The organism is Facklamia sp. 7083-14-GEN3 (assembly GCF_024742075.1).
Taxonomy (GTDB): Bacteria; Bacillota; Bacilli; order Lactobacillales; family Aerococcaceae; genus Facklamia.
In genome coordinates this window covers 115343-173013 of record NZ_JANSGD010000004.1, presented here as the reverse complement: position 1 = coordinate 173013, position 57671 = coordinate 115343, and the positions used below count along the sequence as shown (strand labels likewise).

Here is a 57671-nt window from a genome sequence, read left to right as displayed (position 1 = left end):
TTGAACAGAATTTTTAAAGTTTTTAATGTCTTCGCCAATTGCTTGGGTTAAAACTACAATAACCGGCAATTCTTGAGCTAACATCGATATTAAGGCAATTTCTTGCGGTTCAATTCTTGCCATCGTGGCATTGATACAATAGTAAACTAAGTGGATAGGCTCTACAACTTTTCCTTTTTTAGCACCCTGCACCAAATGAAGTAAGTGTTGAATACTTTCATCTTGTGATTTTGAGTGTAGCTCTAATCCTTTGGTATCATAAATAACTAGCGGTAAGCCCTCTTTACTTATTTTTTGGACTTTTTGAGTCACTGGAAGCCCAACTCCTGTTGAAGCAATATTTTCTCTAAAAAGAGCGTTCACAAGAGTGGATTTGCCTGATCCTGTTTTACCAGCGAGTAAAATGCGAATGGGCTCCATCTTTTCAACTTCCTGATCTGCTTGTTTTAATAGATCAAATGCTAAGTTAGGGTTTAAAGGGTTATTCTTTAATTTCTTCCAAAAATCCATAATTCGCCTCCATCTATGCCTTAGTTTCTGCGGGAACGATTAGATAAAATAATTAATCTTAAAATTTGTAAAGCGGTTGAAAGAGTAGCCGCTATATAAGTAAAGGCTGCTGCATTTAAAACTTTACGAGCAGCGGGCATCTCACCTTGAGTGAAGATATCTAGCTGTTCCAAAGAAACTAAAGCCCGTTTACTGGCGTCTATTTCAACTGGTAAAGTTACTATTTGAAATAGCAAAGCCGCTGAAAGCGCAAGGATACCAATTGTTACCAAACCCATCATTTGAAAAAGAAAACCCATAATGATAATTGGCATACCAATCATTGAACCAAATTGAGAAACGGGAACTAAAGCTGATCTTAATTTTAAAAATTGGTAATTTTTTGCATCTTGCACGGCGTGACCACACTCATGAGCTGCAACAGCTACGGCTGCTACAGAACTGTTACTATAAGTAGCTTCCGATAGTCTTAAAACCTTCTCTTTAGGACTATAGTGGTCTGTTAAATTTCCAGCTACTCTTTCAACTCTCACATCATGAATTTGATTTGCTTGCAAAATTAACTCTGCGGCTTCATGACCGCTTATATTACGCTCACTTATTAATTCACTGTATTTAGCAAAAGTTGATTTCACCTTCCATTGAGCATACATTACAATGGCCATACCTATTAGTATTAGGAAATATGTTGAATCAAAATAAAAACCATAGGGGTACATCCAATTCCTCCTTTAAAGATCGAACACTATAAACTGTATTCTATCAAAAGTTCCCCTGATTATCTATTTAAGCAACTTTTAGAATTATTTCCTTTAGCCCTTATTCTAAGAATAAAAAGAGGCATTTAGAAGTACTAAATGCCTAACACTTTTTAATTTTTCACTTCAGGTAACATAGCATTTAAGATAATTCCTACCAATGCACTTAAGGCTGTTCCCGAAACAACAAATGAGCCTCCTAAATCTAAAACAGCTCCTCCCAAGCCTATCACTAACATAGCGGAAGCAATAATTAAATTTCTAGATTGTGAAAAGTCAGTGTGATCTTTTATTAATACTTTTAGACCATTACTAGCAATTACCCCATACAATAGAATAGACATTCCTCCTAAAACTGCTGCAGGTATTGATGCCACTAAGGCATTGAATTTACCAAAGAAGGATATCAAAATGGCTAACAAAGCTGCATTACGAATAACACTGACAGAAGCAATTCTTGTTAGAGCAATCACACCAGAGTTTTCCCCATAAGTTGTGTTTGCAGGACCACCAATTAAAGCTGAAACAAAAGAAGCGAATCCATCGCCTGCTAACGTTCGATGTAAGCCTGGCTTTGATAGAAAATTACGTCCACAAATTTCACTAAGCACCACATGGTCACCTGTATGCTCAGCAATCGTCACCAAAGCAATTGGTAAAATAGCCCATGCCTCCGGCCCAAAATAAAACTCATATTGTTGCCAATTCTCAATGGGTGTAGCAAATGGAAGTGATAAATCGGGCAAGCGAATCCAGCTAGCTTCTATTACAGGAGTAAAATCAACAATTCCAACCATTAACGAAAGAAGATAACCGCCAATAATAGCGATTAAAAATGGAATCACTTTAAAGAAGCCCTTACCAAAAATCTGCATATAAACTGAAATGAGTAGCGTTCCTACTGAAACAAAAATATTTCGCCAATCCCCACCTGATACAAAACCAGCATTATTTACAGCGGAAGAAGCCAGTCCCAATCCAATAACAATAATCATAGGCCCAATAACAATTGGTGGTAATAGTTTATTCAACCAATCGGTACCTGTATATTTGATAACACCAGCAATCACAACGTAGAAAAGACCGACCATCATGATTCCTGTTTGAGCAGCAGAAATATCCCCGTCTAGTTGTTCCATAGCTAAAGCCATAGCAGTAATATAAGCGAATGAGGACCCTAAGTAAACAGGTACTTTCCCTTTTGTTATGGTTAGATAAATCAATGTACCTATCCCACTTGCTAACAAAGCTGTTGAAACAGATAATCCTAAAATCAAAGGAACTAAGATTGTTGCTCCAAACATAGCAAAAACATGTTGAAAGCTTAGTAGTAAACCTTTGGTAAACTCCGGCTTTTCGTCAGGTTGCAGCAATAGAGTCATTTTATCTTTCGAATTTTCCATTTTAATCTCCTTATATGAGGGCATAAAAAAAAGCCCTTTATTTGAAAATAAGGACTTAAAATACTCAGTAGACTTTGGCATCCTCGCTGGAATGCATTAAAAGTCCTTATATTTCTAATTGATTTTATCATTGTTTGATTAAGTTGTCACACTCTTTTTAGCATTTAATTCAGTAATTTGTTATCAACTTGTTACCTAATCTCTATATTTTTCTGATACACTGATAAAACGAAACAAAAAGGAATGATTTTATGAAAAAAATACTTAGCCTTATGATTGCTTCTCTTTTATTATCAGGTTGTCAGATTATCCAATACTTTCAAGAACCGACCACTAATGAAAAAAGTGAACAATCAGAATTGACCGCTGTCTCCCAAGACCAAATAACTAGCCAAACAAATGAAAATGTTGACTCAGAGGACAGTCAGAAAGATAAGACAGAAACGAATAAACAAAATAATAAAGATGTTAACTTTTTAAAAGAGAAACTCAGTGCTTCTTCTGAATTTCCTAATTTGACCTTTCCGGAACAAGTACCTCAAGATATCAATCAAGCCATGGAAAGCTATTATCTAAATAATTTTACAAATCAGGAGCAGCAAGCTAATAAAAGTAAAATAACAAGTAATGACTTAGATCAAATCCTTATACAGATTAATTCAGAGAAAGATTTAAGCCAATTAAATGTCTCAATTGACCAAAGCCAATTCCAACTCAATGAAGAGATAATATTTGTCCCTCGGATTATTGTCCCCTTTACTTACCAAGAAGCCGAAAAAATTGCAGGTGACAACGACACACGTTTAATAAACCATGCTCTAACACAAGTAGGAAATCGATTAGTGCTCTTGGCTTATTATCATCCTCAAACAAAGGAACTTATTCCTATGCACCTAGTTAATTCAACACACTCACTGTTTTTCTTTCAACAATAAGTATAAAGTCCCAGCCATTACTAAATGACTGGGACTTTTCTTATTATTCTTTTGCCTGTTTTTTTATAAGGTTTTGTCGATAGCGTTCTACTAAGCGATGGCTGATAATGATTTTTTTATCTGCTAATCGATCAATAATTTCTTGATCAGAAACATCTTGACCATGTTTCATTATAATATCTTTTATAAAGGCTTGAATATTAAGAGCTGATAACCCACTACGTCCGATTTTAGCAGAAACATTAATAAAGTCGGAAAGTGGGGCCACATTTTCTCCATAAGCAAGATTCTTATTGACAATGATACGACTGACAATAGACTCAGATAAGCGTAGCTGATAAGCAATGTCCTTAATTAATAAAGGCATTGGACTTTTATCTTCTCCTTTAAGGTAGTGCAACTGAGATTGAACGATAACTTTAGTCACTGCAATTAATAATTTTTCTCTAGACCGAATACTTGATAACATTTGCTGGAAGAATTCCTTATGTGGTTGGATATATTCTTGAAGCTCCGGATTGTTTTTGGATTCCATTTCATCATAATAATCTTGATTAAAAATCAGTCGCGGATAATATTGTCGATTAACGTGAATATGTATTTCTTCTCCCATAAATTGTAATTCAACATCTGGAATTAAATTAATACGTTCAACTCGTTCATATAATGAGGATGGGCGTGTTCGCAATGTATGATAATAATTAACAATCTGTTGGATTTCAGCTAGCGTTAAGTCGGTACGCTCTATAATTTCTGCATAATCTTCTTCTAATAATTCAGAAAAGTAATTTTCTAATAAAAAATAGGCTTGATTTGGTGAATGTTGGTCTTGGTCTGTTTGCAACATCAAACATTCTTTCAAATCGTAGGCTCCGATGCCAGTAGGTTCTAATTGTTGAAAAAGAGTAATAGCATCTAAAGCAATTACAGGATCTATTTGTAGTTTTTCTGCAAGTTCTCCATGCTTATAAGGTAAATAGCCACGTTCATCTAAAAGTGGAACCATTTGCACCATAGCATCCCTAATGGGTGTTTGCCTGTATAACATAATCTGCTCGAAAAGAAAGGTTTCTAATGTTTGGGGAGAACCCGGACTTTGTATATCTATATCTGGATCAGCCGTAGCTCTTCTTTCTTGTGAAACTTGAGAAACCCGATGCTCAATAGGATATTCACATTCTATAAATGGATTATCCAAAAATTTTTCTTCAAAATAATAAGTTAATTGTTCTCCATTTAAATCTAAAATTTCTAGCAGTAATGGATTCTGTGTGATTTCTTCTTGCGTAAGAGAGCGGAAAACTTTCACTTCTTCTGACATCCTTTCACCTTCTTTCTAACATTTATCATTCTCTCTCTATTATATCTAATACTGAGAATTTCGTCTAACCATAATTCTTATATTAAGAAAATTTAATGAATATTAATTATTTAAAATGCACACCAAAATTTAAATATATTTTTTAAAACCTTTGTAACTATATATTTTTAGTTTTATAATTAATTTAGAAACCATTTGATAGCGTTTGTTTTGTCGACGCTTGGGATTAAAGGAGAAATAAAATTGTTAGAAAATTTACAACCTAATCGAGTCTTTTACTACTTTGAAGAGTTGACCAAAATACCTAGAGAATCTGGTAATGAACAAGCAGTTAGCGACTACCTCTATCGTTTAGGAAAACAATTTGGCTATGAAACGATTCAAGATGAATCCAATAATATTATTATTAGAAAACCCGCCCATCCTGACTATGCCAATCATGAACCGGTAGTTATCCAAGGCCATATGGATATGGTCGCCGAAAAGGCAGAGGGCATTACACATGACTTTACTAAAGACCCTATTCCATTATTAGTAGAAGGAGATTGGGTGAAGACCAAGGGGACAACCTTAGGGGCAGATGATGGAATTGCAGTAGCTATGGGGCTAGCAATTATGGAAGACAAGCAAGCAAAGCACCCTGCACTTGAATTGTTGGTTACCACAGATGAGGAAACAACTATGTCTGGTGCACGAGCTGTGAAAAAAGAAAACATCCATGGTAAAAAATTAATAAACATTGATGCAGAAGAAGAAGGCATCTTATTATCAGGCTGTTCTGGTGGCCATAATCTCATTGGCAATCAAAAACTTAATTATCAAGCTCGTAAATTAAAAAACACCTTTGAATTATCAATTAATAACATGCTAGGTGGACATTCAGGGATGGAAATCCACCAAGAAAGAGGAAACTCCATTAAATTTGCTTTACAGGCTATGGACTTAATTAGAAAGGTGTCAGAATATGAGTTAGTTTCAATTGTCGGGGGATCTAAACATAATGCTATCCCTCGCGATGCAAGAGTAATATTTACTTCTGATGAAGAAGATTATTCTATTGATTTTACAGACTTAATCGCTAAATATCCTCTCGATAAGGATATGCAAGTAACCATCAACAAAATAGATAATGTGGATGCGGTCCTATCCCCACAAAGCCAAGAAAATATTGAACGTTTTATTGCAGAGGTTCCACATGGTGTCTATAGTATGATGGAAGAATACCCTGATATTGTTGAATGTTCAAATAATCTAGCTATTTTTGATATTCAAGACAATCAACTGAAAGTCACTATTTCCCTAAGAAGTTCAAATCCTGAAACCTTTGAAAAACACACTGATAATGTGATAGAAATTTACCAAAAAAATGGTTTTGATGTGGTTGAGGAAGATTATTATCCGGCTTGGGAATTTGCAAAGGAATCTAAACTTAGAAAGACCGCTCTAAAAGCATTTAAACAGACTTTTAATAAAGATATGAAAGTTGAAGTTGTACATGCTGCTTTAGAACCTGCGGTTTTTACAGATACTTTCCCTGAAATGGAAATGATTGCAGTAGGTCCTACAATGAAAGATGTGCACAGTCCTAACGAAAGACTTTCGATTGCTTCAACTGAAAGGACCTTTAAATTTATTAAAAATTTACTGGAAAATCTATAGAGTTAATAAAAAGAGAACTCTTTATGAATATTCATAAAGAGTTCTCTTTTTATTAGATATCACGATTAAAGGTATCTGCTTCTTGGAAATCTCCAGCATATTTATAACCTCTAGCAAACCATTCTTGTCTTTGCTTAGATGTTCCATGGGTAAAGGAATCTGGTACAACATAGCCCATCGTTTCTTTTTGCAAGGTATCATCCCCAACTGAAAACGCTGCTTGAAGCGCTTCTTCAATATCTCCTTCATCTAAAATATCTTGTTCATCAGCATAGCGTGCCCAAGCTCCTGCATAATAATCTGCTTGCAGTTCTAAGCGCACAGTTAATTCATTTTTAGCGCCTGGATTTTGCTGAGCTAGTCTTTGATAATCGTCCATAGTCCCTAGCTGTTGTTGGACGTGATGACCCACTTCATGAGCGAGAACGTAAGCCATCGCAAAATCTCCTGGTGCACCATATTTATTAGCTAATTCACGATAAAAACTAACATCTATATAGATAGATTGGTCCCCTGGACAATAGAAAGGTCCAGCTGAACTTTGACCAAATCCACATCCACCTGTGTTTGTTCCTTCTGTGTAAAGGACTAATTTTGGTTTTTTATAGCTCAATTCATACTCAGCAAATTTCATAGCCCAGAAATCTTCGGTATTAGCTAATACTGCTGAAAGAAATTCTCCCTCTTCATCAGATATTTGATTGTTAGAATCGGACTTTTCGGTAGTATCTTCAAAAACGACACCTGAATCACCATAATTGCGATTCGTTGGTTGGCCGCCACCTAATAAGGAAGATCCTCCTGTAAAAAAGAAAATAAGCAAGATTCCTATCAAAAACCATTTGAACTTACCTTTCGACATTAATAACATCATAAGAAGATTTCCACCCATACCGCCTGAACGGCCTGAGCCCATTCCCCCACCAAAAGAACTTCCACCTCGTCCCCTACGATCCTCAACATTTTTACTTCTTCTTAAATCTTCCCACTTCATTTTCAGCCTCCTAACTGCTAGACAAATGGAGCTAGCAATCTTAATAATGCATCAATAATTCTTCCTACAATCGAACGCCTTAGATGTTTCATTCGAATTAATTCAGCCACACTTTGTGCTTGAATAAAGTCATCTTTAATTGCTTTTATTTCTGGATGATAATATAACAAAGTAGCTGTTTCAAAATGAAGATACAGTGAGCGATAATCTAAATTAAGTGTCCCTACTATCGCTACCCGGTCATCTGAAACGAATGATTTAGCATGTAAAAAACCGGGAGTATATTCATATATTTTTACTCCACCTTCCATCAAAGGGCGATAGAAAGATCGAGTAATTCGATAGACTAGTTTTTTATCAGGAATACCAGGTGTCATTAAGCGCACATCTACGCCTCTTTTAGCAGCCAAAGTCATAGCTGTTTGTAATTCATACGAAATAATTAAATAGGGAGTAAAAATATAAACATAACGCTCTGCGGTATTGAGAATTTCACGATAAACATTTTCACCTATCACTTCACTATCTAACGGTGTATCACTAAAGGGTTGAACATAGCCACTGGCTTCATTATCTTCAATAATACTTAAACTTTCATCTAAACTGGATTGGTCAACAAATTTTTTGTCATCTGAATCTTCAGTTACATAGGCATTCCACATCGTTAAGAACATTTGTGAAATATTCCATACAGCGGCACCTCTAATACGAATCATGGTGTCTTTCCAATAACCAAATCGTTCCACCGCATTAATATACTCATCTGCAATATTTAGACCTCCTGTGTAGGCAATCTTATCATCGATGATTATATACTTGCGGTGATCACGGGTATTGTATACAAGTGAAACAATTGGTCGGACAGGATTAAACTTAAGTGCTTTAATATTGAACGTTTCCATCTGTTCAACAAAATCTTTAGGAAGTCTTAATAGGCAGCCAAAATCATCATATATTAAACGTACTTCCACACCCTCTTGAGCTTTTCTTTTAAGCACGTCGAATATTTGATCATACATTTGACCTTGTTCAATAATAAAAAATTCAAGAAAAATATGTGACTGAGCTGATTCAAGGTCTTGAATGAGTGGTTCCATAATCGATTCACCATTGGCAAAATATTTTACATCCACACCCGCAGAAACAGGCATTTTGGCATAATCATTAACATATTTTGCAATGGCCGCAATGCGCGGATTATCTTGTACTAGAGACCCTAGGGCGTTAGGGACTTTTTTTAAGTCCCTTAAATGATAGCGATTCTGTCGATTGAGTCGTTCTGTCATATCAGCCAAAGGACGTTTGTTTCCTGCATAGAGATAAAACAAAGATCCAACAATAGGTGAAACTGCTAATAAAACAATCCATGATAATCGATAAGCAGGGCTTTCATTCTTATCTAGCAAATAGATAATAATCCCAAAAGATATGATAGTCATAAAAATATTTAACCAAACAGAATAGGCAATTAAGTCTTTTACTAATACAACTATCCATATAATCTGGAGAATAGTTAAGGTAGCGATAATTAGCAAACGAACAATTAGTGGCTTTGTCTCATTTGTTCTTTTTCCCATACCTACTTCCCCTTACAATTTTAAAATTCAAAATATTCAAGATAAGCTTGAGCGATTTTTTCTGCTGAGAAACCAAAGTGTTCAATAGCTTGATCGCCTGGGGCTGAAGTACCAAATTCATCAATACTTATCGCTAAGCCGTCCATACCAATATATTTGTGCCATCCAAAGCTAGCACCCATCTCTATAGAAGCTCTTTTAATAAGTTGTTTAGGAAGAACCTTTTCTTTATATTCTTCACTTTGTTGATCGAAAATATTTTGAGCAGGCATCGAAACAACATTTACATGAACATCTTTTTCGGCCAATAGTGATTGAGCCTCAATAGCTACTGAGACTTCAGATCCTGTAGCAATCAAAACACCTTGTGCGTCTTCTTTGGCAGGGGAGACGATATAAGCACCTTTACGAACTCCCTCTTCTGCTAATTCATTCGAGCTATTAATAACTGGTAAATTTTGACGGCTAAGAACTAACAATGTAGGTGTCTTTTGAGATTCCACAGCAATTTTCCAAGCTACCATTGTTTCGTTAGCATCTGCTGGTCGGATTACATTAAGATTTGGCATCGCGCGAAAAGCAGCTAAATGCTCAATCGGTTCGTGTGTCGGACCATCTTCACCAACAGCGACCGAGTCATGTGTTAAAACATATGTAACTGGTAATTGAGATAGGGCTGATAAACGAATGGCTGCTTTTAAGTAATCTGAGAAAACAAAGAATGTACCACCATAAATTTTGTTTCCACCATGCAAGGCAGCACCATTCATCATTGCACCCATCGCAAATTCTCTCACACCAAACCAAATATTTTGGCCTTGACGACTTTCTGGCATAAAATCTTCTGATTCTTTAATCATGGTTTTATTTGAACCAGAAAGGTCAGCAGAGCCTCCCCATAAATATGGAATTCTAGCTTTTAATCCTTGAATAGCTGTTCCAGAAGAGCTTCTTGTCGCTTCAGCTTTAGCATCCACATCAAGAAATTCAAGGTCAGCTGCATATTCTTCAGGTAATTCGTTTGCAAAAGCTGCTATAAACTCTTTAGCTAATTCAGGATTAGATTCTTGATATTGTTCAAATAGTTTTTGCCATTCTGCTTGAGTTTTTTGACCACGTTCAACTATTTTCTCATTAAAGACAGACTTGGTCTCTTCAGGAACAGTAAATGCTTCATAATCATAACCGTATTTGGCTTTAGTTTGTGACCAAGCGTCTGCTCCCAATGGCGCTCCGTGAACTTTAGAAGTTCCTTCATTAGGTGAACCAAAGCCAATAACTGTCTTCACTTCAATGATTGAAGGTTGATCGCTTACTCCTTTAGCAACTTCAATTGCTTGAGAAATAGCCTCTAGGTCGTTACCATCTTCTACTCTTTGATAATGCCAATTTTGACTCTCAAAGCGTTTTTTGATATCTTCCACAAATGATAAATTCAAGTCTCCATCTAATGAGATATCGTTTGAGTCATATAGGACCACTAATTTACCTAATTTTTGACGGCCAGCATACGAGCAAGCTTCATAAGAAATGCCTTCCATTAAGTCGCCATCGCCCACTAATGCATAGGTATAATGATCAATAACTTGATGCTCGTCCGTATTATATAATGCAGCCGTATGTTGTTCTGCCATAGCCATACCAACTGCTTGAGCAATCCCTTGACCAAGTGGTCCAGTAGTCGCTTCAACACCATCAGTATGACGATACTCAGGATGCCCTGGTGTTATAGAACCTAATTGACGGAATTGTTTTAAATCTTCCATAGTAACCTTGAAACCAGATAAATGTAATAAACTATACAACATAGCTGAACCATGTCCGGCAGATAACACAAAACGATCTCTATTAATCCATTTGCTATCTTTAGGATTAATATTCAAATGACTGGACCACAAAGTATAGGCCATTGGCGCTGCGCCAAGTGGCAACCCCGGATGTCCTGAGTTAGCGGCTTCAATTTGGTCAACACTTAAGGCACGAATCGTATTTACAGCAATTTGATCTTTTTTAGAAAACATATTGAACTCCCTTATACTTATTTTAAATTTATTATAACATTTTCTGACTAATTTTTATATCAGTCCATTTTTATTTATTTCTACGATATTTAGCCATCAATTCGGCAAAAATATCTGCTGAAGCCGGTGGGGTATAAGTAATAGCATTGGCACCTGCTTCAATGGTCTCTAAAATACTGGGTCCTGTCGGCCCTCCTGTAGCAATAATTGGCACCACATCTCCAACTTGTTGACGAATATGTGATACTAAACGAGCTGTAGTTGCTCCTCCAGAAACATTTAGCATATCCGCTCCCGCATTTAATTTCCCAATAAAGTCATCATGCTCACTTGAAATAGTCGCTACTACAGGGACATCAACTACCTGAGCAATCTGCCGAATTACATCGTTTTCCATTGGTGAATTAACGACTACTCCAAAAGCTCCAGCTTGCTCTGATTGAAAAGCTAATTGAATACTACGCTCTCCACTAGTAGTTCCGCCCCCTACTCCTGTGAAAACCGGTACGGATGAGGCATTTATCAACGACTGATTGATAGCCATTTGTGGTGTAAAAGGGTAAACAGACATAACAGCATGCGCATTAGAGTTCCGAATTAGGGCCACATCTGTTGAGAATAGTAAACTTTTAATACGATGACCAAAAATACGGATACCAGAGGCTTGATAAATTTCATCTGGAACCTCTACTAATCGATGACGTAATTTAGAAGTAAACTCCGGGACTCGCTTACGTGATTGTCCTTCTAATTCTTTAATAACTACGTGACTATTATTGTCATCATCCATTTCAGTTTGAATGGATTCATAAGAATAATCTCGACCTTTATAATGTTCCAAAAATGCCTCTTTATTAAACTTATTCTCTGCCATATTACATCTCCAATTCTTTTAATACCCTCTATTCTAAACAAACCTCCACTAAAAGCTACATAAAAAGAAAAAAACCAAGCAAAAGCTTGGTTGATTTTTTTATTTAATCATGGCAAAAAGACCGTTTAATTGATAATTCTTACCTTCTTTACGTGCAGAGTGAAGTTCAGAAGATAGATACGTTGAACGTCTATCTACCATTATTTTCTCTTCATTGATACCAAGCTCTTTTATTAAATAAAGATTAGCATCTATCATACTCAATTGATACTTACCTGCCTTAACACCCGCTTTGATAAATGTGCTTTGATCTTCCCATTCATTAAAGGCTTGATAAACTTCTTCACCTACTTCATAATTATCCTGATCAATAGAAGGACCGATATAAACCAAAAGATCTTCTTTTTTACTATAGAATTGGTCTTGCATCCTTTTAACTGCTAGCTGACTAATTCTTTGAACAGTACTTCTCCAACCAGAATGCACTATTGAAACAACTTTTTGACGTGCATCATAAATAATAATTGGAGTGCAATCAGCAAATTTAACCATTAAAACCTGCTTAGGTTGATCTGTAATCAGTCCATCTGATTGAGGTATAATTTCACCTACTGCAAATGAATTAGTTTTTTCTTCCAGAGGATAAGACACCTTCCCTCCATGAATTTGCTCTCCTGTATAGAAAGTCTGAAAGTCAAAATTACCATCATCAAGAGCGTGATTAATTTGTTCACTGACAGCAGCTTCACCCATGGTGGATGTCCTAAAATTATATTTTGCTCCTGCTAGAAAGACCTGTAAACCCATTTTTTCGAATTGTTGAAAATAATTATTCATCAAGATTCTCCTCCTGAACTTTGAAATCATGGTGAGTACGAACGACATCTGCAAAACATCGTGTCATACTCGCAGTAAAGCCCCATAAGTATTCACCACTAGGCAAATTATAAAAAGGAATTTTACGTTTTCCAACTCGAAATTGATAAGATTCGCCATGAGCCATTAGATGAAAGGGAAAATCTTCTCCTACTTCCGTTAATACAGAAGCATCATAATAAGTTGGGTTGTTGTTTAAAACATAGTCTAAGGGAAGAGTAAACAAATAAGCGACTTCTTTGGCATTCGGGCATATATCATCAAAAGTAATATCTTTAAGCAAGGCAACATAAGAATGAATCATTGTTACATCGTGGATCAACCCATCCAACTCTCCAATAACTTCTATATGCTTACGATTGATGTTTAATTCTTCTGTCGTCTCTCTAACCGCTGCTTCTTCAAAAGTTTCACCTGCTTCAACCCTTCCTCCCGGAAAAGATGTATCTCCCGGCTGGGAAATTAAGGAGCTTCTTACTTCATAAAGGAGGTGCCATTCATTTCCTCTTTGAATAAGAGGAATTAAAACTGCATAATGCGTCTTATCTTTATATTGATTCGGCTGATAATTAGCAAGCGATTGCCGAATTCGTTTTTCTTCATGTTTCAATTTCTGCCCTCCTCTAAAGTGTTTTCATAAATTATAGCATTTTTTATCTCGTTTTCGAACAAAAAGATGTGAGATGTTCCATTATATTCTAAAAAAAGATTGTCAGCATTAAAAATTTTTGTTATTATTCTTATGTTGCACTCCGTGCAAAGAATAACTGTAGATTAGCAAATAATTTACGGCAGAAAGGAAGTATACACATGAAAGCAGGAATTCATCCAGAATATCATCCGGTTGTGTTTATGGATACTTCAACAGGTTATAAATTTTTATCAGGATCAACTAAGTCTTCTTCAGAGACAGTTGAATGGGAAGATGGAAACACATACCCATTAATCCGGATCGAAATTTCATCTGATTCACATCCATTCTATACTGGACGTCAGAAATTTACACAGGCCGATGGACGTGTTGACAAGTTCAACAAAAAATTTGGATTTGTGGACAAAAACGCAAAAGAAGAAGAATAATTATATTATACCTTTACAAAGAATCTCACACATTCTTTAAGAACCCGCTAATTACATATAGCGGGTTCTTTTCTTTTAAAACATGAATTTAGAAAAAAATTAATAATCAGATAGTCTTAATTTTTATATTTTTCTCTATTTTCTATAATTTTATAGCTATATAAAGAGAGTAAGCTTCGCTAATTATTTAAATTTTAATTGATTGGATAAAGAGTATTGAAATTTCAACGCTCTTTTATTATGATTTGATATGAAAGTTAACAAAAAATATTATTATAGGAGGAATAATTAATAGTATCATGGAGTCGAATCAAAAAAATAAGAAAAGTTTTCTACAACGTTCATTAGATTGGGTAGAAAAAGTGGGTAACAAAATGCCTCACCCAGTAGTGATATTTATCATCTTATCTGCAATCACTATTTTAATCTCTGAAATTGTTTACCGTTTAGGCGTATCTGTTGAGTTCTTCGATGCCAAAGCAAATGAAACTAGCACTATTACAGCTATTTCATTGATGAATAGTGAAGGGCTTCGTTATATTTTCGAATCGGCAGTGTCAAACTTTACTGGCTTTGCTCCTTTAGGAACCGTCCTCGTCACCATGTTAGGTGTCGGAATTGCTGAATGGTCGGGGCTAATTGGAGCTACTTTGAAAAAATTAATCATGAAAGTGCCTAATTCTCTTTTGACCATGGTAGTTGTCTTTGCTGGTATCATTTCAAACATTGCTTCGGATGCTGGATACGTAGTAGTCGTTCCACTTGGTGCCATTATGTTTGCCGGTGCTAAGCGTCATCCAATAGCTGGTCTAGCTGCCGCCTTTGCAGGAGTATCTGGCGGATTCTCGGCTAACCTAATGTTTGGCCCTACTGACGCTTTGCTTGGAGGAATCACTAACGTTGCTTTAAATGCCAGTGGTATTCCTTATGAAGTTTCTATTACTGGTAACTGGTATTTCTTAATCGTTTCTACTGTTTTCTTAACCATTATTGGTACCGTAATTACTGAAAAAGTAGTAGAGCCTCATCTTGGTACATATCTTGGTGACTTGGAAAAAAATGAAACGAGTGAACTTTCTCACAAGGAAGAAAAAGGATTGAAGAATGCAGGAATCGCACTGTTAATTTCATTAATCATGGTTTTCCTACTGATGAATCCTTGGTTTGGTCCCTTCCAATCAATCGATCCAGAAACCGGACAAAAAACCTTACAACCTTTTATGAACACTGGTTTACTCTTTATGGTATTCTTATTGTTCGGTATTCCCGGTTATGTTTACGGGCGTACGACTGGTAAAATCCAAAACTCTAATGATTTTGTAGAGTCAATGATTGAGGCTATGCGCTCAATGGCAGGTTTTATCGTAATGGCTTTCTTTGCTTCTCAATTGATTGCTTACTTTACCCATTCTAATTTGGGAATCATCCTAGCTTCATCAGGAGCAGATTTCTTACAAAGTCAAAAAATTTCAGGAGTTCCTTTAATCCTTGCTTTTATTTTCTTTTCAGCTTTCATCAACTTGTTTATTGGTTCAGCTTCTGCCAAATGGGCAATCCTGGCACCAATCTTTGTTCCAATGTTTATAGCTATCAATTTATCACCAGAGATGACCCAAATGGCTTATCGTGTAGCAGACTCATCGACCAATATCATTTCTCCACTGATGAACTATTTTGCAATGATTCTTGTATTTATGCAAAGATATGATAAGAAGAGCGGAATCGGAACACTTATCTCAACCATGCTACCTTACTCAATGGCTTTCTTGATTTTCTGGTCAATCTTATTAATTCTTTGGTACTCTCTCAACCTTCCGTTAGGTCCTGGTGCCCCGGTACAGGTTTCAATGATTCAACCTTTACTAGGTCTTTTATAAGATTTATATAATCAAAGCAGGTATTTATTAATTGCTACAAAAACAATCTTACCTAATCAATGATTATGGTGGGATTGTTTTTGCTTACTTGTTTTCTTATTCACATAATCTATCTATCTATTAATATCTTTGATAAAATAAGCTTATTATATAGGGTTGAGGAGAATTCCATGAAAAATCTTTATAAACTGTTCTTTGCTTTAATTCTTATTTCTATAAGTCTAATTTCAACTAATCCTTCCATAGTAGCTAAACAAGCGTATACGATTGGCACTTCCGGTCAGACCAAGCCTCTCAACTATTTTGATGATAGGGGTAATCTAGTAGGAATTGAGATTGAAATCTTACAAGAAATTGACCGACGTAATGAAGCCATTGAATTCAACTTTGAAATTACTGAGTTTTCTTCCCTCTTCGCAGGACTTGATTCTGGCCAGTTCGATCTAGTCGCCAATAATTTGGGTGAAAATCCCGAAAGACGGGAGAAATTTTTATTTTCCCTCTATCCATATGTCATCACCCACAACGTATTAATAACAGCTAATGACAGGGAAGAAGAGCTCACCATTGAACAAATGGCAGGAAAATCTTTTGGTGTCGTTCCCTCTTCCCCGCAATCTATCTACCTAGAAGCTTGGAATGAGGCTCATCCTGACAAGGCAGTTGTGATCAAATATGCAGAGTCTGATCCAGCCTCTTTAATACGTGATGTCTATAATGGTCGAATCGATGCTACTATTTACGCTACAACCTATTTAAGGGATGTTGAAGATACTTACGGCATTCAATTAAAGGCTCATCCGATAGCCAACGAAGAAGAAATCAGAATTCCTGGTTCTTATTTTATTTTTCGAAAAGATGAGGTTGAATTGCGGCAAGTGATTGATCAAACCCTACAAACTATGCGGCAAGATGGTAGTCTCAGTGAAATTTCACTGAAATATTTAGGTCAAGATGATACTTTGCTAAATGAAACAATTATTCAGCGCAACCAAAGTTTTGAGTCTCAAAGACTTAAAGAACAAACGAACAGTCAACTTATTTCATTAAAGGCTATTCAAATCGCTTTACCACGTATTCTTGAAAAACTTCCGGTTACTTTATTGATTACTTTTATTGCTGGAATGATTGGTCTAATACTTGGCTTCTTTTTAGCTATCATCAAACTCAAAAAAGTCAAAGGCCTTAGATGGTTCGTCAATCTCTTTGTTTCTTATATGCGCGGCACCCCCTTGCTTGTTCAGCTATTTCTTGCTTATTACGGCTTGCCTATCTTTCTACAATGGCTCAATAAATCAATTGGTACAAATTGGGATGTGAATCAAGTCCCTGCCATTCTTTACGCCTTCTTAGCCATGGGGCTAAATGAAGCTGCCTATAATTCTGAAACGATTCGCTCAGCTATTCTTTCTGTCGATCATAAGGAGATAGAAGCTGCCTATTCTATTGGTTTAAATGCTAGCCAAACGATGCGAAGAATTATCTTACCTTCAGCTATGATTAATGCCATCCCTAACCTAGGAAACAGTCTTATCCGCTTATTAAAAGGCACATCCCTAGCCTTTACCATTACAGTCGTTGATATGATGGGACAAGCAAAAATTACCGCCGGCTCTAACTTGCGCTTTTTTGAATCCTATATTGCTATTTCATTGATTTATTGGGTCTTATGCATTCTATTAGAATGGATGATTAAAAGATTAGAAAACTACTACCAAGTGGGCTAGTCGTTAGAAAGGATCTTAAAATGTTAGAACTAAATCATTGGTCAAAGTCATTTCAAAATAAAAAGGCTCTTCAAGATATCCATTTAAGAGTTGAGGCTGGACAAGTCCTGACTATTATCGGACCATCTGGATCAGGCAAATCGACTTTGTTACGAACGATTAACTTTATTGAACCTGCTGACGAGGGAACTATTCGTTTGGATCAGATAACACTAGATGTTGAAACTGTCTCTGAAGCTGATGTTCTCAACCTCCGTAGACAGACAGCTATGGTGTTTCAAAATTATGCATTGTTTTCTAAGAAAACAGCTCTTGAAAATGTGATGGAGCATCTTTTAATGGTGAAAAAACTTTCTAAATCTCAAGCAAAGGAAAAGGCCATCCCCTTTTTACATCAAGTCGGTATGGGAGACCATCTAAATGCCTACCCTCATCAATTATCAGGCGGACAGCAGCAAAGAGTTGGAATTGCTAGGGCTTTAGCGATTGAACCCAAAGTTATCTTATTAGATGAACCTACTTCTGCTTTGGACCCTGAACTGGTTGGAGGAATTTTAGAGCTTATTCAAAAAATTGCCCACCAGCATATGTCCTTAATCTTTGTAACTCACGAAATGAAATTTGCCCAACAAGTATCAGACCGAGTCGTGTTCTTAGATAATGGGATCCTTTTAGAAGAAGGAAGTAGCTACGATATTTTTAATAACCCGCAGCATCAACGAACACAAGCCTTTATTGAAAGTATTTCGTAAATAAATAGCACTCTCTTTGATGGATTGATCCCCATCAAAGAGAGTGCTATTTTAATTCAATTTAAATCCAAAGATTGCTTATAAAATTAATGAGTAGCGCCACCAACCACTTTGATATCTTCTTTGTCATTATACTCAACAATGGCTTCAATCGCTTTTTCAATCCCCTTAGCAATATCATTTAATGACATTGAAGGAACGTTAGGCTTATCTACCACTTGTTGGGTCATAAAAGGAATATGCATAAAGCCTGCTTTAGTATTTGGCATCTCTTTTGCTACAAAATAAAGTGACTGATACATAATGTGATTGCAGACAAAGGTTCCAGCAGTGTTAGAAACACTAGCGGGCAAACCAGCTTGGCGTATAGCTTGAACCATTGCTTTTACTGGCAATGTCGCAAAATAAGCAGGATCCCCGTCATTTTGGATAAAGACATCAATCGGCTGATTGCCTTCATTATCTGGGATACGTGCATCGTCTTGATTGATTGCTACACGCTCTGGTGTTAACTCAGCGCGTCCACCCGCTTGACCAATATTTAAAATAACATCTGGTTTAACTTCTAGGGCCTTTTCACGCACAACATTAGCTGATTTGTGGAAAACAGTCGGAATTTCTAACTTAATTATTTCTGCTCCAGCAATTTCATCTGGTAACAATCTAACTGCTTCAATGGCTGGATTAATAGCTTCTCCGCCAAAAGGATCAAAACCTGTTACTAATATTTTCATATCATTCCTCCTTTTATACATTTAGTTTACTACTAAAAAGCAAAGAAATACATTAATGCGATATGGGCAACTATCATTATGATTGCCACAGGAATTTGCTGTTTAATGACACCATATTCATTTTTCATCCGTAATAATGCAGCTGGCAAAGCATTAAAGTTTCCAGCCATTGGTGTCATTAAAGTCCCACAGTACCCAGCTGTCATGGCTAAGGCTCCGGCAACAAAAGGATCTGCCCCCAAGGCAAAAACGAAGGGTATGCCGATTCCTGCAGTGATAACTGTAAAGGCTGCAAAAGCATTTCCCATAATGCCAGTAAAAATGGCCATTCCTAGTACATAAGCAACCACTCCAAAGAAACGACTATCAGCAGGGACAACCCCACCGATTAAAGTAGCAATAACATCACCAACACCTGCCGCTGTAAAGACTGCTCCTAAAGCGGCTAATAGTTGAGGTAAAATACCTGTAGTAGAAACTTGTTGAACCATTCGACTATTCTCATTAAGAAACTCACTTGGCTTCGCTCTTGATACCATAAAGATAATGATGGTTGCTAATATTGCACCAATTGCAATACCCACCACATTAAAGCTCTCAATGGTAAATCCAATAATTAAAGCTACTACTCCAAGCGTTAATACTGGTATAAAGATTTTATTACCCATTCTAGTTGAACGCTCTTCTGCCTTTTCTTCATCAACAACGGGTAGGGTTCCCACTTTAACTTGTTTAAAGAGTGATAGAAGCCCCATAACACAGACCATAATTCCAATAAGCATTGGAGAAATAAATTGCCCTCCAAGAAAAGTGAGACCTGAGATCCCCCAAAACAAAGCTGTTCCAATGCGATTAGGATTGGTCTTGTCGCTATATGCACGCCACGCAGTATGGAGGAGTTGCAAGCCAATCAGTACAAAAGTAATTTCTAAAAGCATTGGCACATATGGTTCAAGTGTGGCATTTAAGCTCTCAAGGAAAGTTACCGCTAGAAATCCAGCATAATTAGTTAATAGTTGCATTATTTAACCTCCCCTTTATGATGACGTCTAATTTTGACATCTAATAATAAGTTGTAAACGACCACTACAATTAAAGCAATAATAGCTATCGGCATTGAAGCTACCGCGACATTTGCCGTTGTTCCTTCATAACCTAATTCTTTTAAAGTCCCAGCGATTAAAAGAACTCCTGCTGAGCCTAAGTAAGTGTTTTGACCAAAAAAGTTTCCAAAGTTTTCATTGGCAGCTGCCCGTCCTTTAATTAATTCTGTTTCTTCTTCGTTGAGATCTTCGCCTACTTTTAATTTAGTTGCCGCTTCACCCATTGGGTAAATTAATGGACGCACAAATTGTGGGTGACCTCCTAATCGAATAGCGAAAAACCCTGCAATTAGACGAATCAGCATATATAGAGAATATAACCAACCTGTGGTAAGCCCTCTTAGTTTTCCAATCAGTTTAACAGCTTGATGTTTCAAGCCATATGCCTCTGATAAGCCAATCATTGGTAGTGATAAAAAGAACAATGATACAACTCGCTGCTTAGTATAAGTCTCTCCCAAAATTGTAAAAAATTCGGTCAAGGAAATCCCTGAAACCAAAGCTGTTGCTAATCCTGCTAGTATAACAGTTGCTAAGGTATCAAGTTTAAAGTAAAAACCAAGAACGATAATAATAATTCCGATTAATTTAATCCATTCCATAAGTAACCTCCTATTTATAATTAGATTTTAATATTACCATGGAACCGATGTTATAACAAGTTTGTTTTTATGTTATAACTATTAAAAATTTTATATTTTCAATTTCATGCAAATAAAAAAGACTCAAAAATGAGTCTTTTTTCTATTTTAGTTCTGCTTGTTTAATCTGCTCTCTAAGTTTTTGATCGTTGGAGTAATCCAAAGTAATCCTTGTTTTATTCACTAATTTAACTGGAATTGTTTCTGTTTGTAATTCTTGACCATTATAATTAGCCTTTAAGCTCACTTCAAAAATTTGACCAGCAAATCCTGACAATTGAATCTGACTCTGCGAATAATCTTGCCCATCAATATTAAAAGAATTTACTTGGAAAGGTAAGTCAGGCCTTACTCCTAATAGCGCTTTATCAACCGTTAAAGTATTAGTTACTGGTACCAAAGAAAGTTTATGTCGATGCTCTTCTAACTTACTATAGTCCAAATCGAACCATACCTCTTCAGTTTTTCCTTGATAATTATACTGTATCATAACATTTTGAATACGAGGCTCAATTTGAATACCTCCTTTTGAATCAACTGACTGGGTCGATTGGTCTTTACTCACAATTTTTAAGTCACGATATTCATTAGAAAGGGAAAGCTGAACCGGAAAGGGATAAAGGTTAATTGCATATTTAGGGAATATCAGCATAAAATTTCCCATTTTTTCAGTTTTTGCTAACTTATTCCCTTGCCATTGAATGCCAGTCGATAAATCACCCTTTTGCAATAAGTATGGGAAGTCTATATCAGCATCTTGATAATGTTCAATTGTCCGTTTGACATCTAAATCTGTCCAGAGCTTTTCAGTAATAGGTGTTCTTACTACCGCCGCTGCCTTTAAATAATCATTCTTTTCAATAGCCTTAATAAATTGTTCCTCAACCGCTGCTTTTGAGAAGTTTAAACGATAAACCATGAAGAGACTGATTATTCCTAAAAAGATTAAACTAAAACCAATAATCTTTTTCCAACCATAGCCACCCTGATTGATTGATGCCCTGTGGTCTTTATTATCTATATGCACTGTTTCTACTTTATCATTCATTTCATCTGTTAACACAGCTTTTTCTTGCTGTCTATTGTGATATAAATCCATTCGGTTTCTAGACACAATAACATCTTCTTGATTATTTTTACTTTCTCCTGCATCTAGACTTGTATCAAAAGGAGCACTATCATTTTCCTTATTTGAATAAGCGTTATTTAAAGGCAAGCCACACTCTGAGCAATACTTAGCGTCTGGCAGATTTTCATGCCCGCAATTTAAACATTTCATAAACAATCTCCTTTATTAAAAAATTAAGCCTTATAAACTGAATCCATTTTCTAAAAAAAGTACCTCTCGTTTAACAAGGGTACTTACAATTTATTTACTTGAAAGCTTAGACAACTGTTCAAAAAAGTCTTGGTTATTATCTGTCTGACGCATTAATTGTATTAATTGTTCGGTATATTCTAAACCGTTAGAAGTCATTAAATTGCGCAAGTCCCAGATTTGACCTAAAAAGTTTTCCTCAATTAATAATTCTTCCTTACGGGTGGAAGACTTTTTAATATCGATAGCTGGGAAGATACGTCTTTGTCCTAATTCTCTAGAAAGATGTAGTTCCATATTACCCGTCCCTTTAAACTCTTCATAGATAATATCATCCATTCTTGATCCAGTATCCACTAGAGCAGTCGCTAAAATCGTTAAAGATCCCCCGTTTTCAATGTTTCTAGCAGAACCAAAGAATCGCTTAGGAAAATAAAAAGCTGCGGGATCGAACCCTCCGCTTAAGGTTCTTCCGCTTGGTCGAACCACTAAATTATAAGCTCGCGCTAAACGTGTGATTGAATCCAAAAGGATAACAACATCCTGTCCATCCTCCACCAACCGTCGTGCATGTGAAAGGAGCAAATCAGCCAATCGCACATGGTTTTGCGGCCTTTCATCAAAAGTTGATGAAACAACCTCTGCATTGACTGAACGTTCTATATCGGTTACTTCTTCAGGACGCTCATCAATTAAGAGAATAAAGAGTTTGCTATCAGGATAATTACTGGCAATCCCTCGTGCGATTTCTTTAATAATTGTAGTCTTACCTGCTTTAGGGGGTGCGACAATCAATCCTCTTTGACCGAAACCAATTGGAGCAATCACATCAATCATGCGATTAGATATAACATTTTGTTTATACTCCAATTTTATTTGGCGGTCTGGATAAATAGGCGTTAAACTTGCAAAAGCATCTCGATTAAGGGTTTCTTCAGGATCTCTACCGTTAACACTTGATATTTGCATCAAACCATAATAACGCTCTGAGTCTTTAGGCGGTCGAGCAGGACCTCCTACTCGATCACCATTTCTTAACGAAAACCGTCTGATTTGTGAATCAGAGATATAAACGTCCTCCCTACTAGGAGAGAAATTAATAGGACGAATAAAGGCTAAGCCTTCCTCATTAGGGATATCTAAGATACCTTCAACTTGAAAAAAGCCTTGCTTTTCTTTTTGTGTTCGCATAACCGCTAAGGCTAATTCCTTTTTAGATAGTTGACTAAAATCTGGGATTCTTAATTCTCTAGCATAAGCATATAAATCTTTTACCTCTTTGTTTAATAAATTCTCTAAGGAAAATGCATCACTCACTGGGTATTTCCTTTCTATTCTTCCTCTTCATCCTCGATCATCTGGATATCGGCGCCGACTTCTTGTAATTTTTCAACAATGTTGGAATACCCTCTTAAGATATTATCAACACCTGTAATCTCTGTTTGTCCCTCTGCCATTAAACCAGCAATAACCAGACAAGCTCCTGCTCTTAAATCACTGGCACGAACTGGAGCACCCGTTAACTTAGCCGGGCCCTCCACACGAATAATATCGCCATCAACCTTAATATTAGCTCCCATACGATTCAATTCAGGAATATGCTTAACTCTTTGAGGGTAAATAGTATCCGTAATTGTTCCCTTACCATTAGCTTTAATTAATACGGAAGTTAGTGGCTGTTGCAAATCCGTTGCAAACCCTGGATATGGCTGCGTCTTTAATGAAACCATTTTTAAGTCATCGGAGCGATGAACAAGAATACTATCTTCTCCAATTTCCATTTTGGCACCCATCTCATTTAGTTTTGCAATAAAACTTTCAATATGTTCAAAAATTACATTATTTATTTTAATTTCATTTCCCATTGCAACTGCCACTGAAATATAGGTTCCTGCCTCAATGCGATCGGGAATAATCGTATGAGTTGTTCCTTTTAGTCGGTCCACACCTTCTATTCGTATAACTGAAGTTCCAGCTCCACGAATTTTTGCCCCCATTTTATTTAATAGAGTAACTAAATCAATAATTTCTGGTTCGCGTGCGGCGTTTTCAATAATTGTTCTACCTTGAGCTCTAACTGAAGCTAAAATGGTGTTAATAGTTGCTCCAACTGAAACCACGTCCATATAAATTCGGTTTCCAGTAAGTCCTTCAGGAGTTGAAAGGGTAATCACCCCGTATTCATCCTCAACCACCGCACCCAAGGCTCGGAAGGCTTTCACATGTTGATCAATTGGACGAGGCCCTAAAAAACAACCTCCCGGTAATCCAATAACTCCTTCACCAAATTTTGATAGGGCTGCCCCCATGAAGTAGTAAGAAGCTCGTAAGCTTTGAATTTTACCAGTTGGCATAGGAATTGATTGCATGTGAGAAGGATCAATTTTTAAGACATTATTTTCAAAAGAAGTCTTCACATGGAATTCATCCAAAATTTCGAGTAGAGAGTGAACATCTTGAATATCTGGCACTCCTTCTAAGACAACCTCCGAATCGGCTAGAATGGCTGCTGGTATTAAGGCAACTGTAGAGTTTTTTGCTCCGTTAATATTAATTTCACCATTTAACGCTTTGCCTCCGCGGATGATTAATTTTTTCATAGATAATGACTCCTTTTTTATCAAGTTTAGTCGTTATTTCGACATCTTCGTATGATTATTTTCTAATTCTTTTTCAATTGCGGCTTGTATATCTGTCAATCCTTTCCATTGCTGAGGATCTCTTAATCCTGCCGCATTTACCATATTAATGATTTGTTGATGAACTTCCTTAGCATCAATAGTGAGACGATGTTTTAACCATTCATCATCCACGTAAACTAATTCATGAGCTACAATATTACGAGCATATTTTTCAATATGCCGCATTTGAGCAGCTAATTTTAAAATTTTGGGATCTTTTACATAATCTTGCACTAATTTCAATAGATGACTAGAGGAAACATAATGTGAGTAGTTAAAATGTTTTCCATAGTAGCGTTCCCAAGTTTTACTGATTTTACCATTCTTATCGGCTTCTATTAAAGACTGGTTCCACTGTAACCCACGATATATAGGTGTTCCTTTTTCCGTTTCCTTCATTACCTCAACCAGATAACGATCAAGATCAGGAAATACCGTGTTTTCTAAAGTTAACCTCAATACATCTACCAATAATGGTGTGATCGCCCTTAGATAATCATCATATTCTTTTATTTCTAATTTAACGGCTAAACCTTGGATATAAGAATAAACACGACGCTCTAAAAGGCTAGGTCTTGTAAGATAGTTCATTTCAACTTGCTCAGATAACTCTTCAATCGTTTTCAAATCGGTATGAATATAAGCATGACCTAATTGTAAAAGTTTTAATAACTTTTGACTCTTCCATGAAGGATTATCTTCTATAAATTTAATCATATTTTGATAATGCTGATGATAAAGCAGCTGTTTCAGCAAAGCAAATTGAGTCTGATTATTGTGACTATTGTTATGTGACAATGAATTCACATCCTAATTTCTTATAATATAGGCGTATTTTATCATATTGAAGCTTAAATTTCGAACGAAGTAATGAATTGTCATCAAATCGTGATACCATTACAATCTATTGTTTATCGTACCTTACTTAAACTATTTTATCGCAAATAAAAAGAAGACCTATTCAAGCGAATAGGTCTCTCTAACTTTATTTAAAAAGAGTTAGTCTTCTTCTAATTCCTCATCTTCTAAATCGTCATCCTCTTCTTCAAAATCTTCCTCTTCATCAAGGTCGATTTCTTCATCTCCTAATTCAGATAAATCTGTTGCATATTCATTGAGCTCTTCATCTTCATCGGGCTCATCTTCTTCTACGTCAGCAACTAGGATTTCAATTGGTTCATCTTCTTCATCTTCTTCGACTTCTTCATCTTCGTCTTCATCATATACATAGCTATCGTCGCTATCTTCAGGGTCGTCGTCGTTGTAATCAATCATATCTTCTTCGTTATCGGCAAAAGCGTTAACCTTACCTGACTTCTTCTTGCGTCGTTTGGAGGCTTCTTCTTCAGAAGAAGTAATAATCTCTTCATCAATTTCATCCACTGCATACCAAGATCTTAATCCCCAACGGTTATCACCGACTGAGATGAAGCGTCCATCAATATTTAAATCTGTATAAAAGCGGATCATTTTAGCTTCAATAAACTCATCTGAAACTTCTAGATAACTTTGTATATCTAAAAGCAATTGAGTGAAATCAATAGCTTCTCCCTTTTCTTCTAAAATAGCATATGCGACTTCTATTAACGATAATTCTTCTTTAATTTGGCCTTCAAATTTCTTTAATTCCATTTTTATCCCCCTTATAATCCCACAATAATAATCAATAATTTATGATGAAATTTTCAACTGATAGAAATAATCTCCGAGTGATTGGTCATTCATATGCATTTGATAGTGAATTTGAATCATTTGACCATCAGCTGTCTTAGAATAATCAATTTTATGTGTTCTGATTTCTAATAATAATACACCTTGCTCACTTTGATAGTTAGTAGTGGTTGAATGCTTTGTATTAAAAATCAAAGTCTGCTTTCCTTGATTTATCTTTACTTTATCAATTACTTTTTTTGAATCATCTGTTTGCCATTTTACTTCAATTTTTCTTTCCAATTGATCTCGATAAATAATTTTTTGATAGGTAGAAAGAATATACGTATAGCCTTGACAGGAATGCTCCCATCGGTCTGAATGATCCGTTTGTGCATAATTAACCTTTTGCTCGACATAAACATCGACTGCTTGTTTTTCCATCTTTCTCCTCTCATCCTTATGTCGTCATTGATACACCAGGACGGACTCGAACCATCATCTTTCGCTTAGGAGGCGAGTGCTCTATCCAGCTGAGCTACTGGTGCTTAATTAATTATAAGTATTTTAGCTTTAAAGCTTTCATGTTATTATAAAACAAAATTTGCTATAATCAAAGTGTTAATAGCCTTTACAATTTAACAATTTGAGGAGTATTCGTCAATGACTGATTCAAATCTATTATCTATTCTATCACAACATAAATGGTTAGTTTTTCAAGAACAAAATAATCCATTGAAAGACCAACGGGATGCGGCTTTAGCTTATCAAGATAGTTTTCTAAGATATCTCTTACTAAAAAATGATCTTCAAGAAGATGATAAGGCTTACGGTATTTTTCATTTTTATCCCATTTTTAAACCCAGTGTTTTCTTAGGAGCTAAAGACAAGCTGTTAAAAGACTTAGCTAGTGGTGTTAACTATTTGAAGGATGCGGGTTATCAAGTATCTGTAAGACCGCATGGTGGATTGGGCGTGGTTGAAGACGCAGGAATTCTTAACTTTGCTATCGTAACAGACAATCGCTCAATCAACCTATCGATTGATCAAGCTTTTAGCTTTTCCATTGCTGTCATTCAAGCGACTTTAAATCATTTTGGTCTAAATGTAGAAGCATATGAAATTGTAAATTCCTACTGTCCAGGTAAGTATGATGTCGTAATTAACCAAAAAAAAGTGGGTGGAATCGCACAACGTCGCTATAAAGATGCCGTCACTACTGCTGCTTATATTGGTGTCAATGGTGACCAGTTTGCTCGTGGCCAATTAATGAAACAATTCTATTCTCTTGGTCAATCAGATCAACGCTTTCCTACCGTTGACCCTCGTTCTATGTCAACTCTTTCTGAAATTCTCGACCAAGATCTTTCCTTAACCGCTTATCAAAACCACTTTATCAATTATCTTTCCCAAAAAACAACGATTGAAGGTGGAAATTATAAAGATCCAGAATTGGAAACTATCTATCAACCGCTATTTGAAAAAGCCTATCAACGTAGTCAAAAAATTCAACCACTTGCATAATAGAGTCTAAAGGAGTGAAAATAGGTGTCTGAATTCCAAAATATAATTGCCCGTCAAAAGCTTGAGCGTGAAAAAGTTTTTCGCGATCCCGTTCATGATTATATTCATATTCGTGACCGTATCATCATTGATTTAATTGACACCAGAGAGTTTCAACGACTACGTCGCATCAAACAGTTAGGAACTTCTTCTTATACTTTCCACGGCGCAGAACATTCTCGTTTTAACCATTCGCTAGGTGTTTACGAAATTACCCGTCGAATTATCAGCCAATTTGATCGTAATTATCGCTCTAAAAATGATGGCGACGGATTATGGAATAATAACGAACGAATGGTGGCTATTTGTGCAGCCCTTTTACATGATATTGGACATGGGCCCTTCTCCCATACTTTTGAAGCTATTTTTAATACTGACCATGAGGCCTTAACCCAATTAATTATTACATCCAATCAAACAGAAGTTAATCAAGTTTTAAGAAGATTAGGGGATGACTTTCCTGAAAAAGTTGCGTCTGTCATCAATAAAACCTACCCTAACCAACAAGTTGTTCAGTTAATCTCCAGTCAAATTGATGCCGACCGCATGGATTATTTAAGAAGAGATGCCTTTTATGCAGGGGTATCCTATGGTGAATTTGACTTAACCCGAATCTCGCGTGTCATCCGTCCTTTTGACAAGAGAATCGTTTTCGATTTCTCTGGTATGCATGCGGTAGAAGATTATATTATGAGTCGCTATCAAATGTATATGCAGGTGTATTTCCACCCGGTTTCTAGAGGAATGGAGCAAGTCCTCAAGGGACTTTTAGCTCGTGCTAGAGATTGTTACCTTGAACGTGATAACTGCCAAAAAATTGAAGCTCCTATCCACCTACTGGAACCTTTTTTAAAAAACAATTGGACCCTTGATGATTACCTTAAGTTAGATGATCATATTATGAATGCTTATTTTATCCAATGGGCAGATGAAAAAGATCCAATTCTTGCTGATTTAGCCTACCGTTTTATTAATCGTAAACCCTTCAAATCTATCATTACAAATGATGAAGAAAGAGAAGAACTACGTACTGCAATCTTTAATGAATTAAGTGAAGTCGGATTTGATCCTAACTATTATATTAATGAAGATTCCAGCTTTGATCTTCCTTACGATTATTATCGACCTTATCACTCAAGCCAAAAAGTACAAATTGACTTGGTCACTAAAACCAATCAAGTTGTCGAACTCTCTCAAGTTTCAAGCTTAGTTCACTCCTTAACAGGTCAAGTCAGAGGAGACCATCGTATTTTCTTTCCTAGAGAATTTATTGCGGGTCTATACAATTTACCGCAAGAAAGTCTCAGCGAAAGTCAAAAGAAAATTTTAGATGCATATACCAATGAACGCCACGATGTTACCCATAATATTCAAGAACGTTTATTCTAGAAAGGAAAACTATGAAAGAAGAAAAATCATGTGGAGCAGTGACCTATTATAAAGATAATCAAGACTTTCTTTTTCTTCTCATCCAGCATAAAAATGGTGGCCACTGGTCATTTCCTAAAGGACATGTTGAAAAAGGAGAAACTGAAGAAGAAACAGCTCTTCGAGAAATTAAAGAGGAAACAGGTCTAGAAGTTGAATTGAATAATCAATTCAGAGAGACCACTCGCTTTTCTCCTAAAAAAGATGTTATGAAAGAAGTTGTCTATTTTATGGCAAAGGCCAACTCAAATAAAGTAACTCGTCAATTAGAAGAAGTCAGTCAATTCCTATGGCTTCCCTACCAAGAAGCTCTAAATAAAATTACCTATTCTAATGATAAAGACTTATTAATCAAAGCCCAAAACTTTCTTCAATAAAAAAGACCCATTAACTTATGAAGCGGTTAGATAAACACTGCTCATAGTTAATGGGTTAAATTTTTAGCGTTTTAAATCTTTTCTTGACCTTCTGAGTTATTGAGAGTTTCATTGTTTTCGTCTGAATTTATCTCTTCTTCCAGAACGAGATCACCTTCTAGATCTGTGTTAACAGCAACAACTTCTTCTGTTTCTTCAGTAGGATCAACCTCTTCATAAGTTTCAGCTTCCTCTAATTGGTTGGGTTCAGTTACCTCAAGAACCATTGGATCGGCAACTTCAACTTCCATTGTTTGCCTTGGTTCAATGTCTTTTGGTTCTTCTTTTTCAAAGTTGGTTTTAGGAGTGTTTTTCTCTTCAACTACTGGCTCTTGATGAAGGACTTCACCTGTCCTAGGATCAAAATCCGACCTCGGAGCCACTCTGTCAGTGGCCTCTGGCTCAATAGTAGTTTGCGGCTTTTTACGCTTGTTCATCAGATAATGATAGCCAAAATAAGCAAGCAAGGCTAAAACGGATAAAATAATTATCACTAAAAGAACCCTGTCCCAATCAACTTGCATCCAACCATTAAACAAAGCAACAGCAATGATTGCTAAGGCTGAAGCTCCAATATGACTCGCTAATTTTTGACCAAAAGTTAAGGACTTAGCGTAATAGATTAGGAATAGTAAACCTAAAATAATTCCTAAAATTACAATGGATAAGAATGTATAAACCTGGGGGCCACCCAAACTAGTTAATAAACCATACGTAAGTAGAGTAGCTAATAAACCATATTGCACAAATGACCCGGCGCGCTTGAACATTGAAATTCCTCCTCTATCTCTGTACTGATAATTCAATTATACCATATTTAATACAATAAGCCGTCTAAACGAATCGTATTTTTATAAAGTCAAGCATCAATGTTCTACCGTTGTTTATGCAAGTATTACCAAGCTGGTTGATCCGATCCTTTGGAAACTTCTTCTAACTTTTTAACCGTTTCTTCACTTTGATAAAGTTCTACAATTTTTAAAAATAAAGGATTTTCACTTTCTTCTTTACGACTCGCAATAATGTTTTTATAGGAATCGGGTAACTTTTCAATATCCTCTGCATCGTTAAAAATAACTAGATCTTCTTCGAGTTCTGCATCATTGGCAAAGTTATTATTAATAACAGCGGCCGCTACATCGGGTAGAGACGGAACTAATTGAGCGGCATCTAATTCTTCAAATTTTAAATTCAATTCATTTTTGGTGATATCACTTACTTCGGCTAGAACACCCGCTTCATCATCCACTTCAATCACACCTGCTTGCTCAAGAGCTAGTAAGGCACGTCCCGCATTCGTCGCATCATTAGGAATGGCTATTTTATCTCCTTCTTTTAATTGGTCAAGAGCATCGATTTTTTCAGAATAAACTTTTAAAGGCGCAACATATGTATAACCTATCGATACTAAATCACCTTCATTAGCTTGGTTCCAATCATTTAAAAATTCAACATGTTGGAAGGCGTTTAAATCAATCGATCCATCAGATAAAGAAATATTTGGCTGAACGTAATCGCTGAATAAAACAAGTTTGATTTTTATTCCTTCCTCTTCTTCTGCAAGATCAGCAACACTTTGCCAAACGTCTTCCTCGTATTCTGAAGCAACTCCCACTGAAACAGTTTGACCCGAAAAGTCTTGTTTATCTTCAGCAAAGACATTATTCAGCGTAAAACTCCCAAACAAAGAACCAACTAATAATAATTTTAGAATTTTTTTCATCATAATTCTCCTTTTCTAATGTTTTCTTTTATGTTTTTCTGCCTTTCTAATCAACCAACTAAATAGCAATTGACTGACCAGAACAATTAATAAAATCAATAAGGTTGCCACTATGACAACGTCAAAACGACTCCTTTGATATCCCCTAGCAATCGCAACGGTTCCCAAACCGCCTCCAGCTACTACACCCGCCATGGCTGTTAAGCCGATAACATTAATGACAGTCGAAGCGGATACTCTTAATAAAGATCCTAAGCCCTCACGAATATAGACACGCCAGATAATGTCCCATGGTGAAGATCCCATGGCCTGAGCAGCTTCAACAACCCCTTCATCCACCTCTAACAAAGCAATCTCTACCTGTCTAGCAAAGAAGGGAATCGTTCCTACAATGATAGGAACGGCAGCGGCCGTCGGCCCAATGGAAGTATTTACAATCATACGTGTAAAGGGAACCAATAAAGCCAAAAGAATAATAAAAGGAATAGATCGAAAAATATTTATGAAACTGTCTAAACCTTGATAAATCCATTTGTTTTTTAAAATACCTTTTGGTCCTGTTACAACAATAATTACGCCAAGCATTAAACCTAATAGACCTGCAAAAAGGATAGTTAGTCCCAACATATATAAGGTTTCGATAGTTGCGACAATAAATTCGTCGAGAATGGGCCATGCATTGGGTAACCATTTTTCTAAAGAAGACGAAAAATTGGGAAATTGGTCATTGATAAAGGAATATACATTTACTTCTAAATCATCCACTTAGTACCCTCCTTATCGGTTAAAATCTCAACATTTACTTGATGTTTTTCCAAAAATACTAAAGATTTTTCCCAATCTGCTGCCTTTGCTTCAACTGTGACGACAAGATTACCTACAAATGATCCTCTTAAGGCTTCAATATTACCGTATAAAATATTGCAATGTACCTGATAATCTCTAGCTAACTGTGCAATAAAGGGCTCTGTCACCTCATGACCGACAAAGGATAAACGTGCGATGAAATAATCATTTAAGGTGTTAGCTTCTCGCATTTCTTCAAGCACTAATTCATAGTCCCAATCAAAGTGGGTAGCCATATTTATAAACTCTTGCGTCAATGGATTTTGAGATTGGGTAAACATTTCGACAATTCCATTCTCTTCAATCACTTGTCCTTCAGCCATTACGGCCACTCTATGGCAGAGATTTTTAACAACATTCATATCGTGAGTAATCATTATAATGGATAATCCCAACTCTTGATTTAACTGCCTTAACAGATCAAGAATAGAATGTGTGGTTTTAGGATCCAACGCAGAGGTTGCCTCGTCACACAATAAAATGGAAGGGTCCGTTGCTAAGGCTCTAGCAATCGCTACTCTTTGCTTTTGCCCACCTGATAACTGTTCGGGATAGGCTTGAGCTTTATCTAATATCCCAACCTTTTCTAACAAACTAGACACTTTCGCTTCTTTTTCAGCCGTAGATAAATTTAAATCTTTAAGTGGAAATGCAACATTCTCAGCCACCGTTCTTGAATTCATCAAATTAAAGTGCTGAAAAATCATGCCTATGTTTTTACGGGCTTTTCTCAATTCAGCCGCTGATAATTGCACCAAATCGACTCCGTTTATTATTACTTGTCCACTAGAAGGTCTTTGTAGAAGATTGATTGTTCGAACTAAAGTTGATTTGCCGGCACCAGAATAACCTACAATACCAAAAATTTCCCCCGCTTGTATCTGTAAACTTACATCTGAAACTGCTTGGATTTTTCGATTTTCTTTTTCAAAAGTAACAGATACATTTTTTAATTCAATCAAATTTTCACTCCTTTCAATAAAACACAAAAAAACTCTCCTCCAATAAAGGACGAGAGTTAATACTTCGTGGTACCACCTTAATTTGTAACCTCATCACCAAGGTTACCTCTGCCAGTACGCAAGTGATAGTCACTTGTTATACTGAGGCTTATTAACGGTTGCAACCGTTTATCCTTATTGCTAAGCATTCAGGATAACCACTCCATGGCCATTTTCAATCGCATCCTATTGCCTGATTTCACCCTACACAAGCTCTCTTTGAAATAGTTTAACGATCTACTTTCCACATCTACGTGTTTCATTCAATTTATTAGAGATATTCTAATTTAAAAAAACATTCTTGTCAACTAGTCTCCTGAAATTTATTTTTTATCGAAGGTTAATTACCTTACTAATAAGCATACGACTTCTTTTTATTAGTGGTTAGGCACATTAAATTTTTCTCTCTTTTCTCATTTTAAAAAAATTTTTTTAATTTTTATAATCCATTTCATCTTCTAACATCACATTAAACCCTTGTTTGCTAACAACTTGCATTAACTGAGCTCTTTTCTTTTTGCCAATAGCGATTTTATTTTTAACTTGATTAGTAAAGCTATCCACTCTTTGGTTAGTCTTTCTAGTGTCATAGTATTGTGTCATTTCTTGGTCATAGTTAACCAACATTTGAAGATAATCTGGATTTGAGCGATAATAATTTTCAGATAATTTAAATTCGATTGGCATTCGTGGTTTCAATTGGGGTTGATCGTCTGGATAGCCATATCCAACACCTACTAAAGGAAAAGTTAGCTGCGGAAGTTTAAGTAGTTCAATAACCCTAGCTGAATCGTTTAAAATCGATCCAAAATAAACCGTTCCTAAGCCTAAAGATTCAGCAGCAATCACTAAGCTTTGAGCTTGAATATATACATCAGCCACTCCTTGAAAGAAATAATCCATTGAACGATATTTCTCTCCACGATAGCCTTTAGCCTTTGCTATTTCAGCATTTCGATGCCAATCCACAAGAAAGATCAACAGTTCAGGCACTTTAGCAAGATAATCTTGTTTTGCAACCTTTGCTAATTTTTCTCGTAAAGTAGGATCGGTAATACGGACAACGGAAACAGATTGCATTCCATTAGAGGTCGGACTCGCATTCATGGTTTCCATTAATTGTTGGCGGATATCTGCTGCAACAGGGCGATCTTTATAAAAACGAATACTACGGTGATTTTGAATCTGTTTTAATGTTTCTTCCATAAAAAGGACTCCTTTTTAATTTAGTGTCTTTAATTTAGCATTTATTGTTTTTATTTTCTATTAATGAAAGGCGGATTATTTTTGAAAAAGCATTTTCCTTTTATCATTGTTGGCGGCGGCATAGTCGGTTCAACAGCTGCTTATTATCTTACACGCTCTGGTTATCCAGTTATTTTGTTTGATAAAGAAGTTGGTCAAGCGAGCCGAGCGGCTGCTGGTATTATTTGCCCTTGGTTTTCTAAAAGAAGAAATAAAAAGTGGTATTATCTAGTCTCCCAAGGCGCAGAGTTTTACCGTCAATTTATTCAAGATTTAACTGACGACGGTTTCGATGCTTCTAGTTTATTTAAAGAAACTGGTACCTTGATTCTACGTAAAAATGAAAAAGACCTTCGTCGAGATCTTGAAAATGCAGATTTAAAAAGAAAGCAATCTCCTTCTATTGGACAGCTTTCAACTCTATCAAACGAAGCAATCCACAATCTATTTCCTCTTATTAATAGTCCTTGGTCCGCTTCCTTAATTCAAGGAGGTGGCCGAGTAGATGGCCAATCATTAGTTGCCTTATTACATAAAGCCATTCAAACCAAAGGAGGAAAAGTGGTTAAAAAAGATGTTCAGTTACTTAAAGAAGGAAAGAGTTTTTTAATTAAGTCTGATCAAACTTCTTTTACTGCAGATCAGGTCCTTTTAGCAGCAGGCCCTGCTGTCAAAGATCTTCTACGTCCCTTAGGATTTGACTGCAATTTGCGCCCTCAAAAGGGACAGCTGTTTTCTATCTACCAACAACAATGGGCCGACAATAATTGGCCGGTCATAATGTCACCAGGCGGCATTGATATACTTCCCTTTGATAATGGAGAGATAATAATTGGCGCAAGTCATGAAGATGACCAAGCCAATGATTTGAGCATTAATCCAATGGTTATTAAAGAGCTGAAAATAAAAGCTCAGCAAATTTTCCCAGATATTTTTAAATATCCTTTGCATCGAGTTAAAGTTGGTACCCGAGCCTTCACTGACAATGGCGATGTCTTAATCGGGCCAATCTCTACTTTCTCAAACCTGTGGACAATTTCTGGTTTGGGTTCTTCTGGATTAACTAGTGGGCCCTACCTTGCTTATCAATGGGTCAACAAAATGATTAAAAACAGCTGGGAAATTCCTGTAGAAATCATTTCAAGCTATCCTCTCATTCATAAAATATAGTTGAGGAACAATTTCAAGATTGATTTATTCCGAATTCGTGGTATTCTATAATTATTAAATAAGTCATTATGGAGGAATTAATTTTTATGTGGAAAGAATTTAAAGGTTTTATTGCTAATAAAAATGTTGTCACCATGGCTACTGGTATTATTTTAGGTTCAGCTTTTACAGCCATCATTACTTCTTTAGTTGATAATATTTTTATGCCTATTATTGTAGCTATTACAGGTCAAGCAGACGTATCTGGCCTTGCCCTTTCAATCGGTAATACTGAAATTGGTTACGGAGCATTTATCCAAGCCATTATTAACTTCATTTTAATTGGCGGTTTCTTATTCATGACGCTTAAAGCTTTAGAAAAAGCCCAAAACAAAAAGATTATTTCGCCAGAAGAAGAACCAGCTGGTCCTTCAGAAGTTGAATTATTACAAGATATTCTTGCAGAATTGAAAAACAAATAATTAATCACTTATGATGCCCAGTCAAGCCTAGCTTTTCTGGGTTTTTCCTTTTCTTGTGCACATTGCCTATCGTATAAACAGTAAATTTCAGTTAAGCTAGAATTATCATATAAGAAAGAAGGATTAAAATGGTTGAAATAAACTTAAAGTCAATTAATAAAAGATATGAAGGTGCAAAAACCAATTCAGTAACTGATTTTAATTTAGATGTTGCTGACCAAGAGTTTATCGTATTTGTTGGCCCTTCTGGCTGCGGAAAATCAACCACCTTAAGAATGATTGCTGGTCTGGAAGAAATAACAGAAGGCGAATTGATTATAGATGGTAAATTAATGAATGACGTAGCGCCTAAGGATCGAAATATCGCTATGGTCTTTCAAAATTATGCCCTCTATCCTCATATGACTGTCTACGACAACATGGCTTTTGGTTTAAAGCTGCGTAAATACGATAAAAACGAAATTGCTCAACGTGTTAATCATGCCGCTGAATTACTCGGTCTAACTGAATTTTTAAATCGTAAACCGGCTGCTCTATCCGGTGGGCAAAGACAAAGGGTAGCTTTAGGTCGAGCGATTGTCCGTGATGCCAAAGTCTTTTTGATGGATGAACCTTTATCGAATCTTGACGCCAAACTGCGCGTACAAATGCGAGCAGAAATCGCCAAACTACACCAGAAACTTAAAACAACTACTATCTATGTAACTCATGATCAAACGGAAGCCATGACAATGGCCAATCGAATCGTTATTATGAAAGACGGCTATATTCAACAAATTGGTAGCCCACAGGAAGTGTATAATAAACCAAACAATGTCTTTGTAGCTAGCTTCATTGGCTCACCAGCTATGAATTTCTTTACCGTTACTGTTAAGGAGGATATCTTAACCAATGATCAAGGAATTAACTTACCACTAAGCCCTTATCACAAAGAATTATTGTCAGATAAAGGTTACTTAGGAAAAGAAATCACTCTTGGTATTCGTCCAGAGGATATTCATGCGGAAACAAGAATAATTTCTGAATCTAAAAATTCGCTTGTTAATGCTAAAATTACTGTGGCAGAGTTACTCGGATCAGAATCCATGCTCTATTTAACGCTTGGATCAGATGAGTTCATTGCTAAAGTAGACGCTCAAGAAATATACACTCCAGGTAAATCTATTGAGTTGGCCTTTGATATGGAAAAAATTCATTTCTTCGATAAAGAAAGCGAAAAAGTCATTCGCTAAATTAAGTAAAATTTTTAAACCGTTTATTTGCGAGGAGGTCTTTCAATGAAAGCAAGAAAAGTCATTCAAATTCCTCACTCTCTTCTAAATTTAGATGTCTCTCATAAAGAAGGTTATTGTTTGTTTCATATCTTTTTTGAGCATTTGCAAACAGACTTTGAGCAAGCTTTGTGGTTATCTACTCTCAGATCAAGCAGTCAAAATATTATTGATTATATAAAACTAAATTCACATCACTATGTTTATGTCATCCATAATTCTTTTTGGACGAATCAAGGATCCCAAATTATGGAAGGTATTCTAAAAATGCTTAATGATGACTTTGGACAGTCAGCGCTTGTCATCATTGGGTCTCCTTATACAGGTGTAGAAAGTGTTGAAGATCAAATTTCTTTTGACTTAGCTCAGATAGAAAGTCATTATTGGCTACTTAAGAAAAACACTATTAATCGCATGAGCCATCTATTATTACAACAAGTTGGTAAGAATCTACAAGAAAGTGCACTTGCTCAGTTTTCCAACTATAGTCAGATGATTTCAGATGAGGAAGATCGTGCGTTAATTCGCCAACTCTTTTTAAACGGAGGTAATATTAGTAAAACAGCACAAGATTTATACCTGCATCGCAACACGCTTAATTATCGAATTGACCGCTTAAATAAGTCGAGCGGATTAAATCTACGCTTAATATCTGACTTAACTCTTTTATATTTACTAATTTGTTAATATAAATAACCGATTGTTTTAAATAAATTACACATGAAAACCCCAATTACTTTTAGTAATTGGGGTTTTATTATTTTAAGCGAAAAGCACAATCAGCATCATGATCATTAATAACACCAATAGCTTGTAGGTAGGAATATATAGTTACTGATCCCACAAATTTAAAACCATATTCTTTTAGAGAACAAGTGACTGCATCACTTAACTTTGAAACTGTCTTAGGTAATTTCTGACTTTCTGGTCTTAACACTACCTGTCTGTTGGTGAAATGCCAGATATATTTATCAAAACTACCAAAATCTTTCTGAATTTTGATGAAAGCTAGAGCGTTGGTTATTGTAGCTTCTATCTTACCTCGATGACGAATTATTTTTTCGTTATTTAACAAGGTCTCAACTTTATCTTGTTGATAATTAGCAATTTTTTGATAATCAAACTGATCAAAAGCTTGTTCAAACGCTTTTTCTTTAGATAAAATCAATTGCCACGACAAGCCGACATGGAAAGTTTCTAGCACCAACCATTTAAACAAAAGTAAATCATCATGCTCTGGTTTTCCCCATATTTCATCATGATAACGAATATAAAAATCAGGCTTGCTCGCTATCCATTGGCATCTTTGCATTCTTACCTCCTATTGGAAAATCATAAGTACTTGTCGAATACCGTATATTAATAAACCAATCATAAAAAAATAATTTAATTCCTTAGTTAACACAAAAAAAGCAAGATATTCTCTTAAAATAGCGAAAAAACCATGGCCAAATTGAGTTCTTACCCCAACCACTCTTAAATCAAAACCAAAGCGCCAAGCATAAAAATAAGTTCTTAGAAGATGAAAATAACTAGTTACAATAAGCGTCTTTTCACGTTCAGGAAAACAATCATTTAAAAGCTTTTGAATATTTATGAGGTTCTCTCTAGTCGTTCGTGCTTGGTCTTCAATGCTAATGAAATGATGGTCAATTCCATTAGCAATTAAAAATTTCGCCATTTTTTCCGCTTCTGAAGCAATATTTTCGCGACTATTTCCCCCACTTACAATTAAATGCAGCTTTTGACCCTTTGCTCTTGTTTGTTTAAAAATCTTTAATGCTTTTTTTAATCGATAAATTAAAGTTTCATTCATCTCACCATCTAATGATAATTGAGCGCCAAGAACCAACAAAATATCATTAGAACGCATTTTGAATCTGAGAAGTAGTAAGAGAAGATTGAGAACAATAAAGAGAAAAAAATTAATAATTAAGTACATAGCCACTAGGGTATAAATAGCTAAGAACCGAGTCATATAATAATTTCTTTGTATGACAACCCATGCTGTAAAAATAACAATTCCAATAAAAGTAAATGAAATCGTCAAATTAAAAAAAATACGCATCCCTGAAAGCGAACGATCATCTTCTATTCGACTTAACATTAAATAAGCTAGTAATAAAAGAAAAAATGGAATAACAATAGCAATTCCTGAACTCAAAAAATACAATAAATAACGCAAAAGTGATAGAGGATACCATCTGGATTCACTAAGTAACGTAAAAAAACTCATCAAAATCGAAAAATATAATAAAGCAATTAGTGAGACTTTACGCCATTTGAAGATGAAAACCAAAATGGATGAAAAAAATAGGATGAAAGACAGAAAAAACAACAAACCGCTCAATCCTTTCTGTCAAGATTTAGTTCATGATAGGCCGCATAAACTTCTTGTTTTTTTACATTTTGAGCTTGAGCAACCTGTTTAATGGCTGCTTTGGCTGAAAGATTCTTTTTATCCATTAAAGCTTGAACCTGCTCTTTATAACTTAATTCTGGATTAAATAGCGTTTGCCTTTGATCCAATTGCCCCATAGACTGCAAAAGAAGGACACATTCACCTTTTATGGAATGCCCCTCAAAATGATTGATTAGTTCTTGGCTTGTTCCTCTAAGATATTCCTCAAACTTTTTGCTGATTTCACGAGCTACAACCACTTTTGTATCCATTCCTAAAACCTGATTAATTTGCTGAATGGATTTCTTCAATCGATGGGGTGACTCGTAAAAAATAGCTGTTTCTTTTCGCGTGCCTATATCTGTCAGTAACTCAAGCTGTTCACTTTTACTTCTTGGAAAAAAACCATAATAAGTAAAGGTATTTGCAGGTAACCCAGAAGCAACTAAAGAAGTAATAGCGGCACTCGCTCCAGGAAGGCTTATTACCGCTACTGAATTAGTTAGCAGGGATTGGACCAGTGGATGTCCAGGATCGTTGATTAGTGGCATGCCAGCATCTGAGACTAAGGCAACTGTATGTCCTTCTCGAATAAATGCCGTCCATTTGTCCACTTCCGATTGATTCGAGTGGTCGTGGAAAGAAGACATTTTTGTTTTAATATCATAGTGCTTCAACAAAATCCCTGTTTTTCGCGTATCTTCAGCCAAAATTAAATCGACTTCTTGTAGAATTCTAACCGCTCGAAAAGTCATATCTTCTAAATTACCTATTGGAGTAGGAACTAAGTAGAGACAAGAGCTTTCTGTTTGATAACTCTTTTGAATATTCAAAATGCGCTCACTCCCTTTAAGCTTTAATCTCTTTTATAAATGACAAATCAAATGCTGACTATAATCTTTAATAATATATACATCCTTATCAAAAGTAGGCACACCGTTTCTAGCCAAGTAATACTCTTTTTTGCAACGATTCAACTTTTTAAAATGATACTCTGCAGACATAGCCAAAGACTTATTCGCCCACTTTTCAGCATAAATCAGTTTTAAAGGCTGTCTCTTTTTAACTCGAGTATACTTAGCTCCTTTTCCCTTGTTATGAGCTTCTATTCTTTGCCTAAGATTGGTTGTAAATCCTCCATAAAGCGTTTGATCATAGCAGTATAAAACATAAAAGTAGAATCCTTCCTCACTAATGATTTCCATAATAAATCTCCTGCATCATAGGCGTATAGGATCCATCTTCTTGATGTACGATAATTGCAGGTTCCACTCGAACGCCTTGTCTTCCTCCCCTAGCAATAGCCTCTACCAAAACGCTATTTGCGTTTTCACCTTGTTTTGGATGGACAAAGCAAAGGCGTTTAATAGCAAAGTGATGATTTAATAGACTCATCATTAGATCATCTAACCTGTTTGGTCGATAAACAATAAAGAGCCTTCCTTTTTGCTTAAGTAATTGGCTTGCTTTACTCACCCATTCATCTAAAGTTAAATGAATTTCATGACGAGCAATAGCGTGATAAGGATTAGAGTGCAATTTAGCCGCCTCATTGAGAGAGAAATAAGGAGGATTACAGCTGATAATATCTAATCGCTGATTTCTTGCTTTTAATTGCCTTAAATCCCCTTGCATAATATCAATCTGCTCTTCTAAACCATTTAAGCGAACCGAGCGTTTTGCCATATCCGCAATATCTGCTTGCAATTCAATGGCTTGAATTTTAGACGCCGTGCGGTGTGATAAGAGTAGAGGAATAATACCTCCCCCTGTACAAAAGTCCATGATTCTTAAAGAAGAAGCTCGTTGATTGAATTGGATAAAATTCGCCAGCAAGATGGCATCCACTGAAAAAGGAAAATAATTTGGGTTTTGAATTAGATAACGGTTTTCTCGAATCAGAAAATCAAGTCGCTCACCATCTTTAACCAATTGCATTTGTTCATCCGTAAGTTCTGGCATTAATAGTTCTTTTGTCATTTATTGCTCACCCAAAGAATCAATAATATCTTGACAAAAGATACATTCTTCGTTTGTTTCCCGCTTACTACCAAAATAGTGATGGCAAATATGGATACCATCATTATAGAAAGCTTGGAGACGGGCTTGGCCACTCTGACGATGCTCAAGCGTCTGTTCAGGTTTGCTAGTAGTTTGATTGTCTTGAGTGTCCTCATTTTTTAAAGGATTAATTTCCATCTGCTCAACTGCTTGATACTGTTGCATCCTTAAACGATTGTTTTCATTAGTTAACCGTGTCACTTCTTCCGACAAGGTGTTAACCGTTTCGAACAATTGATTCAGCTCTTGGTTAACTTGCATAAGAAGTTCTTCAATCTTTATTTCAGACATGCTAACACCTCTCTTCTTATTATTTCCATTCACACATTTTAATCGCTAAGTGCTCATAGGCTAGTTGTGATGTGACATTCGACATAAGGAGTTTTTTACTATCCATTAAGAGTTGATTCATTCGATGATAGCTTGTATGACTCACTTGATGATTGATTCTCTCTTTAATCATATTTACCCTCTTTTGTAAACTCCCTAAGTAGTTTTCTTTAGATGGATAGTGACTTAGTAATAATTGAGCATTTAACCAATTTAAATAATCGAGACCATCTTGGCCTTGATTAAAATTAAGATAAGATTTTAAATGCTGCTGGATAGCGACAAAAGCGTAAGGATCTTTTTGCATTAATAGCTGATAAAAATATTCTAGTGCTTTTAACCAATCTTCAAAAGACTCTGCCTCATAGTCATCCATTAAGTTTTTCAATCGATTGACTGATAGCTTTAGCATTACTCGTGCATGCTGATCACGAATACCCGCTTGCAACATCTGATCCATTTGAGAGTCTGCTTTATCATCTTCCAAGATAACTTCCTGAACTCTGGATTGAATCGTCGGTAGTAATTGTTCAGCCTGACGACTAAATAAAAAGATATAAACATTGGGACTTGGTTCTTCCAAAAAGAGTAAAAGAGCATTGGCTGCTGCTGGGCCCATTAAATCTGCCTGCTCAATCGTAGCGATTTTAAAATCAGCCTCAATCGGACTCGTGCCTAACCATTCTTTTAACCCTCTGATTTGATCCACTTTGATGCTTCGCCCATCAGGTTCAATTGCCATATGATCTGCAAATTGCCCCCGTGTAATTCTCTGGCAATCCATACAATTTAAACAAGCCCTTCCTTCTGCATCAAAATGCTTACAAACAAGGGCTTGGATAATTGTTTCCACTAATTTTTTTTTAGCTTGGCCTAATTCGCCAGTAAATAAATAAGCGTGAGCGAGTCGCTTATGTTGTATCAATAGATTAAAATGCTTTTTGGCAGCTTCTAACCGCATAGACTCCCTCTTTCAAATGCTTGTCTTTTAGAAATGGAAGAAACTCTCAATTGGTAGAACAAACACAATCGCTCCACCAACTTCAACTTTTAATGGGTAAGTATTTGAAACTTCCAAATTCATATCTAAATGGATAGGTGTTGAAATATATTGCTCACGCGATTGACAAGAAGCTTTAATAACTTCAAGTACTTCCTCCACTCGCTCATCCTCTACCCCTAATAAGAATGTCGTATTACCTGAACGTAAGAAACCTCCAGTTGAAGATAATTTTGTCGCGCGAATATCATTTTCTAATAAAGCCTTTCCCAAAACTTGCTGGTCTTGATCTTGAACAATCGCTACTAGTAATTTCATATTATTCCTCCTGACGTATTATTACTTAATCATACCACGTTTTTTTAGAGTTTCGAAGCACTCCAAGCTAACTTGTTCTATACTTTGATTACCATCTATAACCACAATGTTTTTCCATTGAGGAATCAATTCGAGATAGGTTTGTCTAACTCTCTGATGAAAAGCAAGTGCTTCTCGATCAAGGCGGTCATATTGTCTACTACCACGAGCTTTTTCGATTCTCTCCAAACCCACGTCAGCGGGAACATCCACTAAAATTGTAAGGTCTGGTAAGTGGTCTTCAATAGCGAACTGGTTAATCTGCCAGACGGCATCTAAACCGACTCCTCTTGCAATACCTTGATAGGCTAATGAAGACATCACAAAACGGTCACTAATCACCATTTTACCCGCTTGAACATTGGGTAAAATTATTTCAGTCAAGTGTTGTCGACGACTTGCTGCATATAGTAAAGCCTCTGTACGATAGTCCATAGCTGTATTATTAATATCTAAAATGAGTTCACGAATTTGCTCAGCTATGGGACTGCCTCCTGGCTCTCTAGTAAATACAGCTTCTACACCTTCTTTTTTAAGCATTCGTCCTAAAGCTTTGATAATCGAGGTTTTCCCTGATCCATCTGGGCCTTCAAACGCGATAAACTTCCCTTTTGGCATTTGATACTCCTTTATTATAACTCTCTTCGGCCTTCAATAGCGCGAAAGAGAGTCATTTCATCTGCATATTCGATATCTGATCCTACTGATAATCCATGAGCAAGGCGCGTAACTTTTATGCCGGCTGGCTTAATCAATCTTGATAAATAGATGGCTGTCGCTTCACCTTCGGCAGTTGCATTCGTTGCTACAATAACTTCTTTAACTTCTTCATCTTGAAGCCTCTTTATCAGTGAGGCAATGTTTAAATCTTCAGGGCCTGTGCCTTCCATCGGAGAGAGCACACCTTGCAGAACATGATAACAGCCATGAAATTCTTGCATTTTTTCCATCGACATCACATCACGACTATCTTCAACAACTAAAATAATCGATTGATCTCTTGATGGATCACTACAAATCATACATGGATCTGTATCAGTAATGTTCCCACATACCGAACAATATTTAAGATCACGCTTAGCATTAATCAGGGCTTGAGCAAAATAAGAAACATCCGCTTCAGACATTTCTAAAACATAAAAAGCTAAACGAGCAGCTGTTTTACTTCCAATACCTGGTAATTTGGTGAAACTATTTATTAATTTTGCAATGGGTGATGGATAATCCATTCCAACTCCCCCTTTCTTTTCTTACTGCTAGAAAGGCAAGTTTAACCCTTTGGTGAATTGCCCCATTTGATCTTGAGTCGTCTGTTCAACTTCTTGAATCGCTTGGTTAACGGTTGCCAAAACTACGTCCTGCAACATTTCGATATCTTCCGGGTCAACTAAGTCTGGCTTAATTGTTAATTCTTTAATTTCTTTTTTTCCGGTCATTACCACTTTAACTAATTTTTGAGCATCTTCTACCACAAATTCTTTAGTCTCTAATTCTTTTTGTGTTTTCTCCATCTCTTTTTGCATCTTCTGAACTTGCTTCATCATGTTGTTCATGTTCGGCATCATATTGCATCTTCCTTCCATAGTTAGAATATTATTTTAAATTTCATCTTTAATTAGACTACACTTCAATTATAGCATACGGCAATAACTTCTTTCGACTACAAAAGTATTCTTCTAAAATCAAATTAAATTATTTAGAATCTCCTCAGCTTATATTTCAATTCATACCATTCGTAAAGCATTTTTATGAAGCCAAAAGAATCCAAGCATTTAAACACTTGGATTCTCTAGAAATTTTTTATTAATTGTAAATCATGTTATTTCACTAGTAGTGGTGTTAAAAGTATTACTTAAATTCTTTATAAACTACTTTTCTTAACGTCCATTGTAAATAGTGATATTTTCTTTACCAAAGAGTTCAATGGCTTTTTGGACTGCTGGGTTTTCTTCCTTCAGAGTATCCTCTAGATCAAAGAAATCCGTTTGTCCATCTGCCGGTTGAATAATTGGTCTTTCTTCTTCCTCTTCAATATGATTGATTTGACTCCGTTGGAATAAAGCTGCCACATCTTCTGCCGGTTCAGGCAATTGGGCTTCAATTGAGTCTAATTCCTCATTTTGAGACCTGTTTTTTTCATTTTTATCTATTTCTGCCAGGTTATCCTGATTCATTTGACTTGGTGTATTATCCGGCAAATCTGTCTGAACAGTTTCTAGCTGCTCAGCAGTTTCTTCTGATGAAGTTATACTTTCTTGAGTTTTTGATAACTTTTTAGGTAGGTCAATCGGTTTTCTACCATTGCGTTCAAACAAGATTTTGTAATCACTTCGAATACCAGACCAATCAGCCTGCCACAGATAGGTGAAGTGAATCGCCTTGCCCAAACGTTGGCTCGCTATATTATTCACCTGATCAATCAAACGACTGTCATGTTGGACAATCGCACATAAATTCTGGTCTTCGAAAGAAATTAGAGCACAATCCGGTCCCGCCGCTAAAGGCTTAGTGTTACTCAAACGGACTCTTTGGCTAGGAGCTAGTTCAGCTAAAATAGCTGGCCACTCTTTTTTCAAGAGCTTAATATCTTCTTTAGTTGCTTGATTCAAAACATTATAAATCTCATGTAAATCGGCCACATAATCTTTCTGAGCAAACTCAGGCTTTTTACGTGGGATTAGTTCCGTTTGATTATTTTCTACTTGAGTAGATTCTTTTTGATTATTTATAAGATCATCAAGTAAAGCTTTTTGCTTTTCTAATTCTTCTTGTAGCAGTCTAATTTGTGCTTCTAAATGTCCGGATGTTTGAGAGTCTACTTGCTCTACTTCTTCATTTAAAAGTATATCCTGCCCTAACTGTGCTAATTGGACCGTCATAACTTCTAAATAAACTTCTGGTTGCGTTGAAAAACGCATTTTATTTTGAGCTTGGTTCAAAAAATCAATTAACTGATAAAAGAATGCTGGCTCAATATTCTCTTTCAATGGTTGAAATTCTTGGTCAGTTAGCAGTGTGTGGTTCTTCGTGGAAAATAAACTTAAAAGTGTATCTCGAGCAAATAAAATCAGTTCTTCAATAAAGCGCCCAGCCTGTTTTCCCTCTTGTAATTGTTCTTCCAAAATCTGCAAGGCCTCTTCTACTTGTGATTGGGCGAGTGCTTGAATATATTGAACATAAACGGTTTGAGCAAAAGAACCGGATACTAACAGTGCCGTTTCAAGTTCTAAGCGGTCTTGTCCATAAGAAATTGCTTGGTCTAGTAGGCTTAAGGCATCTCTCATTCCACCGTTAGCAGCGCGTGCAATAACTTTTAATGCTTCAAGATTATATTCTTGTTGTTCATGATCCAAAATATATTGCATTCTTGCAATCAAGTCAGTATCTTTAATCCTTTGAAAATCAAATCGCTGAGTTCTCGATAGAATAGTCGCTGGTATTTTATGGGGCTCTGTCGTAGCCAGTATAAAAATCACATTAGCAGGAGGCTCTTCTAATGTTTTTAAGAGTGCGTTGAAAGCACCCGTTGTTAACATATGAACCTCATCAATAATATATACTTTATTCTTAGCACGTGTGGGAGCATAACGAACGCGATCTCTCAGATCACGAATTTCATCGACTCCGTTATTCGATGCCGCATCAATTTCAATTACATCGCTAATCTCTCCTGAAGTAATCCCTTGGCAAATGGAACATTCATTACACGGGTTTCCATCTGTTGAATTCGGACAATTGACTGCCTTAGCAAGTATTTTAGCAACTGAGGTTTTACCTGTGCCTCTTGGTCCTGAAAAGAGATAGGCATGGCTTAATTGATGTTTAGCGATTGCATTCCTTAAAGTCTGTGCGATCATCTCTTGCCCCACTAATTCATCAAAAGATTGTGGTCGCCAAACACGGTATAATGCCTGATAACTCATTATTTATAGCCTCCTCTATTTAGTAAACTTATTATATCGAATTTATCCTTAATTGGCGAATGCTTTTAAAAATCACTTAGTAAACACTTTAAAATTCAAGATTTTAATCTTCACAATTTATGGTAGAATATAGCTTGTGAAAATGATTAGAAGGAGCGAGTATATGTCAACACTAGAAATCAAAAATCTACATGTAGAAATTGAAGGTAAAGAAATATTAAAGGGTGTTAATTTAACCATTAACAGTAATGAAGTGCATGCTATTATGGGACCTAACGGAACAGGTAAATCGACACTTTCACAAGCTATCATGGGCCACCCCGATTATACAATTACACAAGGACAGGTTCTTCTCGACGGTGTTGATCTCTTAGAAATGGAAGTAGATGAACGCGCTAGAGCCGGTCTATTTATGGCCGTTCAATACCCAAGTGAGATTTCAGGTGTTACGAACGCAACCCTCATGCGTGAAGCCATCAATTCACGCCGTGAAGATGATAATCAGATGCCTATTTTTGAATTCTTAGACAAATTAGATGAAAAAATGGCGCTTTTGGATATGTCTGAAGAAATGGTCGAACGTTATGTGAACGAAGGTTTTTCAGGTGGCGAGAAGAAACGAAACGAAATTCTTCAAATGCTAATGATCGAACCTCGTTTTGCTCTCTTAGACGAAATCGACTCTGGTCTAGATATTGATGCCTTACAAGTTGTATCCAAAGGCATCAACTCTTTACGTGGTGAAAATTTTGGTGCTTTAATTATTACCCACTATCAACGTCTTTTAAACTACGTTGAGCCAGATTTTGTTCATATTATGATGGATGGTCGTGTCGTGAAGTCAGGTGGGTCTGAGTTAGCCTTAGAATTAGAAGCCAAAGGATATAAAGAAATTGCTCACGAAAATGGCATTGAACTAAATGAAGAGTAGGTGAAAAAATGACTCAAGAAATATTCACACCCACTGTTAACTGGCTCAAAGATGTTTTTGAACAAAGTCAACAAGCTTTCGAAAATACAGAGCTTCCCACCATTGAACGAGCGAAAATCGAATCCTGGCCTTTGTTTGTCGAAGAGCAAAGTACGCCTTCATTGGTTGAAAGAAAATTAACTGCTCATTCAGACTTTATCATTGCTGATTGGCAAACAGCTCAAACTGATCATGAAGAACTTTTAAAAAAATATTTATTCCAAGCTGTTCCTGCTAATCAAGATAAAATTTCTGCTTTCCAATTGTCTCATTTAAATCGTGGTACCTTAATCTATGTTCCTGACAACTATCAAAGCAGTGAAGCCTTTGAGTGGGAACAAAATTTCGATGATGGAGCGCATCAATATCTACTACTTGTAGTTGGAAAAAACACTCAATTTACTTTTTTTGAAAAATTAAAACAAAATCAAGTGGCTAACCATAGTCAAAGCTACACCGTAGAAATCATCCTCGAAGATGGAGCAAGCTTGCATTATATGGCTATCGATCAAACAAAAACAGACCAAGCTAGTTATATTCGTCGCCACGCTTTGGCTAAGGACGACGCGCATATCCAATGGTCGATTGGTTCATTTAATGATGGAGCAACGATTATCGATTTAGCTTCTAACTTAAAAGGTAAAGGCTCACAAGCTTATTTATCAGAAGTGGCTATTTCTAATCAAAACTTTAAACAAATTTTAGACACTAAAATTAATAACTATGGCCACCATTCCATTGGACATATTAACCAAAGAGGTGTTGCCTTAGACCAAGCAGTCCTGACTATGAATGGTATTGGCAAAATCTTCAAAAATGCCAAAAATGCTGATGCTCAACAAGAAAATCGTTTACTCATGCTTTCCGATCAAGCGCGCGGAGATGCCAACCCAATTCTTTTAATTGATGAGTTTGAAGTAACTGCAGGACATGCTGCCTCCGTATCCAAGGTTGATGACAGTCAATTATGGTATTTAATGACTCGTGGAGTAAATCGTACTAAAGCAGAATATCTAGTCATCCGTGGTTTCTTAATGCAAACTTTAAATCAAATTAAAGATCCTGAAAGAAGACAAATGATGATTGATGCTTTAGACCATAAGTTAGAAAGCATAAATTCAGGTGATAGCCTTGACTAAGTTAAACCTTTTAAAAGTTCGTCAAGACTTCCCTATACTCAATCAAATTGTGAATGATGAACCACTTATTTATTTTGATAATGCGGCAACTTCCCAAACACCTCAATCAGTGGTTGATGCGATTGTTGCCTATTACCAACAGGATAATGCCAATGTTCATCGAGGCGTACATACTCTAAGTGAGCGCGCTACTCAAGCCTTTGAAAAAGGTCGTGAAAAAATTGCGGCTTTTGTCGGTGCAGAAACCAGCGCCTGCATCTCCTTTAGCTCAGGAACAACCGATAGTATCAACAAAATTGCTCGTGGATTAATCGAACAACGGCTTCAAGATGGAGATGTTATTCTCACAACGCGCTTAGAGCACCATTCCAACCTAGTGCCTTGGCAAGAAGTATGTAAGCGCACGGGAGCTAAACTCGAATTTATGGACTTAACTGCTGATTATCAAGTAGATTTAGAAGCCTTATCGCTTAAGTATAAGGACCAAGCAGTCAAAGCAATTGTTATTCAACACTTTTCAAATGTATTAGGTGTTCAGCAACCCATTCAAGCTCTCAGTCAATGGGCCCACCAACAAGGTGCCCTTTTGATTGTTGATGGCGCTCAAGCCAGTCCACACACTCGATTACATTTGAAGGAATGGCAAGTTGACGCCTATGCATTTTCTAGTCATAAAATGTATGGTCCGATGGGACTAGGAGTCACCTATTTAGCTAAAGAACATCATGAAAGCTGCTTACCAGTTAACTTCGGTGGTGAGATGATTCACCTAGTAGAAGATACTCATTCCAACTACAAACAAGCTCCATGGAAGTTTGAAGCCGGTACCCAGGCAATCGCTCAAGTGATTGGGTTGACCCAAGCGATTCAATGGATTGAATCTCTTGGGTTTGATCAAATTCAAGCCCAAGAGAAATTATTAGGCGATAGACTTTATCAAGGAATGAAAGAGTTAGAGGACGTCGTTCTGTATACTCCTGAGTCTGCTAAAAGTCATGGTATTCTTTCGTTTAATATTAAGGGAGTCCATCCGCACGATGCTGCAACTGGCTATGATCAATTAGGGATCGCAGTCCGAGCAGGACACCACTGTGCTCAACCCTTGATGCGTCTGCTTGAAACGCCAGCTACTTTAAGAGCCAGTCTGATGGTCTATAATACCATTGAAGAAGTTGATCGTTTCATTGAAGCTACCAAAGAAATAAAGGAGTTTTTCACTTATGGCACTTAGTCGATTAGACCAACTCTATCGCACTATTGTTCTTGATCATTCTTCCAACCCTCATCATCGAGGGCATTTAGAAAATCCTACCCATCAAATGCAATTACTCAATCCAACTTGTGGTGATGCTATTACTGTGGATATGATTGTTAAAGATAATCAGATTGAACAAATTGCTTTTAATGGTGAAGGGTGCACCATTTCTATTTCCTCAGCCAGTATGATGACCGATTTAATGGTTGGTAAAACTGTTAATGAAGCCATCCAATTAGTGCATGACTTCAACCAATTAGTAGGTGGAACAATCAGTGACGATGAAGAAGAAAAAGATGAAGCTGAATTACGCAAACATTTAAAAGATGCGGCTATTTTGGCTGGCGTCAAAAAATTTCCAGCCCGTTATAAATGTGCCATTCTTTCTTGGCGAGCCGTCGAGTACGGACTCGATCAAAACCGCAATGAACAATTACTCCATCAAGATGGCATTGAAAGAAAGGAAGATGAATAATGTCAGAAGTTCCTGTATTAGGCGAATACGAATATGGCTTTAAAGATGATGCTAAAATTCTCTTTTCGACCGGCAAGGGTTTGAATGAACAAGTTATTCGTACGATTTCAAAAGAAAAAAATGAACCCGAATGGATGCTCGACTTCCGCTTAAAAGCCTATGAAACATTCCGTAAAAAGAAAGTTTCAACTTGGGGGGTTGATTTATCCGACTTAAATTTCGATGATTATATTTACTATTTAAAAGCAACTGATCAACCTGTTCGTACTTGGGATGAAGTTCCTGATAAAATTAAGGAAACGTTTGACCGTTTAGGTGTGCCAGAAGCAGAGCGTGCTTTCTTGGCTGGAACCAGTGTCCAATATGAATCAGAAACGGTTTATTCAAGAATGAAAGACGAAGTGGATAAGTTAGGCATTATCTTTACAGACACTGACTCGGCTTTAAAAGAGCACCCTGAATTATTTAAAGAGCATTTTGCCTCAGTTATTCATCCGAATGAAAACTTCCAGACTGCTCTCAATTCCGCTTGCTGGAGTGGGGGATCTTTCATCTACATTCCTAAAGGGGTTAAAGTCGATATGCCTCTTCAAGCCTACTTCCGTTTAAATAATTCGAATGTCGCTCAATTTGAGCGTACCTTAATCATTGTTGACGAAGGAGCCAGTGTACATTATGTAGAAGGCTGTACCGCTCCTACTTATTCTGCTACTTCCATGCATACAGGAGTGGTAGAAATCGTTGTTAAGAAAAATGCAACATGCCGTTACACAACCATTCAAAATTGGTCTAATAATGTCTACAACTTAGTTACTCAACGTGGAACGGTTGCTGAAGGTGGCACCTTAGAATGGGTAGATGGTAACTTAGGATCTTATAAAACAATGAAGTACCCTTCCTGTCGCTTAAATGGCGAAGGAGCTAGAGGAACTGTCTTATCCATCGCTTTTGCCGGCGAGGGACAACATCAACATTCTGGAGCTAAAATCTATCACAATGCTCCAAACACTTCCTCAACCATTGTTTCCAAATCGATTGCTAAAGATGGTGGAAATGTCGATTATATGGGGCAATTATACTTTGGACCTGAAGCAGATGGGGCTAAATCCCACGTAGAGTGTGACACCATTATCATGGATGACAAATCAAAATCAGATACCATTCCTTTTAATGAAGTCCATAATTCTAATGTCTCATTAGAACATGAAGCGAAAGTGTCGCGTATTTCTGAAGAACAACTCTTCTACTTAATGAGTCGCGGTATTAGTGAAGAAAAAGCGACTGAAATGATTATCATGGGCTTTGTTGAACCCTTTGCCAAGGAATTGCCATTGGAATATGCTGTTGAGCTTAACCGCTTGATCGCTTACGAAATGGAAGGTAGTGTTGGCTAACACCAATTTTAGCGCTAGAAATTTTGATTTATCAATGTTTCTGGTGCTAATTTGTTTTTGAAAAGAAAAATTAACTCCAGAACCAACTAAAAATGCGATTAAAACAAATTTTTCTCTCTTAAAATAAGAGTTATACTTCTAAAATTTCTTGATGATAAACATTAATCAGCTTTATATATTACTTGACAAAATTATTTTGCCATCTTGAGTTAATTATTTGTATATTCAGAGTGACAAAACTTCTATTCATATACTTGAAAGTTTATGAACATTGAATTTTAAAAATTTTACACATTGCTACTTTAAAAATAAAAGGAAGTGCTAGTGGTGTTCTTGTTAATTATTATTGGTCTTTTATTAATAATCATTGGTATTCAACTTAGAAGAGGAAAATGGTACGGAATAGTTGCTGGGAATAATTTTAAAGACAAACCGATTGAAATTCAAAAAAAAGGTGCATTAGGAGCTTCGTCTATTACTTTACTCGTAGGTAGCTTTTTAATAATCATTTATATTTTAGATTTTTTTGGTATTCAAACTGGGTTTTTAATCATTCCCGTACTTGTAATAGTGATACCGTATTCTTTTTTTCTATATATAAATATCTTAAACACTTCATTAAATATGGAGAATAAAGACTCTATTTAGTTAGAAAAAGAGTGTCAGAAAATCTACCCTCAAAAATTAGAGGTTCAGTTGTACTGTGACCTCCAAAAGATAGCAAGTTTAAACAATTAATTTTGATATTTTAAAATAAGTGTTGACAATTCAGCAAATAAGGAACATACTGTGTCTTGTAGTAAAGAAATAAGTTAATTAAGTCATTTTCATTCAACAATGTAAAATCTTCTTTTTAATTATTTAGTTATTGCAATACAAAGTGCTTAAGACGCACACAGGAGGATTTACATTATGAACACAGGTACAGTAAAATGGTTTAATGCAGACAAAGGATTTGGATTTATCGAAGGCCAGGATGGAAATGACGTATTCGCACATTTCTCTAACATCCAAGGTGACGGCTTTAAATCTTTAGACGAAGGTCAAACAGTAACATATGACGTAGAAGCTGGCCCACGTGGCGACCAAGCTACTAATATTGTTAAACTATAATTAACATTATCAAAGGCATCCTCTAGAGGTTGCCTTTTTGATTGCATTAACTTTTTTCCCAATATAAAAGAGGACTGAAATCTTTCAGTCCTCTTTTTAGATTAATGAAAAAATAAACATATAGAATAAGGAAAAGATGGATGTAGCGGCAGCTACTGATAATAGAATGCATAAGGGCATCCCGATAATCATGAAAAACAATAAAGCCAAAGGATGGTGCTTTAAACAGGAAATCATTTTTTTCTCGAGTTGTAAGACAGCTTCAAATGAAATCTTTAAAGGGCTAGCAAAAAGCAATCTAAAATTCTTTGGATAATAAGATGATTCTTTAGGATAGTTGGGTATATATTGATTCATTTTAAACGACCTCCTTTTTTGTGATTTGTTAAGCTAATTATAATTTATCTAGTAAAAAGATAGTGTTAAAGGAGATTGAATAATATTAAAATTTAATAAAGATAAAATCTTTATACAATCTTAATATGAATTAAAGAGTTTTTATTTTCTCTCAATGTTAGATAAAGTAAAATACTAATGTACAGCGTTAAGAAAGAAGGTGAGTAAGTGGTTCAAGATTTAAAAGCGTCCTACTTATTAGATTCATCAACAAAAGGTCCCCAGCCTGGCCGCTTAAAAATATTTTGTGGCTACGCAGCTGGAGTAGGTAAAACCTATAGTATGCTACAAGCCGCTCATGCAGCTAAAAATAAAGGAACAGATGTGATTATTGGTTATGTCGAGCCACATACTCGTCCTGATACCTTAAGATTAATGGCTGGTTTAGAAAGCCTAGCTCCTATTGAAATAACATACAGAGGTTTAAACTTAAAAGAGTTTGATTTAGATGGTGCATTAGAGCGTAAACCCCAACTTATCTTAGTCGATGAATTGGCCCATAGCAATGCTGAAGGATCGCGTCATACTAAACGTTATCAAGATGTCGAAGAGCTCTTACGTGCTGGCATCGATGTCTATACCACTATGAACATTCAACACTTAGAATCTTTAAAAGATGTTGTGGATACCGTAACGAGCGTGGCTGTTAATGAGCGTGTGCCCGATTCTGTCTTTGACGCTGCGGATCAAATCGAACTGATTGACATTGAACCAGATGATCTAATCTCGCGCTTGAAGATGGGTAAGATTTATAAAAAAGAGCAAGCGTCAAGAGCGCTCAATCATTTCTTCTCTCGTGACAATCTAAGGGCACTTAGAGAACTAGCCATGCGAAGAACAGCCGACCATCTAAGTCGTCACGCTCAAAAACAAGGCAACCCTCTCAGCAATATGGCAAGCGATCATATCTTAGTTTGTATTTCCAGCTCTCCAAGTAATGCTAAAGTTATTCGAACAGCTGCTCGGATGGCAGAAGCCTTCCACAGTCATTTTACCGCTTTATATGTCGAAGATTCTGATCAAAAATCTTTGAAAGCGAATGAATTAAAACAATTAAGAAACAATCTGCGTTTGGCTGAACAATTAGGAGCACAAATTTCAACAGTTTATGGAGATGATCCCGCTTTTCAAATCGCGGAATATGTCAAAGTCAGTGGTATTACTAAAATTGTTTTAGGAAGAACAACTAAAACTCGAAATATCTTTAGCCGTCATAAAACCTTAACCGACAAATTAAATAAACTAGTTAGTAATATTGACATTTATATTATTCCAGATGATCATCCAAGTCGGAGACAATCCTTCAATTTCTTTAACAATGCTAAACAGGAGCTAAGTTGGAGTGATTTTTTAAAGGTTCTGGGGATGAATATATTAGCAACTTTGATTAGCTTCGGCTTTTACCAAGTCGGACTAAGAGAAGCCAATATTATTACCGTCTATATTTTAGCTGTTCTTTTAACAGCAGTATGGACAAAAGGTCATTGGTATGGTGTGCTAGCCTCTCTTTTTGGTGTCATTTCTTTTAATTATTTTTTTACCGATCCACGTTTTACTCTAGAGGCAAATGCGCCCGACTATCCGGTTACTTTTCTAATTATGCTTGTGGCTAGTGTCATAACTAGTTCACTGGCTACTCGCGTTAAAAAGCAAGCACAACAATCAGCTCAAAGAGCCTACCACATGGAAATTATCATGAATAGTAACCAAAAATTAGCTCGTGGACAAGATGAAGTTGAAATTATTCAAATTGCTGCTACTCAAATAGCCGAATTAATAAATCGTCCCATTCTTTACGCTTTAACACAGAAAGACACAGGCCTACAATTTTCCGAAATCAATCATCCTGGTGTGGGAAAAGTAATTAGTGAAATAAATCAAGATGAGCTCGCCATTGCCAATTGGGTGATAAAAAATAATAAACATGCTGGCGCAACTACTAATACTTTGTCTCATGCTCAAAACCTCTATATGGCGGTTAGGGGAAATCAAAGTGCACTCGGAGTTATCGGTATCCCCACTAAATATTATCCTGTCTTAAGTGTTTTCGAAAAAAATCTAATTGTATCCATTTTAAATGATTGTGGTCTAATGTTAGAACGACGCCACTTAATAGAAGAAAAACAAGCGATCGAAATTGAAACACAAAGAGAAAGACTGCGATCCAACCTCTTAAGGTCTATTTCACATGATTTACGTACCCCACTAACAAGTATTAGTGGAAACGCATCTGTATTAATGGATAAAACCATTAAATTAGCTGAAGAGAAAAAACAGAATCTGTACAGTAGCATTTATGATGACGCCATGTGGTTAGTTAATTTAACGGAAAACCTACTTTCTATCACTAAAATTGACAATGGAACCATGGACATTACACTCAATGCCGAATTAGTAGAAGATGTTTTTCACGAAGCTATTACCCATGTAGACCGTAATATTTCCGACCATCAGTTAATAGTCAATCTACCCGATGAATTATTGGTAGCAAAAATGGACGCCCGTTTAATTGTCCAAGTCCTAGTCAATTTAATTAATAATGCGGTGAAATATACGCAAAACGGTTCATCGATTACACTATCCGCTAAAAAGGTGGGAGACAAAGTCTATACTTCTCTGGCAGATGATGGACCTGGAATTACTGACCATGCCAAAAATCACTTGTTCGATATGTTTTATACAAATGGTTTAAGTCGATCCGATAGTCGCCGAGGATTAGGCTTAGGATTAAGCTTATGTAAATCCATCGTTGAAGCACATGACGGTGAAATTTGGGTCGAAGATAACCAGCCTAACGGCACTATTTTTACTTTCACTTTACCCTTAGAGGAGGTGCACATAGAAAATGTTTAAACCAAAAATTTTAGTTATAGAAGATGATCCTGCCATTACTAATCTGATTCGTACCACCCTAGATACACAATCTTATCAGTATCACACTGCAAAGAACGGAGCGGAGGCACTTTTAGATGCTGTTTCTTATAATGCTAATGTAATCATCCTTGACTTAGGCTTACCTGATATGGATGGTGTTGAAATTATTCGTAAGGTAAGAGGTTGGAGCAAGGTTCCAATTATTGTGGTTAGTGCCCGTAGTGAAGATCGTGATAAAGTTGAAGCTCTCGATGCTGGAGCGGACGATTATTTAACTAAACCATTTAGTATTGAGGAATTTTTAGCACGTTTGCGTGTAGCCTTAAGAAGAAGCCAAACAGAAAATATTAATTCTCAAGCACCAGTCA

General features: G+C 36.3%; 59 protein-coding genes, 1 tRNA gene and 1 other annotated feature (2 of these 61 running past the window's edge). Of the genes, 22 read left to right on the top strand and 38 right to left on the bottom strand.

Going from position 1 to position 57671, the window contains the following annotated elements:
* The 3 genes from NW240_RS08330 to NW240_RS08320 all read right to left on the bottom strand — a co-directional run.
* Positions 1-510 carry the 5' portion of a YcjF family protein gene (locus NW240_RS08330; RefSeq protein ID WP_258437102.1) on the bottom strand. It extends 693 nt beyond the left edge of the window, so only the first 510 of its 1203 coding nucleotides appear in the window; it begins with the start codon at positions 508-510; its stop codon lies beyond the left edge, outside the window.
* A 20-nt stretch (positions 511-530) separates the two neighbouring features.
* The gene (locus NW240_RS08325; RefSeq protein ID WP_258437101.1) at positions 531-1229 is read right to left on the bottom strand and encodes a zinc metallopeptidase; all 699 of its coding nucleotides are present in this window, start codon (positions 1227-1229) and stop codon (positions 531-533) included.
* Between the two features lie 152 nt (positions 1230-1381).
* Positions 1382-2752 (bottom strand): uracil-xanthine permease family protein, encoded by a 1371-nt coding sequence (locus tag NW240_RS08320; protein ID WP_396134617.1) that lies wholly within the window; start codon positions 2750-2752, stop codon positions 1382-1384.
* A 170-nt stretch (positions 2753-2922) separates the two neighbouring features.
* Between NW240_RS08320 and NW240_RS08315 the strand changes: the two genes are divergently transcribed.
* The gene (locus tag NW240_RS08315; RefSeq protein ID WP_258437099.1) at positions 2923-3606 is read left to right on the top strand and encodes a hypothetical protein; all 684 of its coding nucleotides are present in this window, start codon (positions 2923-2925) and stop codon (positions 3604-3606) included.
* Positions 3607-3649: 43 nt separating this feature from the next.
* Here the strand turns inward: NW240_RS08315 and NW240_RS08310 are convergent, their stop codons facing one another.
* A complete protein-coding gene (locus NW240_RS08310) occupies positions 3650-4927 on the bottom strand; it encodes an RNA polymerase subunit sigma-54 (protein WP_258437098.1) in 1278 nt (425 codons plus the stop codon).
* Positions 4928-5170: 243 nt separating this feature from the next.
* On the opposite strand from NW240_RS08310, the gene pepD reads away from it, so the two are divergent.
* Positions 5171-6586 (top strand): beta-Ala-His dipeptidase, encoded by a 1416-nt coding sequence (gene pepD, locus NW240_RS08305; RefSeq protein ID WP_258437097.1) that lies wholly within the window; start codon positions 5171-5173, stop codon positions 6584-6586.
* 52 nt (positions 6587-6638) lie between these two features.
* On the opposite strand, the gene NW240_RS08300 is transcribed toward pepD, so the two are convergent.
* From NW240_RS08300 to NW240_RS08275, 6 genes are all read right to left on the bottom strand, one after another.
* The gene (locus tag NW240_RS08300; protein ID WP_258437096.1) at positions 6639-7580 is read right to left on the bottom strand and encodes a neutral zinc metallopeptidase; all 942 of its coding nucleotides are present in this window, start codon (positions 7578-7580) and stop codon (positions 6639-6641) included.
* A gap of 17 nt (positions 7581-7597) precedes the next feature.
* Positions 7598-9157 carry a cardiolipin synthase gene (cls, locus tag NW240_RS08295; protein ID WP_258437095.1) on the bottom strand — a complete coding sequence of 520 codons (1560 nt, stop codon included), beginning with the start codon at positions 9155-9157 and terminating at the stop codon, positions 7598-7600.
* Positions 9158-9177: 20 nt separating this feature from the next.
* Entirely contained in the window at positions 9178-11178 is a 2001-nt protein-coding gene (gene tkt / locus NW240_RS08290; protein ID WP_258437094.1) for a transketolase, read from the bottom strand.
* Positions 11179-11248: 70 nt separating this feature from the next.
* Positions 11249-12052: a hydrolase gene (locus NW240_RS08285; protein ID WP_258437093.1), complete on the bottom strand. Its 804-nt coding sequence runs from the start codon at positions 12050-12052 to the stop codon at positions 11249-11251.
* Between the two features lie 99 nt (positions 12053-12151).
* Positions 12152-12889 carry a peptidoglycan editing factor PgeF gene (pgeF, locus tag NW240_RS08280; RefSeq protein ID WP_258437092.1) on the bottom strand — a complete coding sequence of 246 codons (738 nt, stop codon included), beginning with the start codon at positions 12887-12889 and terminating at the stop codon, positions 12152-12154.
* The gene (locus tag NW240_RS08275) at positions 12882-13538 is read right to left on the bottom strand and encodes a CoA pyrophosphatase (RefSeq protein ID WP_258437091.1); all 657 of its coding nucleotides are present in this window, start codon (positions 13536-13538) and stop codon (positions 12882-12884) included. Before NW240_RS08275 ends, pgeF begins: the two co-directional genes overlap by 8 nt.
* A gap of 200 nt (positions 13539-13738) precedes the next feature.
* Between NW240_RS08275 and NW240_RS08270 the strand changes: the two genes are divergently transcribed.
* From NW240_RS08270 to NW240_RS08255, 4 genes are all read left to right on the top strand, one after another.
* The gene (locus NW240_RS08270; protein ID WP_258437090.1) at positions 13739-14008 is read left to right on the top strand and encodes a type B 50S ribosomal protein L31; all 270 of its coding nucleotides are present in this window, start codon (positions 13739-13741) and stop codon (positions 14006-14008) included.
* A gap of 299 nt (positions 14009-14307) precedes the next feature.
* On the top strand, positions 14308-15885 hold the full coding sequence (locus tag NW240_RS08265) for an AbgT family transporter (RefSeq protein WP_258437088.1): 1578 nt from the start codon (positions 14308-14310) through the stop codon (positions 15883-15885).
* A 170-nt stretch (positions 15886-16055) separates the two neighbouring features.
* Positions 16056-17612, top strand: coding sequence for an ABC transporter substrate-binding protein/permease (locus NW240_RS08260; protein ID WP_258437087.1), 1557 nt, complete (start codon positions 16056-16058; stop codon positions 17610-17612).
* A gap of 20 nt (positions 17613-17632) precedes the next feature.
* Positions 17633-18364, top strand: a complete 732-nt coding sequence (locus NW240_RS08255; protein ID WP_258437086.1) for an amino acid ABC transporter ATP-binding protein — start codon at positions 17633-17635, stop codon at positions 18362-18364.
* Positions 18365-18450: 86 nt separating this feature from the next.
* Here the strand turns inward: NW240_RS08255 and pcp are convergent, their stop codons facing one another.
* From pcp to NW240_RS08205, 10 genes are all read right to left on the bottom strand, one after another.
* Complete coding sequence (gene pcp, locus NW240_RS08250; protein ID WP_258437084.1) at positions 18451-19098, bottom strand: pyroglutamyl-peptidase I; 648 nt, start codon at positions 19096-19098, stop codon at positions 18451-18453.
* 32 nt (positions 19099-19130) lie between these two features.
* Complete coding sequence (locus NW240_RS08245) at positions 19131-20036, bottom strand: DUF979 domain-containing protein (protein ID WP_258437158.1); 906 nt, start codon at positions 20034-20036, stop codon at positions 19131-19133.
* An 83-nt stretch (positions 20037-20119) separates the two neighbouring features.
* Positions 20120-20803: a DUF969 domain-containing protein gene (locus NW240_RS08240; RefSeq protein WP_258437083.1), complete on the bottom strand. Its 684-nt coding sequence runs from the start codon at positions 20801-20803 to the stop codon at positions 20120-20122.
* A 142-nt stretch (positions 20804-20945) separates the two neighbouring features.
* Positions 20946-22121 (bottom strand): zinc ribbon domain-containing protein, encoded by a 1176-nt coding sequence (locus tag NW240_RS08235; RefSeq protein ID WP_258437082.1) that lies wholly within the window; start codon positions 22119-22121, stop codon positions 20946-20948.
* Between the two features lie 90 nt (positions 22122-22211).
* Complete coding sequence (gene rho / locus NW240_RS08230) at positions 22212-23477, bottom strand: transcription termination factor Rho (protein WP_258437081.1); 1266 nt, start codon at positions 23475-23477, stop codon at positions 22212-22214.
* A gap of 14 nt (positions 23478-23491) precedes the next feature.
* A complete protein-coding gene (locus NW240_RS08225; RefSeq protein ID WP_258437080.1) occupies positions 23492-24760 on the bottom strand; it encodes a UDP-N-acetylglucosamine 1-carboxyvinyltransferase in 1269 nt (422 codons plus the stop codon).
* Positions 24761-24793: 33 nt separating this feature from the next.
* A complete protein-coding gene (locus tag NW240_RS08220) occupies positions 24794-25558 on the bottom strand; it encodes a hypothetical protein (protein WP_396134614.1) in 765 nt (254 codons plus the stop codon).
* Positions 25559-25840: 282 nt separating this feature from the next.
* Positions 25841-26473 (bottom strand): DNA-directed RNA polymerase subunit delta, encoded by a 633-nt coding sequence (gene rpoE / locus NW240_RS08215; RefSeq protein WP_258437077.1) that lies wholly within the window; start codon positions 26471-26473, stop codon positions 25841-25843.
* A gap of 39 nt (positions 26474-26512) precedes the next feature.
* Complete coding sequence (locus NW240_RS08210) at positions 26513-26935, bottom strand: DUF1934 domain-containing protein (protein ID WP_258437075.1); 423 nt, start codon at positions 26933-26935, stop codon at positions 26513-26515.
* A gap of 31 nt (positions 26936-26966) precedes the next feature.
* A tRNA-Arg gene (locus tag NW240_RS08205) sits at positions 26967-27039 on the bottom strand.
* Between the two features lie 115 nt (positions 27040-27154).
* Here NW240_RS08205 and NW240_RS08200 point away from each other — a divergent pair.
* The 3 genes from NW240_RS08200 to NW240_RS08190 are packed head-to-tail and all read left to right on the top strand — an operon-like array spanning position 27155 to position 29859.
* A complete protein-coding gene (locus tag NW240_RS08200; protein WP_258437074.1) occupies positions 27155-28015 on the top strand; it encodes a lipoyl protein ligase domain-containing protein in 861 nt (286 codons plus the stop codon).
* Between the two features lie 24 nt (positions 28016-28039).
* Positions 28040-29443: an HD domain-containing protein gene (locus NW240_RS08195; RefSeq protein WP_258437072.1), complete on the top strand. Its 1404-nt coding sequence runs from the start codon at positions 28040-28042 to the stop codon at positions 29441-29443.
* An 11-nt stretch (positions 29444-29454) separates the two neighbouring features.
* Positions 29455-29859, top strand: a complete 405-nt coding sequence (locus NW240_RS08190) for a bis(5'-nucleosyl)-tetraphosphatase (protein ID WP_258437071.1) — start codon at positions 29455-29457, stop codon at positions 29857-29859.
* Positions 29860-29930: 71 nt separating this feature from the next.
* On the opposite strand, the gene NW240_RS08185 is transcribed toward NW240_RS08190, so the two are convergent.
* From NW240_RS08185 to NW240_RS08165, 5 genes are all read right to left on the bottom strand, one after another.
* Positions 29931-30668 carry a DUF3021 family protein gene (locus NW240_RS08185; RefSeq protein ID WP_258437070.1) on the bottom strand — a complete coding sequence of 246 codons (738 nt, stop codon included), beginning with the start codon at positions 30666-30668 and terminating at the stop codon, positions 29931-29933.
* Positions 30669-30793: 125 nt separating this feature from the next.
* Positions 30794-31621: a MetQ/NlpA family ABC transporter substrate-binding protein gene (locus NW240_RS08180; RefSeq protein WP_258437069.1), complete on the bottom strand. Its 828-nt coding sequence runs from the start codon at positions 31619-31621 to the stop codon at positions 30794-30796.
* A 15-nt stretch (positions 31622-31636) separates the two neighbouring features.
* Entirely contained in the window at positions 31637-32353 is a 717-nt protein-coding gene (locus tag NW240_RS08175) for a methionine ABC transporter permease (protein WP_396134621.1), read from the bottom strand.
* A gap of 20 nt (positions 32354-32373) precedes the next feature.
* Complete coding sequence (locus NW240_RS08170) at positions 32374-33429, bottom strand: methionine ABC transporter ATP-binding protein (RefSeq protein ID WP_258437067.1); 1056 nt, start codon at positions 33427-33429, stop codon at positions 32374-32376.
* 42 nt (positions 33430-33471) lie between these two features.
* Positions 33472-33730 (bottom strand) — a binding site (T-box leader).
* Positions 33731-33900: 170 nt separating this feature from the next.
* A complete protein-coding gene (locus NW240_RS08165; protein ID WP_258437066.1) occupies positions 33901-34674 on the bottom strand; it encodes an NADPH-dependent oxidoreductase in 774 nt (257 codons plus the stop codon).
* Between the two features lie 81 nt (positions 34675-34755).
* Between NW240_RS08165 and NW240_RS08160 the strand changes: the two genes are divergently transcribed.
* The 4 genes from NW240_RS08160 (at position 34756) to NW240_RS08145 (ending at position 38302) form a co-directional block, all read left to right on the top strand.
* Positions 34756-35883, top strand: coding sequence for an FAD-binding oxidoreductase (locus NW240_RS08160; RefSeq protein ID WP_258437065.1), 1128 nt, complete (start codon positions 34756-34758; stop codon positions 35881-35883).
* Positions 35884-35969: 86 nt separating this feature from the next.
* A complete protein-coding gene (gene mscL / locus NW240_RS08155) occupies positions 35970-36344 on the top strand; it encodes a large conductance mechanosensitive channel protein MscL (protein ID WP_258437063.1) in 375 nt (124 codons plus the stop codon).
* Positions 36345-36472: 128 nt separating this feature from the next.
* Positions 36473-37576 carry an ABC transporter ATP-binding protein gene (locus NW240_RS08150; protein WP_258437061.1) on the top strand — a complete coding sequence of 368 codons (1104 nt, stop codon included), beginning with the start codon at positions 36473-36475 and terminating at the stop codon, positions 37574-37576.
* A 45-nt stretch (positions 37577-37621) separates the two neighbouring features.
* Positions 37622-38302 (top strand): CdaR family transcriptional regulator, encoded by a 681-nt coding sequence (locus NW240_RS08145; protein WP_258437060.1) that lies wholly within the window; start codon positions 37622-37624, stop codon positions 38300-38302.
* A 70-nt stretch (positions 38303-38372) separates the two neighbouring features.
* Here the strand turns inward: NW240_RS08145 and NW240_RS08140 are convergent, their stop codons facing one another.
* The 12 genes from NW240_RS08140 to dnaX form a co-directional block, all read right to left on the bottom strand.
* Positions 38373-38927 (bottom strand): DNA-3-methyladenine glycosylase I, encoded by a 555-nt coding sequence (locus NW240_RS08140; RefSeq protein WP_258437059.1) that lies wholly within the window; start codon positions 38925-38927, stop codon positions 38373-38375.
* 9 nt (positions 38928-38936) lie between these two features.
* Positions 38937-39779, bottom strand: coding sequence for a YdcF family protein (locus tag NW240_RS08135; protein WP_258437058.1), 843 nt, complete (start codon positions 39777-39779; stop codon positions 38937-38939).
* A 182-nt stretch (positions 39780-39961) separates the two neighbouring features.
* Entirely contained in the window at positions 39962-40849 is an 888-nt protein-coding gene (gene rsmI, locus NW240_RS08130; protein ID WP_258437057.1) for a 16S rRNA (cytidine(1402)-2'-O)-methyltransferase, read from the bottom strand.
* A 33-nt stretch (positions 40850-40882) separates the two neighbouring features.
* Positions 40883-41221, bottom strand: coding sequence for a GIY-YIG nuclease family protein (locus NW240_RS08125; protein WP_258437056.1), 339 nt, complete (start codon positions 41219-41221; stop codon positions 40883-40885).
* Positions 41208-41996, bottom strand: a complete 789-nt coding sequence (locus NW240_RS08120; protein ID WP_258437055.1) for a tRNA1(Val) (adenine(37)-N6)-methyltransferase — start codon at positions 41994-41996, stop codon at positions 41208-41210. Before NW240_RS08120 ends, NW240_RS08125 begins: the two co-directional genes overlap by 14 nt.
* Positions 41997-42368: an initiation control protein YabA gene (locus tag NW240_RS08115; RefSeq protein ID WP_258437054.1), complete on the bottom strand. Its 372-nt coding sequence runs from the start codon at positions 42366-42368 to the stop codon at positions 41997-41999. It abuts the gene before it with no gap.
* A gap of 19 nt (positions 42369-42387) precedes the next feature.
* On the bottom strand, positions 42388-43368 hold the full coding sequence (locus tag NW240_RS08110) for a DNA polymerase III subunit delta' (RefSeq protein ID WP_258437053.1): 981 nt from the start codon (positions 43366-43368) through the stop codon (positions 42388-42390).
* A 27-nt stretch (positions 43369-43395) separates the two neighbouring features.
* Positions 43396-43725, bottom strand: coding sequence for a cyclic-di-AMP receptor (locus NW240_RS08105; protein ID WP_258437051.1), 330 nt, complete (start codon positions 43723-43725; stop codon positions 43396-43398).
* A 21-nt stretch (positions 43726-43746) separates the two neighbouring features.
* Complete coding sequence (gene tmk, locus NW240_RS08100) at positions 43747-44382, bottom strand: dTMP kinase (RefSeq protein WP_258437050.1); 636 nt, start codon at positions 44380-44382, stop codon at positions 43747-43749.
* A gap of 14 nt (positions 44383-44396) precedes the next feature.
* Positions 44397-44993, bottom strand: a complete 597-nt coding sequence (gene recR, locus NW240_RS08095; protein WP_258437049.1) for a recombination mediator RecR — start codon at positions 44991-44993, stop codon at positions 44397-44399.
* Positions 44994-45020: 27 nt separating this feature from the next.
* Complete coding sequence (locus tag NW240_RS08090) at positions 45021-45326, bottom strand: YbaB/EbfC family nucleoid-associated protein (RefSeq protein ID WP_258437157.1); 306 nt, start codon at positions 45324-45326, stop codon at positions 45021-45023.
* A gap of 315 nt (positions 45327-45641) precedes the next feature.
* Complete coding sequence (dnaX, locus tag NW240_RS08085; RefSeq protein WP_258437048.1) at positions 45642-47687, bottom strand: DNA polymerase III subunit gamma/tau; 2046 nt, start codon at positions 47685-47687, stop codon at positions 45642-45644.
* Between the two features lie 163 nt (positions 47688-47850).
* On the opposite strand from dnaX, the gene sufC reads away from it, so the two are divergent.
* The 7 genes from sufC (at position 47851) to NW240_RS08050 (ending at position 54033) form a co-directional block, all read left to right on the top strand.
* Positions 47851-48618 carry a Fe-S cluster assembly ATPase SufC gene (gene sufC, locus NW240_RS08080; protein WP_258437047.1) on the top strand — a complete coding sequence of 256 codons (768 nt, stop codon included), beginning with the start codon at positions 47851-47853 and terminating at the stop codon, positions 48616-48618.
* Between the two features lie 8 nt (positions 48619-48626).
* Positions 48627-49796 carry a SufD family Fe-S cluster assembly protein gene (locus tag NW240_RS08075; protein WP_258437046.1) on the top strand — a complete coding sequence of 390 codons (1170 nt, stop codon included), beginning with the start codon at positions 48627-48629 and terminating at the stop codon, positions 49794-49796.
* Positions 49789-51027 (top strand): aminotransferase class V-fold PLP-dependent enzyme, encoded by a 1239-nt coding sequence (locus NW240_RS08070; protein ID WP_258437045.1) that lies wholly within the window; start codon positions 49789-49791, stop codon positions 51025-51027. The genes NW240_RS08075 and NW240_RS08070 overlap by 8 nt, the downstream gene beginning before the upstream one ends.
* Positions 51017-51526: a Fe-S cluster assembly sulfur transfer protein SufU gene (gene sufU, locus NW240_RS08065; protein ID WP_258437044.1), complete on the top strand. Its 510-nt coding sequence runs from the start codon at positions 51017-51019 to the stop codon at positions 51524-51526. Before NW240_RS08070 ends, sufU begins: the two co-directional genes overlap by 11 nt.
* On the top strand, positions 51526-52920 hold the full coding sequence (gene sufB / locus NW240_RS08060) for a Fe-S cluster assembly protein SufB (protein WP_258437043.1): 1395 nt from the start codon (positions 51526-51528) through the stop codon (positions 52918-52920). Before sufU ends, sufB begins: the two co-directional genes overlap by 1 nt.
* A gap of 333 nt (positions 52921-53253) precedes the next feature.
* Positions 53254-53568, top strand: a complete 315-nt coding sequence (locus tag NW240_RS08055) for a hypothetical protein (RefSeq protein ID WP_258437042.1) — start codon at positions 53254-53256, stop codon at positions 53566-53568.
* A gap of 264 nt (positions 53569-53832) precedes the next feature.
* Positions 53833-54033, top strand: a complete 201-nt coding sequence (locus tag NW240_RS08050; RefSeq protein WP_258437041.1) for a cold-shock protein — start codon at positions 53833-53835, stop codon at positions 54031-54033.
* A 96-nt stretch (positions 54034-54129) separates the two neighbouring features.
* On the opposite strand, the gene NW240_RS08045 is transcribed toward NW240_RS08050, so the two are convergent.
* Positions 54130-54390 carry a hypothetical protein gene (locus NW240_RS08045; protein WP_258437040.1) on the bottom strand — a complete coding sequence of 87 codons (261 nt, stop codon included), beginning with the start codon at positions 54388-54390 and terminating at the stop codon, positions 54130-54132.
* 207 nt (positions 54391-54597) lie between these two features.
* On the opposite strand from NW240_RS08045, the gene NW240_RS08040 reads away from it, so the two are divergent.
* On the top strand, positions 54598-57282 hold the full coding sequence (locus tag NW240_RS08040; protein ID WP_258437039.1) for a sensor histidine kinase KdpD: 2685 nt from the start codon (positions 54598-54600) through the stop codon (positions 57280-57282).
* On the top strand, positions 57275-57671 hold the 5' portion of the coding sequence (locus tag NW240_RS08035) for a response regulator (protein ID WP_258437038.1). The gene runs 302 nt beyond the window's last position; only the first 397 of its 699 coding nucleotides appear in the window; it begins with the start codon at positions 57275-57277; its stop codon lies off the right edge, out of view. Before NW240_RS08040 ends, NW240_RS08035 begins: the two co-directional genes overlap by 8 nt.

Excerpts from the sequence above, each read along its gene's own strand:
- NW240_RS08325 (WP_258437101.1), bottom strand. The coding sequence starts at position 1,229 with ATGTACCCCTATGGTTTTTATTTTGATTCAACATATTTCCTAATACTA.
- NW240_RS08320 (WP_396134617.1), bottom strand. The coding sequence starts at position 2,752 with ATGCCAAAGTCTACTGAGTATTTTAAGTCCTTATTTTCAAATAAAGGG.
- NW240_RS08315 (WP_258437099.1), top strand. The coding sequence starts at position 2,923 with ATGAAAAAAATACTTAGCCTTATGATTGCTTCTCTTTTATTATCAGGT.
- NW240_RS08310 (WP_258437098.1), bottom strand. The coding sequence starts at position 4,927 with ATGTCAGAAGAAGTGAAAGTTTTCCGCTCTCTTACGCAAGAAGAAATC.
- NW240_RS08300 (WP_258437096.1), bottom strand. The coding sequence starts at position 7,580 with ATGAAGTGGGAAGATTTAAGAAGAAGTAAAAATGTTGAGGATCGTAGG.
- cls (WP_258437095.1), bottom strand. The coding sequence starts at position 9,157 with ATGGGAAAAAGAACAAATGAGACAAAGCCACTAATTGTTCGTTTGCTA.
- tkt (WP_258437094.1), bottom strand. The coding sequence starts at position 11,178 with ATGTTTTCTAAAAAAGATCAAATTGCTGTAAATACGATTCGTGCCTTA.
- NW240_RS08285 (WP_258437093.1), bottom strand. The coding sequence starts at position 12,052 with ATGGCAGAGAATAAGTTTAATAAAGAGGCATTTTTGGAACATTATAAA.
- pgeF (WP_258437092.1), bottom strand. The coding sequence starts at position 12,889 with ATGAATAATTATTTTCAACAATTCGAAAAAATGGGTTTACAGGTCTTT.
- NW240_RS08270 (WP_258437090.1), top strand. The coding sequence starts at position 13,739 with ATGAAAGCAGGAATTCATCCAGAATATCATCCGGTTGTGTTTATGGAT.
- NW240_RS08265 (WP_258437088.1), top strand. The coding sequence starts at position 14,308 with ATGGAGTCGAATCAAAAAAATAAGAAAAGTTTTCTACAACGTTCATTA.
- NW240_RS08260 (WP_258437087.1), top strand. The coding sequence starts at position 16,056 with ATGAAAAATCTTTATAAACTGTTCTTTGCTTTAATTCTTATTTCTATA.
- NW240_RS08255 (WP_258437086.1), top strand. The coding sequence starts at position 17,633 with ATGTTAGAACTAAATCATTGGTCAAAGTCATTTCAAAATAAAAAGGCT.
- pcp (WP_258437084.1), bottom strand. The coding sequence starts at position 19,098 with ATGAAAATATTAGTAACAGGTTTTGATCCTTTTGGCGGAGAAGCTATT.
- NW240_RS08245 (WP_258437158.1), bottom strand. The coding sequence starts at position 20,036 with ATGCTTTTAGAAATTACTTTTGTACTGATTGGCTTGCAACTCCTCCAT.
- NW240_RS08240 (WP_258437083.1), bottom strand. The coding sequence starts at position 20,803 with ATGGAATGGATTAAATTAATCGGAATTATTATTATCGTTCTTGGTTTT.
- NW240_RS08235 (WP_258437082.1), bottom strand. The coding sequence starts at position 22,121 with ATGAAATGTTTAAATTGCGGGCATGAAAATCTGCCAGACGCTAAGTAT.
- NW240_RS08225 (WP_258437080.1), bottom strand. The coding sequence starts at position 24,760 with ATGAAAAAATTAATCATCCGCGGAGGCAAAGCGTTAAATGGTGAAATT.
- NW240_RS08220 (WP_396134614.1), bottom strand. The coding sequence starts at position 25,558 with ATGATTAAATTTATAGAAGATAATCCTTCATGGAAGAGTCAAAAGTTA.
- rpoE (WP_258437077.1), bottom strand. The coding sequence starts at position 26,473 with ATGGAATTAAAGAAATTTGAAGGCCAAATTAAAGAAGAATTATCGTTA.
- NW240_RS08210 (WP_258437075.1), bottom strand. The coding sequence starts at position 26,935 with ATGGAAAAACAAGCAGTCGATGTTTATGTCGAGCAAAAGGTTAATTAT.
- NW240_RS08200 (WP_258437074.1), top strand. The coding sequence starts at position 27,155 with ATGACTGATTCAAATCTATTATCTATTCTATCACAACATAAATGGTTA.
- NW240_RS08190 (WP_258437071.1), top strand. The coding sequence starts at position 29,455 with ATGAAAGAAGAAAAATCATGTGGAGCAGTGACCTATTATAAAGATAAT.
- NW240_RS08185 (WP_258437070.1), bottom strand. The coding sequence starts at position 30,668 with ATGTTCAAGCGCGCCGGGTCATTTGTGCAATATGGTTTATTAGCTACT.
- NW240_RS08180 (WP_258437069.1), bottom strand. The coding sequence starts at position 31,621 with ATGAAAAAAATTCTAAAATTATTATTAGTTGGTTCTTTGTTTGGGAGT.
- NW240_RS08165 (WP_258437066.1), bottom strand. The coding sequence starts at position 34,674 with ATGGAAGAAACATTAAAACAGATTCAAAATCACCGTAGTATTCGTTTT.
- mscL (WP_258437063.1), top strand. The coding sequence starts at position 35,970 with ATGTGGAAAGAATTTAAAGGTTTTATTGCTAATAAAAATGTTGTCACC.
- NW240_RS08150 (WP_258437061.1), top strand. The coding sequence starts at position 36,473 with ATGGTTGAAATAAACTTAAAGTCAATTAATAAAAGATATGAAGGTGCA.
- NW240_RS08145 (WP_258437060.1), top strand. The coding sequence starts at position 37,622 with ATGAAAGCAAGAAAAGTCATTCAAATTCCTCACTCTCTTCTAAATTTA.
- NW240_RS08140 (WP_258437059.1), bottom strand. The coding sequence starts at position 38,927 with ATGCAAAGATGCCAATGGATAGCGAGCAAGCCTGATTTTTATATTCGT.
- NW240_RS08125 (WP_258437056.1), bottom strand. The coding sequence starts at position 41,221 with ATGGAAATCATTAGTGAGGAAGGATTCTACTTTTATGTTTTATACTGC.
- NW240_RS08120 (WP_258437055.1), bottom strand. The coding sequence starts at position 41,996 with ATGACAAAAGAACTATTAATGCCAGAACTTACGGATGAACAAATGCAA.
- NW240_RS08115 (WP_258437054.1), bottom strand. The coding sequence starts at position 42,368 with ATGTCTGAAATAAAGATTGAAGAACTTCTTATGCAAGTTAACCAAGAG.
- NW240_RS08110 (WP_258437053.1), bottom strand. The coding sequence starts at position 43,368 with ATGCGGTTAGAAGCTGCCAAAAAGCATTTTAATCTATTGATACAACAT.
- NW240_RS08105 (WP_258437051.1), bottom strand. The coding sequence starts at position 43,725 with ATGAAATTACTAGTAGCGATTGTTCAAGATCAAGACCAGCAAGTTTTG.
- tmk (WP_258437050.1), bottom strand. The coding sequence starts at position 44,382 with ATGCCAAAAGGGAAGTTTATCGCGTTTGAAGGCCCAGATGGATCAGGG.
- recR (WP_258437049.1), bottom strand. The coding sequence starts at position 44,993 with ATGGATTATCCATCACCCATTGCAAAATTAATAAATAGTTTCACCAAA.
- NW240_RS08090 (WP_258437157.1), bottom strand. The coding sequence starts at position 45,326 with ATGCCGAACATGAACAACATGATGAAGCAAGTTCAGAAGATGCAAAAA.
- dnaX (WP_258437048.1), bottom strand. The coding sequence starts at position 47,687 with ATGAGTTATCAGGCATTATACCGTGTTTGGCGACCACAATCTTTTGAT.
- sufC (WP_258437047.1), top strand. The coding sequence starts at position 47,851 with ATGTCAACACTAGAAATCAAAAATCTACATGTAGAAATTGAAGGTAAA.
- NW240_RS08075 (WP_258437046.1), top strand. The coding sequence starts at position 48,627 with ATGACTCAAGAAATATTCACACCCACTGTTAACTGGCTCAAAGATGTT.
- sufU (WP_258437044.1), top strand. The coding sequence starts at position 51,017 with ATGGCACTTAGTCGATTAGACCAACTCTATCGCACTATTGTTCTTGAT.
- sufB (WP_258437043.1), top strand. The coding sequence starts at position 51,526 with ATGTCAGAAGTTCCTGTATTAGGCGAATACGAATATGGCTTTAAAGAT.
- NW240_RS08050 (WP_258437041.1), top strand. The coding sequence starts at position 53,833 with ATGAACACAGGTACAGTAAAATGGTTTAATGCAGACAAAGGATTTGGA.
- NW240_RS08045 (WP_258437040.1), bottom strand. The coding sequence starts at position 54,390 with ATGAATCAATATATACCCAACTATCCTAAAGAATCATCTTATTATCCA.